Annotated in this window: 48 protein-coding genes (2 of these 48 running past the window's edge); all 48 read right to left on the bottom strand. The window is 45.1% G+C overall.

The genetic code is table 11. The features are described 5' to 3' along the window. Window positions 1-500 carry the 5' portion of an MATE family efflux transporter gene (locus ACIRUQ_RS14790; RefSeq protein WP_021738389.1) on the bottom strand. It extends 865 nt beyond the left edge of the window, so only the first 500 of its 1,365 coding nucleotides appear in the window; it begins with the start codon at window positions 498-500; the stop codon falls past the left edge of the window. Further along, complete coding sequence (locus ACIRUQ_RS14785) at window positions 497-1,351, bottom strand: glycerophosphodiester phosphodiesterase family protein (RefSeq protein ID WP_022035586.1); 855 nt, start codon at window positions 1,349-1,351, stop codon at window positions 497-499. The genes ACIRUQ_RS14790 and ACIRUQ_RS14785 overlap by 4 nt, the downstream gene beginning before the upstream one ends. A 151-nt stretch (window positions 1,352-1,502) precedes the next feature. Further along, window positions 1,503-1,979 (bottom strand): hypothetical protein, encoded by a 477-nt coding sequence (locus tag ACIRUQ_RS14780; RefSeq protein ID WP_021738387.1) that lies wholly within the window; start codon window positions 1,977-1,979, stop codon window positions 1,503-1,505. A 380-nt stretch (window positions 1,980-2,359) separates the two neighbouring features. Further along, window positions 2,360-3,052 carry an LrgB family protein gene (locus ACIRUQ_RS14775; RefSeq protein WP_021738386.1) on the bottom strand — a complete coding sequence of 231 codons (693 nt, stop codon included), beginning with the start codon at window positions 3,050-3,052 and terminating at the stop codon, window positions 2,360-2,362. Beyond that, window positions 3,033-3,407, bottom strand: a complete 375-nt coding sequence (locus ACIRUQ_RS14770; protein WP_021738385.1) for a CidA/LrgA family protein — start codon at window positions 3,405-3,407, stop codon at window positions 3,033-3,035. Before ACIRUQ_RS14770 ends, ACIRUQ_RS14775 begins: the two co-directional genes overlap by 20 nt. Before the next feature lie 144 nt (window positions 3,408-3,551). Next, complete coding sequence (locus tag ACIRUQ_RS14765) at window positions 3,552-6,233, bottom strand: YfhO family protein (RefSeq protein ID WP_055290374.1); 2,682 nt, start codon at window positions 6,231-6,233, stop codon at window positions 3,552-3,554. Window positions 6,234-6,433: 200 nt separating this feature from the next. Continuing rightward, a complete protein-coding gene (locus ACIRUQ_RS14760; protein WP_055290375.1) occupies window positions 6,434-8,245 on the bottom strand; it encodes a glycoside hydrolase family 20 zincin-like fold domain-containing protein in 1,812 nt (603 codons plus the stop codon). A 122-nt stretch (window positions 8,246-8,367) separates the two neighbouring features. Further along, on the bottom strand, window positions 8,368-9,453 hold the full coding sequence (locus ACIRUQ_RS14755; protein WP_055290736.1) for a transposase: 1,086 nt from the start codon (window positions 9,451-9,453) through the stop codon (window positions 8,368-8,370). Window positions 9,454-9,663: 210 nt separating this feature from the next. After that, window positions 9,664-10,386 (bottom strand): amino acid ABC transporter ATP-binding protein, encoded by a 723-nt coding sequence (locus tag ACIRUQ_RS14750; RefSeq protein ID WP_021738382.1) that lies wholly within the window; start codon window positions 10,384-10,386, stop codon window positions 9,664-9,666. Next, window positions 10,373-11,101 (bottom strand): amino acid ABC transporter permease, encoded by a 729-nt coding sequence (locus ACIRUQ_RS14745; RefSeq protein ID WP_044962903.1) that lies wholly within the window; start codon window positions 11,099-11,101, stop codon window positions 10,373-10,375. Before ACIRUQ_RS14745 ends, ACIRUQ_RS14750 begins: the two co-directional genes overlap by 14 nt. 92 nt (window positions 11,102-11,193) lie before the next feature. Continuing rightward, window positions 11,194-12,012 carry a basic amino acid ABC transporter substrate-binding protein gene (locus tag ACIRUQ_RS14740; RefSeq protein WP_021738380.1) on the bottom strand — a complete coding sequence of 273 codons (819 nt, stop codon included), beginning with the start codon at window positions 12,010-12,012 and terminating at the stop codon, window positions 11,194-11,196. A 165-nt stretch (window positions 12,013-12,177) separates the two neighbouring features. Next, window positions 12,178-13,479 carry a glutamate-5-semialdehyde dehydrogenase gene (locus ACIRUQ_RS14735; protein ID WP_055290676.1) on the bottom strand — a complete coding sequence of 434 codons (1,302 nt, stop codon included), beginning with the start codon at window positions 13,477-13,479 and terminating at the stop codon, window positions 12,178-12,180. Window positions 13,480-13,510: 31 nt separating this feature from the next. Further along, window positions 13,511-15,625, bottom strand: a complete 2,115-nt coding sequence (locus ACIRUQ_RS14730) for a peptidoglycan-binding protein (protein WP_055290678.1) — start codon at window positions 15,623-15,625, stop codon at window positions 13,511-13,513. Between the two features lie 120 nt (window positions 15,626-15,745). Beyond that, the gene (locus ACIRUQ_RS14725) at window positions 15,746-16,573 is read right to left on the bottom strand and encodes an RNA methyltransferase (RefSeq protein ID WP_055290680.1); all 828 of its coding nucleotides are present in this window, start codon (window positions 16,571-16,573) and stop codon (window positions 15,746-15,748) included. A 314-nt stretch (window positions 16,574-16,887) separates the two neighbouring features. Next, window positions 16,888-17,862 (bottom strand): choloylglycine hydrolase, encoded by a 975-nt coding sequence (bsh, locus tag ACIRUQ_RS14720; protein WP_055290683.1) that lies wholly within the window; start codon window positions 17,860-17,862, stop codon window positions 16,888-16,890. A 44-nt stretch (window positions 17,863-17,906) separates the two neighbouring features. Beyond that, window positions 17,907-18,839 (bottom strand): alpha/beta fold hydrolase, encoded by a 933-nt coding sequence (locus ACIRUQ_RS14715; RefSeq protein WP_055290685.1) that lies wholly within the window; start codon window positions 18,837-18,839, stop codon window positions 17,907-17,909. Window positions 18,840-19,015: 176 nt separating this feature from the next. Beyond that, the gene (gene hcp, locus ACIRUQ_RS14710; protein WP_021738373.1) at window positions 19,016-20,731 is read right to left on the bottom strand and encodes a hydroxylamine reductase; all 1,716 of its coding nucleotides are present in this window, start codon (window positions 20,729-20,731) and stop codon (window positions 19,016-19,018) included. Window positions 20,732-20,949: 218 nt separating this feature from the next. After that, window positions 20,950-21,540, bottom strand: coding sequence for a 50S ribosomal protein L25 (locus tag ACIRUQ_RS14705; RefSeq protein WP_021738372.1), 591 nt, complete (start codon window positions 21,538-21,540; stop codon window positions 20,950-20,952). A gap of 243 nt (window positions 21,541-21,783) precedes the next feature. Further along, window positions 21,784-25,596 (bottom strand): DNRLRE domain-containing protein, encoded by a 3,813-nt coding sequence (locus ACIRUQ_RS14700; RefSeq protein WP_404856505.1) that lies wholly within the window; start codon window positions 25,594-25,596, stop codon window positions 21,784-21,786. Between the two features lie 223 nt (window positions 25,597-25,819). Continuing rightward, on the bottom strand, window positions 25,820-27,589 hold the full coding sequence (locus tag ACIRUQ_RS14695; protein WP_055290689.1) for a sensor histidine kinase: 1,770 nt from the start codon (window positions 27,587-27,589) through the stop codon (window positions 25,820-25,822). Then, window positions 27,567-29,114, bottom strand: coding sequence for a helix-turn-helix domain-containing protein (locus ACIRUQ_RS14690; protein WP_055290691.1), 1,548 nt, complete (start codon window positions 29,112-29,114; stop codon window positions 27,567-27,569). The genes ACIRUQ_RS14695 and ACIRUQ_RS14690 overlap by 23 nt, the downstream gene beginning before the upstream one ends. Next, window positions 29,111-30,685, bottom strand: coding sequence for an extracellular solute-binding protein (locus tag ACIRUQ_RS14685; protein WP_055290693.1), 1,575 nt, complete (start codon window positions 30,683-30,685; stop codon window positions 29,111-29,113). Before ACIRUQ_RS14685 ends, ACIRUQ_RS14690 begins: the two co-directional genes overlap by 4 nt. A 138-nt stretch (window positions 30,686-30,823) precedes the next feature. Then, window positions 30,824-31,024 (bottom strand): hypothetical protein, encoded by a 201-nt coding sequence (locus ACIRUQ_RS14680; protein WP_021737983.1) that lies wholly within the window; start codon window positions 31,022-31,024, stop codon window positions 30,824-30,826. Continuing rightward, window positions 31,021-32,193 carry an LCP family protein gene (locus tag ACIRUQ_RS14675; protein WP_070103985.1) on the bottom strand — a complete coding sequence of 391 codons (1,173 nt, stop codon included), beginning with the start codon at window positions 32,191-32,193 and terminating at the stop codon, window positions 31,021-31,023. The genes ACIRUQ_RS14680 and ACIRUQ_RS14675 overlap by 4 nt, the downstream gene beginning before the upstream one ends. Before the next feature lie 149 nt (window positions 32,194-32,342). Then, window positions 32,343-33,104 (bottom strand): hypothetical protein, encoded by a 762-nt coding sequence (locus ACIRUQ_RS14670; RefSeq protein ID WP_055290695.1) that lies wholly within the window; start codon window positions 33,102-33,104, stop codon window positions 32,343-32,345. Between the two features lie 351 nt (window positions 33,105-33,455). Further along, entirely contained in the window at window positions 33,456-33,917 is a 462-nt protein-coding gene (locus tag ACIRUQ_RS14665; protein WP_055290697.1) for an Hsp20/alpha crystallin family protein, read from the bottom strand. 523 nt (window positions 33,918-34,440) lie between these two features. Next, window positions 34,441-35,211: an ATP-binding protein gene (locus tag ACIRUQ_RS14660; protein WP_341438260.1), complete on the bottom strand. Its 771-nt coding sequence runs from the start codon at window positions 35,209-35,211 to the stop codon at window positions 34,441-34,443. Window positions 35,212-35,412: 201 nt separating this feature from the next. Beyond that, window positions 35,413-35,658: a DUF3791 domain-containing protein gene (locus ACIRUQ_RS14655; RefSeq protein WP_055290699.1), complete on the bottom strand. Its 246-nt coding sequence runs from the start codon at window positions 35,656-35,658 to the stop codon at window positions 35,413-35,415. Continuing rightward, window positions 35,655-36,125: a DUF3990 domain-containing protein gene (locus ACIRUQ_RS14650; RefSeq protein ID WP_021737990.1), complete on the bottom strand. Its 471-nt coding sequence runs from the start codon at window positions 36,123-36,125 to the stop codon at window positions 35,655-35,657. The genes ACIRUQ_RS14655 and ACIRUQ_RS14650 overlap by 4 nt, the downstream gene beginning before the upstream one ends. After that, window positions 36,122-36,361, bottom strand: coding sequence for a DUF3791 domain-containing protein (locus ACIRUQ_RS14645; protein ID WP_055290701.1), 240 nt, complete (start codon window positions 36,359-36,361; stop codon window positions 36,122-36,124). Before ACIRUQ_RS14645 ends, ACIRUQ_RS14650 begins: the two co-directional genes overlap by 4 nt. A gap of 691 nt (window positions 36,362-37,052) precedes the next feature. After that, a complete protein-coding gene (locus ACIRUQ_RS14640) occupies window positions 37,053-38,444 on the bottom strand; it encodes a M56 family metallopeptidase (protein WP_055290703.1) in 1,392 nt (463 codons plus the stop codon). Beyond that, window positions 38,431-38,820, bottom strand: a complete 390-nt coding sequence (locus ACIRUQ_RS14635) for a BlaI/MecI/CopY family transcriptional regulator (RefSeq protein WP_055290705.1) — start codon at window positions 38,818-38,820, stop codon at window positions 38,431-38,433. The genes ACIRUQ_RS14640 and ACIRUQ_RS14635 overlap by 14 nt, the downstream gene beginning before the upstream one ends. Window positions 38,821-39,188: 368 nt before the next feature. After that, window positions 39,189-41,297 (bottom strand): glycoside hydrolase family 13 protein, encoded by a 2,109-nt coding sequence (locus tag ACIRUQ_RS14630; protein WP_022035927.1) that lies wholly within the window; start codon window positions 41,295-41,297, stop codon window positions 39,189-39,191. Window positions 41,298-41,907: 610 nt separating this feature from the next. Further along, window positions 41,908-43,740 (bottom strand): ATP-dependent zinc metalloprotease FtsH, encoded by a 1,833-nt coding sequence (gene ftsH / locus ACIRUQ_RS14625; protein WP_278286225.1) that lies wholly within the window; start codon window positions 43,738-43,740, stop codon window positions 41,908-41,910. A 19-nt stretch (window positions 43,741-43,759) separates the two neighbouring features. Continuing rightward, window positions 43,760-44,284 carry a hypoxanthine phosphoribosyltransferase gene (gene hpt, locus ACIRUQ_RS14620; protein WP_022035929.1) on the bottom strand — a complete coding sequence of 175 codons (525 nt, stop codon included), beginning with the start codon at window positions 44,282-44,284 and terminating at the stop codon, window positions 43,760-43,762. Further along, window positions 44,277-45,788 carry a tRNA lysidine(34) synthetase TilS gene (gene tilS, locus ACIRUQ_RS14615; RefSeq protein WP_207642789.1) on the bottom strand — a complete coding sequence of 504 codons (1,512 nt, stop codon included), beginning with the start codon at window positions 45,786-45,788 and terminating at the stop codon, window positions 44,277-44,279. The genes hpt and tilS overlap by 8 nt, the downstream gene beginning before the upstream one ends. A gap of 39 nt (window positions 45,789-45,827) precedes the next feature. Next, a complete protein-coding gene (locus ACIRUQ_RS14610; protein ID WP_021738002.1) occupies window positions 45,828-47,675 on the bottom strand; it encodes a SpoIIE family protein phosphatase in 1,848 nt (615 codons plus the stop codon). A gap of 329 nt (window positions 47,676-48,004) precedes the next feature. Then, window positions 48,005-48,295, bottom strand: coding sequence for a septum formation initiator family protein (locus ACIRUQ_RS14605; RefSeq protein ID WP_167618614.1), 291 nt, complete (start codon window positions 48,293-48,295; stop codon window positions 48,005-48,007). 95 nt (window positions 48,296-48,390) lie between these two features. After that, the gene (gene yabQ, locus ACIRUQ_RS14600) at window positions 48,391-48,882 is read right to left on the bottom strand and encodes a spore cortex biosynthesis protein YabQ (protein ID WP_055290711.1); all 492 of its coding nucleotides are present in this window, start codon (window positions 48,880-48,882) and stop codon (window positions 48,391-48,393) included. Then, window positions 48,882-49,169, bottom strand: a complete 288-nt coding sequence (gene yabP, locus ACIRUQ_RS14595; protein WP_021738006.1) for a sporulation protein YabP — start codon at window positions 49,167-49,169, stop codon at window positions 48,882-48,884. Before yabP ends, yabQ begins: the two co-directional genes overlap by 1 nt. A 67-nt stretch (window positions 49,170-49,236) precedes the next feature. Continuing rightward, window positions 49,237-49,476 (bottom strand): RNA-binding S4 domain-containing protein, encoded by a 240-nt coding sequence (locus ACIRUQ_RS14590; RefSeq protein ID WP_022035934.1) that lies wholly within the window; start codon window positions 49,474-49,476, stop codon window positions 49,237-49,239. An 87-nt stretch (window positions 49,477-49,563) separates the two neighbouring features. Further along, entirely contained in the window at window positions 49,564-49,839 is a 276-nt protein-coding gene (locus ACIRUQ_RS14585) for an HU family DNA-binding protein (RefSeq protein WP_021738008.1), read from the bottom strand. 132 nt (window positions 49,840-49,971) lie between these two features. Then, the gene (locus ACIRUQ_RS14580; protein ID WP_055290713.1) at window positions 49,972-51,708 is read right to left on the bottom strand and encodes a phospho-sugar mutase; all 1,737 of its coding nucleotides are present in this window, start codon (window positions 51,706-51,708) and stop codon (window positions 49,972-49,974) included. Window positions 51,709-51,925: 217 nt separating this feature from the next. Beyond that, window positions 51,926-52,915 (bottom strand): phosphotransferase, encoded by a 990-nt coding sequence (locus ACIRUQ_RS14575; protein ID WP_022035935.1) that lies wholly within the window; start codon window positions 52,913-52,915, stop codon window positions 51,926-51,928. Window positions 52,916-52,992: 77 nt separating this feature from the next. After that, window positions 52,993-54,318, bottom strand: a complete 1,326-nt coding sequence (locus ACIRUQ_RS14570; RefSeq protein WP_055290715.1) for a CCA tRNA nucleotidyltransferase — start codon at window positions 54,316-54,318, stop codon at window positions 52,993-52,995. A 41-nt stretch (window positions 54,319-54,359) separates the two neighbouring features. Next, the gene (gene proS, locus ACIRUQ_RS14565; protein ID WP_022035936.1) at window positions 54,360-55,799 is read right to left on the bottom strand and encodes a proline--tRNA ligase; all 1,440 of its coding nucleotides are present in this window, start codon (window positions 55,797-55,799) and stop codon (window positions 54,360-54,362) included. A gap of 353 nt (window positions 55,800-56,152) precedes the next feature. Beyond that, the gene (pflA, locus tag ACIRUQ_RS14560; protein WP_055290717.1) at window positions 56,153-56,887 is read right to left on the bottom strand and encodes a pyruvate formate-lyase-activating protein; all 735 of its coding nucleotides are present in this window, start codon (window positions 56,885-56,887) and stop codon (window positions 56,153-56,155) included. A gap of 10 nt (window positions 56,888-56,897) precedes the next feature. After that, a protein-coding gene (gene pflB, locus ACIRUQ_RS14555) for a formate C-acetyltransferase (protein ID WP_055290719.1) crosses the window boundary here: on the bottom strand, window positions 56,898-57,671 show its end. The gene runs 1,479 nt beyond the window's last position; 774 of the gene's 2,253 nt are visible here — the last part of the coding sequence; its start codon lies beyond the right edge, outside the window — the gene reads right to left on this strand; its stop codon occupies window positions 56,898-56,900.

Genomic DNA, 57,671 nt, shown 5'->3' with positions numbered 1-57,671 from the left:
TTTCCCTCAGCCCGGAAAAATGCCGCATTCGCATCAAACAGACCGATAAATGGGAACGACAGAGCTGTGATCAGAAAATAAATCTGGGAATTATCCATAACATCCTGTTCCACATTACCGAAAATCAGCCGCAGCAACGGATGACGAAAGGCTATACATACTGCCATTAATCCAATGGAAATGACCAACATTGACAGCAATACCTGACGGGCTGCCTTATTGCAGGCCTTCACATCTTTTCTGCCCAGATACTGTGAACAGATGATGGCACCTCCGGCGGTCAGTGCGGTGAACACCTGAATGACCAGCACATTAATGGAATCCACCAGAGAAACAGCAGAAATAGCTGCACTTCCAACATTGCTGACCATCATACTGTCCACAGTACCCATCAGAGAATTCAACAACTGTTCCACCATCAGAGGTATCAGCAATACCTTCAGATCGTGATTGGAAAAGAGCAGCTTACCCGCATCTATCTTCTGTTTTTTTGTTCTCAACTCAATCTCACCTTTTCTCCTTCCTCCGGCAGAAAACTGTCAAAAATAAACATATCAAATGTACCGCGGGCAGCTTCCAGCTCGGCCTGACTCTTTATCGTCCATGCCGCGGTTTTTACTTTAAATAATTTTCGGCACATCCGAAATCCCCGGATATGTCGGTCTTTGTGATTATACGATATAAAATCCGGTTTTGCACAGAAATTCAACAGCAGATTTGTCAGGAAAAAACGCACAATCTTCGGCATCTTATCCTCGCTGTGAAAGAAATCCATAGACAATTGTCCCCGCAGTACCTTTGGATTATGTCTGCGATACCAGACCAGTGCCAGCGGATTAAAGCATTCCATACAGTAAACACCGCTGTATTGAGATAACATCTCTGCGGCAGCTTCCGTAGTCGCCTTGTAATCATAACCAACTTTGATTTCAACCACAAGCGGTGTTCTGCCCGCAATCAGATCCAGCACAGCAGAAAAAAGCGGTATCTTTTCTGTACTGCCTTTCAAAGAATACTGCTCTAATTCTGCATATGTTAATTCTGTTAATTTCTTATGTATGCCGCACATACGCTTCAGGTCAAAATCGTGAAAAACCACAAGTTTTCCATCTTTGGTAAGCTGCACGTCCAGCTCAATGCCAAAACCTTGATCTACCGCTTTTCGAAATGCTGCCAGACTGTTTTCCGGTGCTTCTGAATGATTATCAAAAAGACCACGATGAGCGATCATTGTATGATCAAAAGCTGCAAAAGACCGTGTTTTTTCTGTTTCCGGTCGAAGCATATATAGACTTAAGCCCAGTAAGCCAAACAGGATTGCGGCAGCAACAAAAAGCCATACCAGTATCATTTCTGTATTTTCCTCCGCATCTGTACATTTCAAGAATGCCCAGGCATTTTTGCTGCGAGATGCACGTCATGCAATGCATGCAAAGCTGGCTATAACTCCAGCCAGCTTATGTTCTTTCACTTGCTCAGACAAATGGCATCTCTTATCTTTTCTATGCCTGCACCTTGTTTAAGAAATGCTCCCATTCCACGACAGCTTTTTCAAACTCTACTTCTATCCAGTAAGTATCTTCCTCTACATCCACAGCGATCTCACAGCAACATGCGCCACCGTTTTTTGCAGGTTTCGGTGTCACTACAAATACTTTTCCATCTTCCTGTATTTTCCGGAAAATCTCTTTAAACTGTTCTTCCGGAATATCCTGATCCGGCACTTCCCGCTGCAGCACATTGTTTGCGTCATAATACTTTGCGCCTTCCAATAAAAATCTTGTAATTACCGGAGATTTGAAACGAAGTTCTGTGTCATCCAGATATCGATCAGTCAGAGTATCATTCGACGGATTGTTATGCTTTGCTGCTACGCCCAGCAGAACCATCGTCATAAGCCCCGGATTTAACTCCATTTTCTTTACTTCCGCATCCTGGAACATAAATTTATCCAGTTCGTTTACACATTTAAACGCCATATCCTATTCTCACTTTCTACTAATTCAGAATCTTTTGCTAATTCAAGTCAAACACACGTGAAACTTGATGCGTGATTCTGGTCAGTGTAAGCTGACATAGACTAATTATAAGTATAATACACTGTTTTTGCAAGCCTGATTCCATTCGAGTCAAGAATGTCGTTACAGTTCACTCATCATATGTATTCAAATATTGATCATGCTTGCATGAGGAAATATTTGGATACATAATGATGAAGGGAGCGCCTTTTTATGAGCAAAAGTAGCAGCGTAAGCGTTTGCCTTCTTGAACCAAGTTCAAGAAGTATCGCTCGCAAGCGAGCTCTTTTGCGAATGGCGCGTGTGAACAGTAACAGAATGTCCTCTGCATTCCCTGTGCGCTAAAGGATATGTGAAAAAATAGGTGCTACAATAACCGTCAGAATACCTGCAACGGCGATGGATAAACCACCCATTGCCCCTTCGATCTCACCCATTTCCAGTGCTTTTGCAGTACCGATCGCATGTGCGGAAGTACCCAGTCCAACTCCTTTTGCCACCGGATGTGTAACATGGAATAACTTGTATACAAAATCCGCCAGCACATTTCCAACCACACCGGTGATAATAATAACCGCAACGGTAATCGTCACAATACCATTCAGTTCTTCTGACACACCCATACCGATTGCTGTTGTGATAGACTTCGGCAGCAATGTCACAAACATATCATGCTCCAGATGGAAGATCAGGCACAATACCAGAATACAGACAGCACTGGTCAGGACACCTGAGATAATACCACCCATAATGGCTTTCCAGTTCTTCTTCAGCAGTTCCATCTGCTCGTACAGCGGAATTGCCAGACATACGGTGGCCGGTGTCAGCAGATAACTTAAAAGCTGTGCACCATCATTATATGTATCATAATCAATATGGAACCCTACCAGGATCAAAATAATGATCACGATAGAAATCAGTAACGGATTTAACAATGCAAATTTAAATTTCTTTTTCAGCAATACTCCGACTTCATATGCAAGGATACTCACCAGTACGCCGAAAAACATAGAATTATTCAGAATGTCCTTCATTTTTCTTACGCTCCTCTGCTTCAATCATCGTCTGTGTTACTTTTCCGGAAACACCCATAACTACAATTGTGGATACAAACAAGATCACAATTATCGGAATCAGCACTGGTTTTAATGTATCCCATGCGTTCAGCAGACCGACACCTGCCGGAATAAACATCATCGGCATGATCTCGATCAGAAATTTTCCCGCATCCTGAACCGCTTCCACCTTCAGCACTTTCGTTTCCAGCAGGACAAACATCAGCACAAGTCCGTAAATACTTGCCGGAATCGGCAGCGGCAATACATATTTCAATGCCTCTCCTATAAAAGAAATAAAAAGAATAATGACAAATTGACGAATATACTTCATAATAACGCCTCTTTTCCCTGGTCAAAAAGTCTACATTTTACGATAACATTTTCCTAAAAATGCAATTCAGTTTCCCAATCATTATAGCAGAATTCAAATATTTTTCAATACATTGGTGCTACCAATTTCAAAAAATTCAAGCGTTCATTCGCGTGTACGATTCCGTAGGGCTGTTCCTGCTGCCCATATTCCAAACAATATTACAGACAGCAGACTTGCCATAATCCCATACCGTTGTCCCGGCGGTTCAAACTGCAGATCCACCGTGTGTGTACCGGCAGTTACTTTCGCACCGGCAAAAGCAGTATTCACTTTTTCCAGTTTTGTCACCTTTCCATCCACATACAGCTTCAGTCCGTTTTGCATTGGAATAGAAGTAATGAAATAACCATCTTCTCCTGCAGTAATTGCACAACTGAGTACACTGTTTTTGTTCCATTGTTCTTCCGGAAGCAGCGTCGCAGACTGCACCTGCTTTTTCTGAAACAATGTTGTCGGAAAACGATAGCACGCGATGTCAGTCAGGTCATAAGTTCCGGCAGACAGCTTCAAAGAAATATATTTATCCCTGCCTTTTTCCTTTAACATATAAGAAAAGACATTATTTTCATTTGGATACGGTGCATCCAGACCGGATAACTTATTTCGCCTTCCATTTGCTGAAATGACCACCGGATCCGCTGTATGATTTTCTACCTGAAATCGGAAATACAGTGTTCCGTTTTTCATATCCGGATCCAGCGGAATCCGGAGCACACCGCTCTCTGTAGCTGTGATCCGATAGCCGTTCTTCACCGGTGTGACCTGAATCTGCTTATCACGGCTGACTTCCTCTGCATCCAGCCCCGGCAGTGCAATTTCATCCATCTCAGATACTTTCACCGTTTTCTGTCTATCATTTTCCACCACGGTATATCGGCTCAATGCTGTCATTTTCTCCATATCATCCAAAGATGCAAACTGTTTATCCGAAATGCAGTCCGCTGTAGTATAGGCAATTGGCAGTACATCCGTATTTTCCGCAATGACATATCTGCCCTTCTGCTGCAAAATGGAATAGCCCGAAGGCATCTTATTCTCCGTAGTCAGGATATAGCGTTCTCCCATCAGCTGTGCAAACAGCGGGTTCCGCTCTTCCAATAATGCTGTCCGGTTATTAATCTGAATCGGCATTTTCACTACATTGTAGTAGAAATTCTGATACAGCGGATTTGTGACAGAAGAATACATATTCGCACTCTGCTGACCATAAAACAGCAACGCATTGCAGTCTTTTTTCGTATCCGTCAGCTTGTCGCAACGGTACAGCCGGTTTCCGCAAAAAGCCTGTACTTCTTCCTCTGTAAATTGCTCTGATTCCGTGTCAGTATCTGTATCCGAAACTGCACCGTTTTCCGTACCGGTATGCCAAACGACACCCGCGCCCAGACTTTGATCGGTATCCGTGCTCATTGTCTGCTCTGTATTTACACCGGATGTCTGACCGGATTCTGCATTTGGGATTCCCTGCCAGCCTTCCATAGCCGCCGCCCCCAGATAAATGAAAAAGGGCATGACAAACAGACCGATATAGCGAAACATTCCTGTCCCGTACAGACTCTGCCGCGCTTCTTCTTCCTCCGTCAGATGCGCATGTTTTCGCAAAATCAGATCAACCAGGACAATGGTCAGCAGAATCGCTCCATCCAGTGTTACCCAGGCAAACCATTCCTGGTTCCGCTGGGTCAGCATTATAACAGCAAAAATCAAAAGCGGCCACAGACGCCACTGCGTCTCACCCTTCCGGATTTTCTGAAACACCTGCATACAATAATAAATGACCACCGGTACAAAAGGCATCAAAATCTTTCCTCTTGCATACAAAGTTGCATTCAGCACATAAGACGCAACGCCAAAAAGGCTTCCCGCTAAAAGCAGAGCGCACTGCCAGCGCACTTCCCTCACCCGCAGTCCAAGCACCAACAGATACAGGCACAGCAGCGTCAGCCCAAGACCATAAGGATCATACAACAGGTTTTTAATATTCGGCATCACCAGATCCACCCATGTGGTAGCTTTTTCTCCACTGTGCTTATGCTCCAGAATCGTCATGAATGTCGGAAGAAGCAGCATCATTGCCATTCCAAGCGACAGGATAACGCTGGTAACACCCTGAAACAACAGGTGTCTGCGTCCCCTGACATCTTCCTTGCGGAGCATTCCCACTGCAAACCAGCCGATCACTGCCAGACAGGCTATAGCATAATAGAAGCTGTGCAGATAAATCAGCGTCAGGCTGATGCTCATCAGTGCAAATCTGCGTTTTTCCAGGAAAATCAATGCCAGCAATAAAAACGGCATATAATTTACAAACATGATCTGCCGGTGTGTCTGGAAAAAACAGCCGGCCAGCAAAAAAAGCATACTTCCAAAGAAGGCAGCATACGGTGTCATTCCCTTCATTCTGAGCCAGAGCTGCATCAGGAGTACCGCCGCCAGATAGCTGCTCAGTGCATAGACCGGGATCAATACTGTCATAGGAATCTGTGGAAACAGACAGCCTATGATAATATCCGGGCGGTAATAGCCATAATACGCAAACTGAAATCCATTGCTTCCGCCTCCGAGGGAAATCCAGGACGGCGCCAGTGTCCGCTCCTGCATGCACACGTTTCGAATTGTCTCTGCCAGCGTCACATGCTGATTGTACCAGTCCGTAGTAGAACCATAAAAGCACCCATCCGGCCAGACCAGACGAATCAGCAGTACAAAGACCGCCACCAGAATTCCGGTAAAGATCATTGTCTGCAATTTTTCTATTTTTTTATCTTCACTTTGTTTCATCATTCTCACATACCTCACCCGTCACACACATTTAAAACAAATCGCTTTCGCTTTTATTCCTTAATATTTCTCTTTCTTAACGTTTTCTCTTGTATGACTTGTCCAGTATAGCAGAGTTTTTTGAAAATCCCCCATGAAAATTCTGAATTTTTCTTAATATTTAAGATGATGCCAGGGGCAAAACACCCAAATCTATTTCACAATCAGCTGCGCAGCCAGTCTGCATAACAGCAGATTACATGCTGAATCCGGAACAGTTCCGATTCACGGCTCACACTGCGCCACAATGCTTTGTAATCATACAGCCAGTATTCGAGTTCTTCTGCCAGTGCACAACGCTGCCCGCTGCATGTTTCATCTGATGTCTGATCACCCGCCAATACCATGCCCAGTTTCTGTAACAAAATCATTCCCTGTAATGCAATCAGATATGCGTGGATCTGTTTTTTCTGTTCTACCGGAAGATGTGACACAAATGCATACAGTTCACCTTTTATCTCTTCCAGCTGTTCTGCCGCTTTCTGATAAACTTCCATCGAATATAACGGTACTTCCCGAAGTTGTTCCAGCCTGTCTACCGCATTGCGCCAGGTAAACTTCCAGCTGACAGAGATTTTTGCCAGCACAGACACAAGTGTTTCTGAGACATCTCCATAAGCAATCCGGGATATCTGTCGGTTGATTTCGTCAAAGGCCGGAATCTCCGGATTCCAGGAAAATGCTGCTCCATAGATCATTCCAACCAGACTGAAATCCGGGTGATTGATATGCCCACAATCCCCCCAGTCCGTATTCAGTACACCATCTGCATGATAATCAACGGCATAGTGACACATCCTGCTGATATTTTCATAGGAAACTCTGATCTGATTTACCAGCTGATCCCAGCCACTCACCCCCGGGCAGTTATAAAGTCTCGCTCCGGCCCCGGAAAGTTTTCGTGTGGAATCCTCCGGCCAGTCAGCGTCATATCCCCAGTTCAGACAGATGGTTTCCTTTGGCAGTTCCTGTACAGCCTCCGGAAACGCACAGATGATATCGCCCCAGAACATCGGGATTTTTCCTTTGCTCACCACATACCCGCACAGTTCTTTGACAAAATCCAGGTACATACGCTGTGTACCTTTTGTCTCTGCCAGCCCGGCACTTTTTCCTTTTCCAAGATCAAAGGTTTCATCCGCACAGATATTAAAATACTTTGATGTAAACAATGGCATAAATTCATCGATCAGCGATTTTGCCAGCTGCATACTCTCCGGGTTTGATACATCCAGTGTGTGGTGCTTCATGCGATCCACAAACCCAAATGGCTCCTGTTCCATATCCGGAAGTTCACACAAATGGCAGTACGTTCTGGTACGAAGCACTTTATACAAATGACCAAAGCATGCAATACTCGGAATCAGTTCAATGTGGCGCTTTCTGCAGTAAGCATCCAGTTCCAGAATATCCTCCGGTGTCAGCGGTGTATCATCCCGCCAGACTTCCGAAAATTTTGCAAATAAAAATGTATGTTCCATGTACAGCTGTAACTGATTCAGCTTATATGCAGCCATACGGTCCACCAGTTTTTTCAGATAATCCATGGTCGGAATCCGGCCTCTGGTCACATCATGATAAAATCCACGATGTTCAATCTGAGGTCTGTCCTGAATGCTCGTGTACGGAAGACAGCAGCCCTCCTGCTGCGTCATCTGACGCAATGTCTGCATACCATAAAAAAGTCCACAGGCACTACCGCCGGTTATGATGATTCCGTCTGCATTTATATGCAGCTCATACGCCTGTGCTTCCAGTGCTTCATCCAACCGCAGGCTAATATCCCCCGGACACGCACTGCCTCTTGTGATACGCAGTGTAAATCCCAATGATTCACAAAGAACCTGCTGAAACAGCTTTGCATCCTCATAGACCTCAGGTGGACAGCTGTTGTCCACTACAATGGCGCGGTTATAACAAATTGTAAAAATCCCCTCTGTCGTTTTCCACTTTCGTGGCTTTGGTAACAAATACATCGTTTTCTCCTCCATACTTCAACGAAAAGGGCAAACCCGGATTTTTCCTCCGGATTTACCCTTTACACTTAACATTTTATACCTAAAGCTATAAATGAGCAAATTTGAAAAATTGCACAAAACTACACTGCGAATTTCATAAATGAATCAAAATCATTGCTTTCCTTTGCGCATTGAAAAAGATAACGATACTTTTCCAGCTGAATGGTATCACAGATTTCGTGATATCCAGTTTCAAACGAACAGAACCTACCAGTACCCACTGCACACATGAAATGTGCCAGTGACATAAGTAGCCAGTACCTTTTGATTCCCTGTGCAGAGCGTATCTGATAGCTGTCCAGTGCCAGTTTATCCTTACACTGGCGGAAAAATACTTCAATCGGCCATCGACACACATACCAGGAAAGAATCTCCTGTGTAGACAGGGCTGCGTTTGTACTGATGAAAGCACGCAATGCTTTGGGATTACCAAATGCTTTTTCCGGATAACTCAAAAGAACTACCGCATTTTCTATGCCGTTGAGGTTTCCCTCGTACCGGTACACATAATAGTTTCGTTTTTTGACTGTCACAAGGTCAAATTCACGATGTGTAACAGACAATTCGGCGGCCAGTTCACGAAGTTTCTTTTTCATTCCCGATGGATACAGCAAACGGTTTGTTTTCAAAGCACCGATGGTATGGAACCCTCTCTGTGCAAAGGTATTGATTATCTTTTCAGAAACATACCAGCAGTCGCAAAGAAAATAGGACATTACCGGTGGAACAGGCAGCTCCTTTGCAATGCTTTGTACAATGTCAATCTTGGAAATTGACTTATTGTACATTACAAAAGCATAGTTCAGAACAATGCCATTGCAGGAAAGCATAACAGCAACTGCCTGATGCCCGTAATCCGGTTTTCCCTTTAAATGGGATTGGTGAAAATACGCATCTTCAATCGGATGTAAAGCCTGTGACGAAGGCTTTGTCTTTGAAGCAATCGTATCGTCCACAATACAGAGAACAGGTTTTCCGGTGCGTGCTGCTTCTGAATAAATAATCTCAATGACAGAGCATTTTAACGTATCTGAAAGTAAGGAATCATCCCATTTTCCGGAATTGAGGAAATGGGCAATCGTAGTTCTGTGGCAGGAACTGTTTTTAGCAAAGTCCGTGGTTTTTCCATGATATCCTGAAATGAAAATACTGATTAGGATACTCATAAGATGGTTTATTACTCGGTTCGAATAAAATTTGCATAAGTTTAATTTTTTAAACTGGTTGTATATGAATGAGGAATGATGTATAGTATTTGCGAGAGACACCTTCTTTCGTAAATGTTGCAAATGTTTGTTTTGGCACTTTCATTATACAACACATGGAATCGAGGTGTCTTTCTTTTATGCAAAATCACGAACTTGCTCATTTATAGCCTAAAGTACTTTCGATAAAAATTCCTGTAGTCTCGGATTTTTCGGATTCTCGAAGAAATCCTTCGGATTATTCTGTTCTGCGATATTTCCGCCATCCATGAACAGAACGCGGGTACCCACCTCACGGGCAAATCCCATCTCATGTGTTACGACTACCATGGTCATTCCGTCATCAGCAAGCTCTTTCATCAACTGAAGAACCTCGCCTACCATTTCCGGATCCAGGGCGGATGTCGGCTCATCAAAAAGCATGACTTCCGGGTTCATGGCCAGGGCGCGGGCAATTGCAATTCGCTGCTGCTGACCACCGGAAAGCTGTTTCGGATATGCCTCCGCTTTATCCGGCAGACCGACACGCTCCAGAAGTTCCATCGCTTTCTGCTCTGCTTCGCTGTCTGACATGAGCTTTAACGTCACTGGTGCAAGCTTGATGTTCTCCTTAATAGTCAGATGTGGGAACAGGTTAAACTGCTGGAACACCATTCCCATTTTCTGACGCACCTTATCGATGTCTGTCTTCGGATCTGTGATGTCCTCGCCATCAACGGTAATCGTTCCGGCTGTCGGCTCCTCCAACAGATTTAGACAGCGCAGAAACGTTGATTTTCCGGAACCGGACGGTCCGATGACAACGACCTTTTCTCCCGGATAAATATGTTCATTGATTCCGGCCAATACTTTATGATCGCCAAAAGTTTTTTCCAGATTTTTAACGTCTATCACTGTTTCTCATCCTCCTCTCAATCAGTGCAAGTAGCTTGGATAAAGCGATAACGCACACAAGGTAGATCACTGCGATGCTGATGTACGGCATGAATGCCTGGTAAGTAACAGCCTGTACGGTCTGAGCTGCTTTTGTCAGATCCTTTGCTCCGATAACAGTCATCAGAGATGTATCCTTCAGTAATGTGATCATCTCATTTCCCAGTGCCGGCAAAATATTTTTGATTGCCTGTGGGATAATGATGTGGCGCATGGTCTGTGTATAGTTCATACCCAGCGAGCGGCCGGCTTCCATCTGACCTGCGTCAACAGACATGATACCGCCTCGCACGATCTCCGCTACATAAGCACCGGAGTTGATACCGAACGCCAGTGTCGCTACTGCCACCTCATGTCGGCTGGATGAAAATACTACGAAATACATGATCATCAGCTGAACCATCATAGGGGTTCCCCGGATAATGGTCAGATAAACCTGACAAATTGCATTTAAAATGTTTAAGATCACATTGCCGAAGCCATGTGCATTTTTCTTTCTGGAATCATGTTTTGTGCGGACGATCGCCACCAGTACACCGATCGCAATACCCATCAGAAGGGCAAGTATTGCAACGCGGATGGTAACGGTAAATCCTTTTGCAAATAACTGCCAGCGATCTTTGGTAATAAAGGTCTGGGCAAAGTCATTTGCCAGTTTTGCAAACCATTCCTGCATGTTCATTTCTCCTCTTTTTATATACTTCCTGTAATCAGCAAAATGGGGGCAGCATAGCATGCTACCCCGTTTCATACGTTTCCTAACGTGGATTACTCAGCCTTGATATATTTATCAATAATGGACTGTAATGTTCCGTCTGCTTTTAATTTTGCCAGAGTCTCATTGATCTGATCTAATAACTCTGTATTTCCTTTTTTCACAGCGATTGCATAATCCTCTGTTACATACTCTGTATCAAGGATCTTTAATCCTGGATTCTCAGCTACGAAAGCTTTTGCCGGCTCGTTATCGATAACAACTGCATCTACTTTACCGGTCTGTAATGCCTGGATTGCACTTGCGCCGTTCGGATAAGCGGTTACATGATCCTCACCGAATCCACCGTTTTTCGGTGTATCGGAGCAGTAGATGTGACCTGTTGTTCCCTGCTGAACACCGATCATCTTGTCATTTGCCAGATCATCCGGACCTGTGATATCGGAATCTTCCGGAACGATGATTACCTGAACACCGGTTGCATAGCTATCAGAGAAATCTACATTCTCTTTACGCTCGTCAGTGACAGTCATGCCTGCCAGAGACATGTCAGCTTTTCCTGTTGTGATCGCCGGGATAATGGAATCAAAATCAATATCATCTACTTCCAGCTTTTTTCCCATTGCATCAGCAATTGCCTGTGCAATCTCGATATCGATACCTTTGTACTCCTCTCCATCTACATATTCATATGGCGGGAATGTTGCGTTGGTTGCCATAACCAATGTATCACTGTCAGATGTTTTTGTTGTCTCTGCTGCTGCGCTTCCGTCTTTTGCATCGGAACTGCTGTTATCTGTGCTGCCACATGCTGCCATGGAAAGCACCATTGCTGCAGCTGCCACCAGGGCTACGATTTTCTTTGCTTTCATATTTTTTCTCCTCTATACAATCCTATCTGAAATGTTTACTAGCGTTTATTATAGTTGCAATGAGAAGAGAATGCAATGGTTATTATGCATAAAAATAACTTATTTATGTATTTTTTTTCAGTCTTTCCTTATACTTTCTGTATTTTTGCGATTAAAAATATACGTTTATGCATTTTTTATGCATCTTTTATAAAGGTTTTTAAAATGAAACTGCTTTTCACCGGATGCATAATCTGCCACGATCTGTCCACTTCCATACAGTTTGTATTTGTAGCTGACCAGACCTTCCAGTCCCACCGGACCCCGGGCATGAAGTTTTCCTGTGCTGATCCCCACCTCTGCACCAAATCCATAACGATATCCGTCCGCAAAACGCGTGGAACAGTTCTGATATACCCCGGCGGAATCCACCAGATTCATAAAATGCTCTGCGGTCTGTGGATTTTCAGTGATGATACAGTCTGTATGATGAGAGCCGAAGCGATTGATATGCACAATGGCTTCCTCCACACTTTTCACTGTTTTTGCAGAAAGAATGTAGTCCAGATACTCGGTCCTGTCATCCATCTCCGTAGCCGGTACACAGTCTACCACAGCTGCAATCTCTTTTGTGCCGCGCAATTCCACCTGTTTTGCATCCAGCGCCGCCTTCAGCATTGGCAGCAACTGCTCCCGGACATCCTCGTGAATGAGAATTGTCTCCACGGTATTGCAGGCAGACACATACTGCGTCTTGGCATCCACAATGATCGGAACTGCTTTCGCCAGATCTGCCTCCTTATCCACATAAATATGACAAATGCCATCTGCATGTCCCATTACCGGAATCTTGGTATGGTTCATAATATACTGCACAAAGGCATTGGAGCCACGCGGAATCAGCAGATCCACTGAATCATGACATTCCAGGAGTTCGTTGATCTCAGAACGGGCCTCCAGCTGCATCATACAATCTGCCGGAAGTCCTGCGTTGATCACAGCACGGTGGATAATATCAAACAGCGTTCTATTCGTGCGCAGAGCTTCACTTCCCCCTTTTAAGATCGCACAGTTTCCGCTCTTGATACACAGTGCGGAGATCTGTACCAGCGCATCCGGACGCGCCTCAAAAATCACACCGATGACACCGATGGGACAGGTGACACGTTTCAGTACCAGACCATCATCCAGTTCACGGGCAAACTGTGTCTGAAACAGCGGATCTTCCATACCGGTCAGATCTGAAATACCTGCCATCACATCCCGCAGTTTTCCTTCATCAAATTTTAACCGTTTCCGGACCGGACCGGAGACACCATCTGCCTCCGCCTGCTCCATATCCTGCCGGTTTGCCTCAAAAATCTCTTCCTGATGCTGCTGCAGTGCTGTCCGCACCGCTGCCAGAGCTGCATTCCGCTGCTCATTTGTGGTGGCTGCCAGCTCCGGCGCCGCCTGTTTTACCGTTTTTATCTGTTCCTGAAATAACATCGCTTCACTTTTCCTTTTCTCTCTTTATCTGCTACTGCCGGTTGACATTTCCGTTGACTACCTGATAAGTTCTGTTACCGTCTGTTACCGTTCCGGTATAGCCAAAATCTACCTGACCGTTCCGGATGTACCACCAGCCAAAATCATTCTGGGCGATTCCGTTGTAGCCGAAGTTGACTTTTCCATTTTCGATCCGCCACCAGCCCATCTCATTATCCGCTACGGTACTCCGGAAGATGACCTGGCCGCCACGGACATTCCACCATGCAGTATCTCCGTTTATCGTTCCTTCCAGCACGCTGTTTTTATCAAAATCTACTGCGCCATTCCGGATATACCACCAGCCGCCAACATTTTGTGCCAGACCCGTATAACCAAAATCTACTTTTCCGTCTGTAATCTTCCACCAGCCATACACATTTGCACATACATCATTATCAAAAATAACCTGGCTGTTCACTACTTTCCACCAGCCATACGTACCGTTTACCGTTCCTTCGATCACATCGGTATCGTCAAAATGCACCTGACCGTCACGGCAGTACCACCAGCTGTTTCCATTCTGACCAAATCCGGTGTAGCCAAAATCTACCGCACCGTTGTGGATATACCACCAGCCACCTGCATTCTGTGCCAGGCCGGTATAATCGAAATCTACTTTTCCGTTTGTGATCTTCCACCAGCCACTGGCATTTGCACATACATCATTGTCAAAAATAACCTGGCTGTTTACCACTTTCCACCAGCCATACGTACCGTTTACCGTTCCTTCGATCACGCCATTGTCGTCGAACTGTACTTTACCTCCACGGCAGTACCACCAGCTGTCTCCATTCCGGCCAAAACCGTTATAGCTGAAGTCCAGCACACCGTTTAAAATGTACCACCAGCCATATTCATTTGAAGCCAGTCCGGTGTAAGTCGTATCAATTTTATCATTTACCTTATAAACCCATCTGCCATCTGTATCCTGGACCAGACCGGTAACGGTATTACCGATGATTTCAGAACGTCCGTAGATTGCCTTATTAAAATACAGTCTGCGGATCAGCTCACGGATTGTATCCACGCCTGCATCTCCATCCACAGATAATCCGGTATTCTGCTGAAATGCCCTGACCGCAGCCTTCGTCGCCGGTCCATAGCTTCCATCCAGAGAAAGGCCTGCGTTCTGATACTGATTCAGCGCATTCTGCAGCCACTGGATTCCAATCTTGTTGGCAGCCGGTGAAGCCGACGGCATCCGGTAATCCCCTGCGTTACAGTATGTCCAGCCGAGACCGGAAGCATCGGTATATGCATTGATCCTTCTCGTAATATAACTTTTCCGGTTGGAATCTGACTGACTGAGCCAGCTGTTTCGGTTCGTATATGCATAGCATACGGTAGTAATATGTATCTCATTCAGCGTCAGATCTCCGAGATTTCCAAAATTCTTTGCATAGGATAAAATCGTCTTCACACCACCGGAACCACTCTGATTTTCAACATCTGCCAGATAAACAACAGCTGCCGCATTACGGATACCGCGATTGTAAATGTCGTTGACATACCCTGTCACATCGGTATTTTCCTGCACATCCTGCGCCAACTGACTCTGCGTGGTGGCAAGCAGTGTCTGCATCTTTTTTGCCTCGTCAGTCGTCAGGATCCGTTTGCTCCAGCTTGCATCACTGAGAATCTCGTTGTACAGTGCATCGCCAAGGATCGCCTGTGCACTTGCAGCATCTCCGGAAATAATAATCCGCAGAAGGCTTTTCGCACGATCCGCATGCCACTGCATCTTTCCGATGGAAAGTGCCCCGTTGTCGTTCGCATTCACAGAGCTGTAACTACCCTCATATTTACGGATCATTACTTTGGCGGCATTTATAATATCGGTAGTAGCCACACCACCAATGGTGGACGGTGCTGCCGCTGTCAGTAAAATTCCATCATTGGAATAAGAAGCGATCTCCTGCTGCAACTCGACTGCCTCGCTGTCACTCAGAATATCGGTATCTGTCTCTTCCGCCTGATCCATCTGCTGTACAGCAGTAGTTTCCATATTGGAAGCCGCCGGGACAGCTGCTGCAAAAGCGGCGGAACTGCTGCTTGCTGTCAAAGCGATCACAAGCCCGAAAGCTGCTAATTTTTTACGTTTCATCTGTATGTACCCTCCTTACGGAACCACGAATTTTATGTATGTTATGTATGCTTTGCAGATCGTGATTCATTGTTATTGCTGTCTGCTTGTAGCTGTTTTTATCATCTTCATAACCCCAAATTATGTTCTGTTTCCCAGCTGCCAGAATGCCACTGCACTGGCTGCTGCTACATTCAGGGAATCCACCCCATGTGCCATGGGAATCTTTACGGTGTAATCACAGTCCGCAATGGTAGTTACACCCAGACCGTCCCCTTCCGTACCAAGCACGACTGCCAGTTTGTCCTCTGCCATCAGCCCGGCATCATCGATACTGACGGAATCATCCCGCAATGCCATGGCTGCAGTTTTAAATCCCAGCTTCTGCAGACATGCCATACCGTCCTCCGGCCACTTTTCTTTCTCCGGAAAGATCGTCCACGGCACCTGAAATACTGTTCCCATACTCACGCGCATCGCCCGGCGGTACAGGGGATTGCTGCATCCCGGAGTCAGCAGCACCGCATCCATATGAAGTGCCGCCGCAGAACGGAAAATTGCTCCCACATTGGTAGGGTTTACGACATTTTCCAGCACTGCGATGCGATGGGCTTTCTGACATACCTCTGCAACCGTCGGCAGCACACGTCGTTTCATAGCACAAAGCATTCCTCTGGTCAGTGCAAAGCCGGTCAGCTTCGTCAACACTTCATATTCTGCTGTATAAACCGGAATATCTCCGCATCGTGTAATCAGCCCTTTCGCCTGTGTCTCAATGTGTCTGTGCTCCACCAGCATGGAGATCGGCTCATAACCCGCATCCAGCGCCCGTTCGATCACCTTTGGACTTTCTGCGATAAAAATCCCCGGTTTCGGTTCATGGATCCGCAGTAACTGAACCTCCGAATAACGTGCATACACATCCAGTTCCGCTGATTCAAAATCTGTTATTTCTATTATATTTGCCATATTTTCATTTATACTCCTGTATCCTTCGTGCAAAATCTTTATTCCATTTCGAAGAATTACTTTGTAATCTTGTAAAGCGGACAAGTAAATTTATCTGATTTATTCTCCATTTTAGCATAATTTTCAAAAATATGGTAGGTAAAGCGGACATTCGCAATCCGCTTTCGCTACTTGCTCATGAACGCAGTCGCTTTGCGACCTGTCAGTGGGAGCTTTTAACTCCCACTGACATAAGCATCCCCCTTACCCACCGCTTAGTGCTCCACACACTTGAAGCGGGGGATTGCTTATTCTGCGTTCACACTCTTTGTTTTTTAATTTTGCCGGTAGATCTGTTCCCCTGTGACTGGTGTATAACGAATCAGTCCGGCAGCATCCAGATTTTCCTTATGCATGTCAACTGCGGAAATCCGGTGATTTTCATAGGTTGTATAATAATAAATCCCACGATTCAGATTACAGCAGGAAGTATACAGGGTAATCTCGTATTTTCCTTCCGACACTTCACAGCATCCACGCTGTTGATCCACGGAACCTAAAATGTGAAAAAACTGACTGACACTTCCGCTTTCCGAATCATCGGATATGGAATGCAGTCGTGTAAATGCCACCCGTGCAAAGCGAGAACTAGAAGACAGATCCCCGGGAAGTCCCAGTGCACCCATGCCACGGCTATATGCCTGCAGATCCAGCTTATCTGAAAAATGATTTTCCGGCTGGCTTGGAGACAAATGCATATATTGGTTCAGCAAAAACATCTGCTGTGGAAATGGCGGATTATTGGTCAGCACCTCTGCCGGATTGTCATACACATGCAAGCCATCTGCCATGCACTCCACCACGATACAATCTTTCGCATCTGCGATCATCCAGTGAAGCTGCGCCGTCGGAAGACTTTCATGAAACGGAGTCCCCACCAGCTGCATCTGCACCAGACAGTCTTTCGCTTCCTGCACCGTGGCACACTGACGCAAAATCCACAGAATAAATTCATACTGTGCCACATTTTTCTTTTCATTTGACAGTTCCTGATATACTGCATTTCCAACAAAATTCAGTCCTGCCATACCCAGCCCTTTTTCATTGATCGCATCATAATAAAGCGGATAATTTCCGACTACATGCGCCATTCCAAGGATTGCATAATTTTTCTCAATGGCTCCTATATGACGAAACTTCAACGGATAGTTCCTGGGAGTGATGGTCACTTCATCCCCATAGGAAAATTCGTAATCCAGTGTTCTGCCAAAATACGTATCTTTTGTTCGGTAAACTGCTGCTGTACACATGCTGCTTTTCCTCCATTTACTATATCAATTTATTCTTCTCAGAATCAATGCTCATCCTCAAACACCTCTGTAAGACATTTTGCAAAAGCTTCCGGTTCATCAGAAGCAAAATTATGGTATCCCGGAACTGTCAAATACTTCCAGCCTTTTTCTTCTGCCGCCTGATGCGCCGAACGATGAAACATTCCCATTCTGTCATCGGAACCACATGCCACCGTTACCGGAACGGATATATCAAAATCGTCCAATTTCAATCCAGAAAAGCTGTCCATTTCTTTTTCCAGAAACAGTTCCAGATTTTTCAGATTGCGGCTCTGCTGCTCCATGGACTGTCCTTCTTTCTCCCGGTTCATACCCCCCATGGCATTCACAAAATGCATCATGCAGGTGATGATCCGATGCTTCTCGGTGCCCTTTCGCAGCTTCTCCCAGAAAGCATCCTGTTCCGCTGCCAATTCTCCGCTTCCGCGCATCAGAGGTTCATGCAAAAATACCTGCCGCACCAGTTCGGGGTATTTCGTTGCCAGAGCTGCTGCCACCGCACCACCGGCACTGCAGCCAGCTACAAACACACCCGTGCTCTGGTCTGCTTTTCCATTGCTCTTACCTGTGCAACATTCATTAATCTGATTTTCTTCTCCCTTGCTCGGGGCTGCACTACATCCGTCACTTTGCAATCCTGCTTCTACCGGGCACTGCCCGTCTTCAGCCTTCCGTTTCTGCTCCAACCGAATGATCTCTGCCGCATCTTCCGCATGCGCCCAGACAGAAAAATCGTTCTCTCCCTTTGCCGCAATGCTCCGGCTGTATCCCCGCCGGTCATAACTGATCACGGTAAACGTTTCTGCCAGAAGTTTCGATGTCTCCCGGAAAAATTCACTGTCACAGGCTACTCCATGTATGAGCAGAAGGATAGGGCCACTGCCTTCCCTTCTGCAAAACAGCCTTCCATGCGCTGTCTCGATCTCATATTCCATTTTGCGCTTCCTCCATCATCTATAATTAATTCAAGAATGCACTCGAAACATTGGAATGCTTATTCTGTGTTCAAACACTGTTAGTTTAACATAGATTTGAAGTAATAGAAATGAAATCTTCTTTTGTCGGTTTTTACTTATGCACTCTCCGTATCCTACTTCATCATAGCCAGCTTTTATATTTCCTGCTTCAGACAGGTTTTGATATCGTCCTCCGCATTGCTGATCAGATGCAGCTGGAACGTATCCACCAGATACTGCACCACATTCGGGCTTAAAAACGCCGGAAGAATCGGTCCCAAATAAATATTTTTGATGCCGAGACTCAGCAGTGCAAGCAATACCGCCACAGCTTTCTGTTCATACCAGGACAGAATCATGGACAGCGGAAGGCTGTTGACATCCGTGTCAAAGGCATCTGCCAGTGCCGTCGCAATGCGCACTGCCGAATATGCATCGTTACACTGTCCCACATCCAGCAGACGCGGCAGCCCCGCTACGGTTCCGAAATCCAATTTGTTAAACCGGTATTTTCCACATGCCAGGGTCAAGATTACACAGTCCTCCGGCACCAGCTGTGCAAATTTGGTAAAATAGTTTCGTCCCGGCCGGGCACCGTCACAGCCGCCGATAAGAAAAAAGTGGCGGATCTGTCCGTCCTTCACGGCCTGCACGATTTCTCCCGCATGGCTCAGTGTAGCCTCATGGGCAAAACCAGTCAGAAGTTCGTCCACCTGCTGATACTCCGGACAGTCAGAAGGTTCTGTCGGACGTACATCCCGATCTGTATCATATCCGCCAAGCGCCAATGCCTGCTGAATGATCTCGCTGAAATTTTTTTCCCCGTTTTCCTTTCTGGGAATATATTTCACACCATCCCATCCAACCACGTTTGTGCTGTATATCCGGTCTTTATAACTGTCCCGCGGTTTCATCAGACAGTTTGTCGTCATTAGAATGCAGCCCGGAATATTGTCGAACTGCTTCTGCTGCTCCTGCCATGCACCACCGAAGTTTCCCACCAGATGCGGATATTTTTTCAACCCCTCGTAACCATGCCCCGGCAGCATTTCTCCGTGGGTATAAATATTGACACCGGTCCCCTGGCTCTGCGCAAGCAACATCTCCAGATCATGAAAATCATGTCCGGAAACAATGATAAACGGCCCTGCCTTCAACGTCATCGGTACGGCATGCGGCGATGGGTTACCGTAAACGGTTGTGTTTGCCTCGTCCAGTTTCTGCATGATCTCCAATGCCATAGTTCCTGTCTTCATCGCCAGCTGGATCAGTTCTTCCACCGTCAGCTGATCGTCGGTGACTGCCGCCAGTCCCTGAATATAAAAATCATCCACCGTATCACTGTAATATCCCAGTTCCCGTGCCTGGTGTCCATAGGCACTGATCCCTTTCAGACCATAGATCACCAGCTGACGAAGAGAACGGATATCTTCATCCAGATTCTGGTCATACATAATACCGGCAATCTGTGACGTGCGCAGCATCTCACTCTTTGTCTCCGGCAGCCGGTACGCCATATAAATATTTTCCGTTCCGGTGCCACCGGTCTGCTGCCGCAGTTCATCCTTAATCTTCTGTGCTTCCTGTAAAAGTTTCACATGCACTTCCGGGTCAAAATTTACATTGGTCAATGTCGTAAACAGGCAGTTCTCTACAAAGGACACCACACGTTTCTCCGGCCGCATCCCTTTTTTCAGAAGGATGTCACCATAACAGCTGATTCCCTTTAACTGAAAAATGAGCAGATCCTGCAAATTGGCTACTTCCGGGGTTTTTCCGCACACACCTTGTTTCGTACAGCCTTTCCCATTTGCTGTCTGCTCACACTGATAACAAAACATCTCGTATCCGAGTTCCATATTATTCTGCATCGCAATTCCTCCGGTTTCTCATAATCATATTTTTGACTTTATTTAAGATTCCTGTTCCACGAATTTTTATGCATACAAAATAATCTGAAAAACGGTCCGTCCTGCAATTCTAAATAAAGAACATTGTAAAATTGCAGACAAAAAAACGAAGCCACAGCGCATAACTCTGTGACTCCGCTTTTTTACATTTTTTGGTGAATTGAAAATTTATATGGTTTTTACTCTTCTGCTGCTTCTTCGTCAGCTTCCTCATCCTCCGGGATGCTGTTTCTGATTGCATCAACCATCACAACGATAGCTTCCGGATCGGTGTGGATATCGACATCCGGGTTCTTAGAGATCTCAAGATCTTTGACACGGATCACGTCGCCGACTTTCATGCCTGCTACATCAACGGTAACATGGTCAACCAGTGCTGCCGGTAATGCTTTGTATTCAATCTCCTCCAAGCACTCCTGCAGAGCACCCTCAAGAACTTTCTCACGGTTTTCAATCTGAACTGCTGCTGTTGAGTGAACTTTCTCAGTACTTACCAGTGCCTGGAAATCAATCTCATCAACACAGCGTTTCATTGCATTATAATCTACCTCTTTGATCAGAACATCGTAATCCTGACCTTCTACGTTCAGCATGATCTGGCTTCCTTTGTGATCTGTCTTTAACAGACGTTCCACTTCGAATCTGTCCATCTTCAATGGAATAGAGCCCTCGATCGCTTTACCGAACAGGTTACCTGTTACGAATCCCTCTCTTCTGAGTTTCTTTGCTTTGACATCCATGCTTCTTTTTTCAGCTTTTAAAGTATTCATTTATCTTTTCCTCCAAAAATCTGAATTGCTTAGCAGCCTTCTACAAAGAGGTTTTGTTAAGTAGTTCTTTATTTGTTACAGCGTCATTATAGCAGGTGTAGCAGAAACAGATTAACCAAAATTTTAGAAAATATGATGTTATTTTTGGTTATTTTTCAACTTTTCATCCGTCATTTTTGTTATACAAGCAAAAACGCTATGTTCATTCACCTTTTTCTCATACCGCTTACTTGTGTTTACATCTTACATATGATAAGAAAAATCTACTTTTCCGCCGCGTACATACCAGGTTCCATATTCATTGGTTGCAAATCCGTTGTAATTGAAATCTACTTTTCCGGCAGTTACTTTCCACCAGCCGTACTCATTCTGTACCAGTCCGTTGTAAGTGAAGTCAAGCGCTCCATTTACTACCATGAACCAGCCATATTCGTTTGCTGCAAGTCCGGTATAGCCAAAGTCTACTGCTCCGTTTACTACCATGAACCAGCCATATTTGTTTGCTGCAAGTCCGGTATAGCCAAAGTCTACCGCTCCGTTTACTACCATGAACCAGCCATATTCGTTTGCTGCAAGTCCAGTGTAGCCAAAGTCTACTGCTCCGTTTACTACCATGAACCAGCCATATTCATTTGCTGCAAGTCCGGTGTAACCAAAGTCTACTGCTCCGTTTACTACCATGAACCAGCCATATTCATTTGCTGCAAGTCCGGTATAACCATAATCCACCGCATTATCTCTGTATACATACCATTTTCCATCTTCTGCCATCTCATTTGCCAGTCCGTCTGCATGTGTCGGTTCCGGTTCCGGAATTATGATATTTCTGATTTCTACATCAAATGTAGCTGTCTTTCCTGCATATTTTACAGTAACTGTCTGCTTTTCTGTCACTTTACTGCTGTCAAAACCAGTTATGATTACTTTAGAAAGATCTACAACATCTTCGGTTCCATCTTCATAGGAAGCAGTAACTGTCATACCGGTTGTGTCAAATGACTCTCCCAGATCATATACCGTTTTTGTCGGTGCATTTACTTTAATTCCGGAGATTGCCACTGTCTTTGTACCTACCAATGCCGGTGCCATATTTTCTGCATTTTCAAAATTCTTTGCACCTTCTTTACTTACAAAGAAAATACGATTAGCTTTGTCAACCTGTTTGTCAACCACATTTACAGCCAGTGTAACACTGTCCTGTCCGGCTGATTTTGCCACTGCAACAAGTGATGTGACATCTGCGGTTGCTACAGTACCATTTGGTGTGCTGATCTGTCCAGGATCATTACTTACAATATCTCCAAGGTTAAATTCTTCTGAAATAATTACTCCATTTACATCTAAAATTGCCGGTTTATTTTTCCAGTTCAGAGTATTTTCTGTCCAGTCTGTATTTTCTGTCATGGCAATCTGAAGCTGTGCATCCAGGTTTGCAGCTTCATCATAACGTACACCCAGTAAAGTCATCTGCAATTTTACACGGTCAACCTGTGTAAGGTCAATCTGTGACACGTCAAATTTCAGATATGTGACTTTATTATCACTTCCGCCTGCTGTTCCCAATGTTCCTTTAGAGTCTGTTCCATAGGAAGTACGCAGGAAATTCTTTGCACCAAAGTCCGCTGTCTGATCTCCGCTCCAGCTGCCTGCAAATGTATCCTGTGACACAACGGTTCTGGATACTTCCACATCTTTTCCAGGAACCCTGTCAGATTCAATATTGATGGTAACCGTTTTCTGTGTGGAAGCACCATACTCATCCAATGCCTTAAACGTAATTTCTCTCTTTCCACTGTCACTGTCAGAGGTTTCCCATGTAAATGCGCCAGTTTCAGCATCAAATGATGCACCTTTCGGAAGTGCGCCGACAACCGATAAGGTCACGTTATTCTCTTCCGGATCAGTTGCATTTACCTGGAAAGAAACGGTTTCTCCTGCTTTCACATGAAATGGCTCGTTATCCGGATTTTCAAATACCGGTGCCGCATTTTTCTTAATATTTTCACCGTTTACAAGGAATGTAAAGTTTTTCACGCTGTCTGCAACGGTCAGATCAACCTGTGAATCATACTCTATCAGCTTTCCGCCCAGATACAGATTATCAATCGTTACATTATCAATGCTTTTGAATGAAAACGGTGTGTCCGCATCTTTAAACCAGCAATCCTTAAAGGTAACGTTCTTCGGATTAAACTGATTGAGGTCGTTTCCACTCGGAATATTTGCAACATTGTTTCCGTTATTTGCCGTAAAGGAACAATTATTAAATATCAGATTTTCATAATTTGGGGTACAGCCACTCGTACCGTTCTGAATACTCAGTGCACCGCCACCACCATTCGTTCCATAACCTGTAACATGCAATGTATTGACATTATTAAATGTGTAATCACGCATCTGATAGCTTCCGCCATCTGCTTTGAAGCGTGTATTGTGTCCCAGTCGGACTGCATTGGCAAAGGTGCTCCAACCCAATGTATTGCTGATATTTACATCTGTTGTATCGTCTGTATCCCACTGCAGTCTGTCTTTGTTGTAAATTGCCGCTGCTGCTGCAATGTTCTGATCTTCCGTAGACAGATTGTTTAAATCTTTCTTCTTCAGACGTCTCTGCGGGAATTCATTACTCGGATTATAGTGTCCGGATGCAAAGGTATCATCGTTGCCCATGGTAATTGCACCATTTAAATGAATTCCCTGTCCGCTTGTCAGATCCAGTCCATCCACCCAGGCATGCTGAAATGGGCTCAGACCTTTGATATTATTATAATTGATGTTTTTTACCGTGTGGCATTCCCAGTTCCACTGTTTTACATCTCTGACATAAGTATCATTAAACGTAATATTCTGAGAGCGAACTACCATACTTCCGCCCTGATGAGAGCTCAGTTCCGCATCCGCTTTGTCCCAGCTGTAGTTATAAGTTCCCTGACCATCAATAATGCCCCGTCCGGAAACAGTAATGTTGGAGGAATCCCAGATGCCGATCGCTGGTTCCATCGCCTGTGTGCACTCCTGCAGACGATTTACAAGCAATGCATCTTCATCCAGATAGATATTCAGCTTTCCGTCTTTTCCATTTCCATCCCAGTTCTTAATGGACAGACCGGACCAGAGATATGTACCTGCCGGAAAATAAATTGTATCCAGTGTATCACTGTTTTTCACTTCTGCCAGTGCTGCCTGAAATGCTTCTGATACATCATTTTTCTGACGGACACGCTTGTTCGGGAACATAACCTTTTTTGCATCATAAGCCACATATGTTCCTTCCCCGTAGGACCAGGTGTACTCTTTCCCATCATTCATAGATGTATCTGTAACCGTACCTGCCTCTGTGCAAACTTCGCCTACGGTATCCGTAATCGGATGCTCCTGCAGATATTTTTCTGCAAAATCTTTAAAGTTCAGTACATTTGCCGCTGTCACATCCGGTTTATCTGTTTCTGTCGCATCATTAATAATTGCAAGCTGCGGTTTGCCATTGGTATCATTGATGCTGCCATTGATATTTACAATACAGTAACGTAAGTCTGCTGACATTTTAAATTTTACAGTTTTCTTATCTGTACTGATTTCAAAGGAATCTTCCGGATAATATCTTTCCGGTGATACATAGATACTGTCAATGGTTGACCCGTCTTTCATGGTTATCTCAAAAACCGGCTCCGCATCATCGGAAGAAAATCTTGCAATATCCATATGATAATGGCTTCCCGGATCCGTCTGTTTCTGATATTTATAAACAGAAACCGGTGTTCCGTTTACTTTTAACTCATACTTTGTAGATTCCTGATACTGTGCGGATCTCAGTACATCAGAATTTGCAACAATTGCGGATTCATCCACATCCGGTGTTGCCGGATCATCTCCGGTTTTTCCATAATCATGAATGTTTCCCCCGGTTTTATCCAGCACCTGTACTTTTTGGGCCACATTCTGACCTTCCTCCGCAAAAGCAGGTACAGGATACACCGTAACCGCCATTGCCGCTGCCATGGATAGTGCCATTACTCTGGCTGATATTTTTTTCCTTCTGTGTGAGTGTCTGTTCATTGTTCTCCTCCTTCTCCTTTTTCCATCCGCTTTCAGATCAGCATATTTTTCCATTTTTCTGTTACTTTGCAGTTTTTTCTTTCTTTTACATTATATTTCAACCGGCAGTCTGATTTTAAGAGGACTTTTTTTGTATTTCCTTTCATTTTTCACACAAAAAAAGCACATGGAAGTTTGCGTTTTCTTCCATGTACTTCTAAAAACTACCCGTTTTTTTCTGTTTTTACTCGTCAGTATCTTCCACATCGGATTTTTTCGGAAATCGAAGGGTAATTTTTGTACCCAGACCCGGTGCGCTACTGCAGGACAGTTCTGCATTTTTTTCATAAAAGAGCCAAAGCCGTGTCCTCACATTGGACAGACCGTAATGTTTTCCACTGTGTTCGGACAGGTTTTCTTCTGATAAAAGCGCCGGATCCATACCGACACCATCATCCTGCACTTCCAGAATAATCTGATCCTCCTGGATCCGCCCGGACAGGCGGATGGTTCCGCGACCGCCCTCTTTTTCATCGATTCCGTGCAGCACGGCATTTTCCAGGATCGGCTGCAGCGTGATCTTTGGAATCAGATATGGATAGATCTCCTCATCCACATCCACTTCAAACTGCAGCTTGTTCTTTTTACGCAGCACCTGGATCTCCATATAGGCCTGACACATGCGGATCTCCTCGCCGATAGTGATGATGTAAGCACCCCGGCTCAGCACCATCCGATAAAACCGTGACATGGCGGACAGCACTGCCCTTATATTATCCGTCTCACCTTTTACCGCCATCCAGTTCATCATGTCCAACGTATTATACAGAAAATGCGGACTGATCTGTGCCTGCAATGCATGCAGCTGCGCTTCGGATTTTTCCTTACCAAGTATATACTGCTCTTCCATCAGACGCTGGATCTGTTCCACCATGCCGTTATAACGCAGGATCAGACGCCCCAGTTCATCCCGGCACTCCGGCACATCAATGGGCTCCAGGATTCCCTGATCCACAGCCTCCATGGTCGTATCCAGCCGGTGTACCCGGCCAAGAAACTGCCGGCTGCCCAGTTGAAGCAGTACAAAAGTAAGTGCACAGATGATTCCATAACAGATCAGCATTTCCCGGATGATTCTGCCTGACTCCTGCACCAGAACATCCCGCGGCACCAGCGAAACCAGTGTCATACCGCCCTCCTGCAGCAAACCGCTGCGTACCATCCAGGCTCCATTGGTTTCATGTGTCTCCGAGACCGTTCCCTGCAACTTCGGCATCTGCAGATTCTGTGCCTGCTCGTTTCCACCGGATACAAGCACCGTCCCCTGTTCATCCAGCAGATACATGCTCTGCATGTGCATCACATTATTCATACTCTCTTTTACCGTATTTACCGGAATCATCACCGCCACGATGCCAAGCCGCTGCGTATACTGTTCTGTATTCCAGATCACACGGAAGTTTGCCAGATAACTCTTCCGCTGTCCATAGCGGTTCTTCTCCTGTATCACTTTCCAGGAATCACCGGCGGTCTGCTCCATCGTCTCCGCATCCACGCTCCACTTTGTCAGTTCACTCTCCGGGCGATAGCAGGTATTTCCGCTACCTGAAATCAAAAACTGATCCGGGATATAATACAGGATTGAGATATCATCGGAACTCATCTCCAGCTGATAAGTATAATCCGACAGTCTGTCAAACCTCTGCAGTTCATCTACCAGACTGTCCTGCTTATTACTGCGCAGGGCATCTCCCACTTCGTCTGATACCATAATAAGTGATGCGATTCGTTCCATCCGCTCCTGAATATTTTCAAAATTCTGTACGACACGATCATAGTTCTGATCCATGGTATACAGCTGCATCTGAATGGAACTGCATACCATACGATACATTGTGATCCCCAGTATCACCGTGATCGGCAGCACACAGACCCCCAGAAACAGCAGCAGCAGTTTCCTGGACAGTTTCCAGTGATAAAAAAATGGCAGCTTACGTCCTTGGTTCTTTTTCATAACGCTTCTCCATCTGTTTGCGATAATCGGTCGGTGACATGTGCTGATTCTCACGGAACGCCTTAGCAAAATAATTGCCATTGGAATAACCGCACTTTGCCGCAATCTCATCCACCGTATCATAAGTCTGTGTCAACAGTTCTCTGGCCCGCTCCATCCGCATCTCGCTGATATACTGCTTGATGGTCACAGATAGTTCCTGCTTGAACAGCTGGTTTAAATAGGTCACAGACAGATGAAACCGATCTGAGATCATCTGCCCTCCCAGGGTATTGTCCGATAAATTCCGGATACAAAATGTCCGGATATCGCTCACTAGCCGGCTGTAACGGTTCTGCTCTACCAGGCAACGCTCCATGCCATTCAAAAGCAAGTCAAACTGCTGTTCCGTCTCCCGGATGTTACTGGTGCGCTCCAGCTGCCGCATATAGGTCTCCACATCGGACTCTCCGACTGCCGTCAGGCTCTCCGGATAGTCATTTAAAATCTGACTGGCAAAGGTCCTTGTCAGCGCAATGATCTGTGCCCCCTCTGTCATAGCCTGTTTTTTCGTTGCAAACTGCTGCAGCAGTGCCTGGTACCACTCCCGGATACGCCATGGATTTTCCTTATATACCTGTAAAAATACCTGATAAATTCCCGGATCAATGTATTTCCGTTGTACCAGACGATCCACCTCCAGATAATGCACTTCCGGTTCGAAATATCCACGCTCCATGGCTATCTGTGCCAGTCGGCTGCTGTTGTATACACCAGACAGGGAATCCACAAAATACTCCACCGCAACCGTGTACTCTGTGTATTTGGATACAAACATCCTCAATTTCCGTAGAATCTCGGACTGACGTTTCTCTTCACAGGCAAACACAGCCACACACTGTTCCGCATCCGGCAGCCGGGTACTCAGAACAAACTCCGTACCCTCCGCAAAATACTGCTGCAAATATAGATCACACTGTGCATCATCCATTGCGGAACCCTGCTCCCAGATCCGAATACATAGATACCGTTCCTGACGGGTGCAGAAAAATCCACAGTTTCTGCAAAGTTCTTCCAGCTGCTCCTCTGTAACTCCCTTTTGCAGCATTGCCTGCAAAAAACGATTCTTCTGATATGCTTCGTTTTCCTTTCTCAGCCGGGTGTGTTCCTGATGCTTCTGAATCTTTCCCACCGCTTTTTCCAGTGCTTCCATTACTGCTTCCGGCTGAATCGGTTTTTCAATAAATGCCACCGCAGACAAATCTATCGCATCTTTCAGATACTCCGTCTGCATGTAACCGGTAATAAAAATGATCTTGCAGTCCGGTACCAGACGAATCGCTTCCCTGCAGAAATCAATGCCGTTTTTCTGCGGCATCCGGATATCCGTAATGATCAGATCCGGCAGATACCAGGACACAGTATGCAATGCCTCTTTTCCATTCTCCGCCTGCATGACATCATCAATGCCATACAGGTTCCAGGGAATCGTCTCTGCCAGTCCCTCTCTGGTATAGATATCATCATCTACGATAAGCAATTTCATGACTTCTCCTCCCAATACGCATCTAATTGCTGTTGCAAAATGTCCAGATACTGCTGTAATCCTGCTTCATACAATTTCCGGATTGCTGTCTGATAATCTTCCTCAATGTTGTCAGAGACCCCGCAGCACAACGGCAGCAGATAATCCCGGCGCACTTCCTCCAACCGGCTTTCAATCTCTTTCAGTCCATTATCTTCCCATGAAAAATCCATCAGCAGGTCATCCGGTGCGGTCTCACACAACTCCTCTGTCCGTTCCTGTATCTTCTGATATTCCTGTTCCCACTGCCTATCTTCCATATACTCCGGCTGTTCCAGAGTAAAATCCACACACCCCGTCCAGTATGAAAATAAATTTTCCTCCGGAATATTTTCATGGGAAACCTCACCATCCTTCAGCTCATAATGAATTCCCGATACACCCTGCCGGATCAGTGTGTAAAACTTCTCATCCGTATGCAGTTTTTCCAACAGCTTCACCGCCATCTCCGGCTCTTTGCATTTGGAGGATATCGAAATGCAGGACACCTCTTTTCCCTGCTTTCTTTTTGTAATATTCCCATTGTTCATCTGATAAGAGAAAAATCCATACATCCACTCCGGATGTTTGCGATACAAAGCCGGAACATAACTACTATTCACGGTCCAGATCGGTGCATTCGTCTCACACGGCTTTTCATCTGCCAGCATCATCTCAAGAGCTGTCACCCCTTCATTATCCAGGGAAGCCAGTATTCCCGGATTCAAAATGCCATCTACATACCACTGATGCAGTACATCCAGCGTCTTCCGGAACTCCGGTGTCTCAAACCGGCTGATCACAGTCCGGCAACTCTCCCGGTCTGTCACTGCATAGGGAACTGTCTCCAATGTTCCGATCTCCTCATACTTTTCATTATTCAGATACCACAGCGCATTCCATGCACGGTTGTCCGTGATCAGCGCCGCATCCTGATATCTTCCGTCCGCTTTTGCCGCATACAGATACTGCTGCATGCTGTCAAAGTCTGTCACCTCCGGCAGATTCCATTCCTCCAGCAAATCTGTCCGGTAGAAAAATCCTCCACCGGTGTCGCTGATGGTATCTTTGTTAAACTGTGGAATGCCATACAGACCACCGTTCCACTCAAGATTCGTCAGATAATCCTCCCGATAGGACTCATAATGTGCAAACAGCTCCGGTACCACGTCCCGATAAGCATTCAGATTTAGAAATGCTCCCTTCGCCACCTGCTGATAATAATCTGAAAAATTTCCATTTGAGATAAAATCATATTTCCCGGATGCGATAGCCATGTTCAACTGGGAACGCTCATCCCCCCACGGGATATAATCAAACCGCAGATGACATCCCAGTTCCTCTGTCATGGCATCCAGCTCCTCATAAAATTCGTCCATTCCATTTTCCGGCAATTGTCCAAGAGTGATTGCCTTCAGTGTTACATAGTTGCCCGTCTGTGCGTCATTGCTGTCCGTCTGCTTTTTGCTGTTGTCCCCTGCCTGTCCACAGGCCGACAGACACATTAACACTGCCACAAGCAACACTGCGAGTATCTGCTTTGCTCTTCCCATTATTTCTTCTCCTGTTTTTCCACTTTTCCTCTATTGTAAAAAAACATAATTTATCTGTCAATTCAAGAAATATCATTCGTAAAGGAGCCTTAGCACAAAAAATCCCCACACAGATTTCTCTGCATGGGGATCTATTTTCTATTTGCTCTTTTTCCGATGGATATACATCCAACTGTCTGCATAATCCATTCGTTCCTGTTCCGACATCTTGACATACTGAGTATATTCCAATTTCACCGGCTGCATCATCACACCGTTGCATTTGAAACATTCCACAGAAGCCCGTCTCGAAACAGTACGCATCCACCCGCATTCCGGGCAAATGAACAAACGCATCATTCTGTTGTATCCTCCGTTGAACCGGATCCATCATCGGTTGTCTGTGTTCCGTTTCCAAAGAATTCATCCTGTCCGCTGAAACGGTTATCCGCCTTCCTTTCTGCCGTATATCCGCTCACATCCACAATGTGTTCGCTGTACTTTTTAACAGTCTCAGACGGTGTATAATTGTCTGTGCCATACAGTCTCTTGTGCAGCTCGATAACATTACTCTCCAGATCACATGGTGCTACCACGCTTCCGATGCTCTTGCTCGGAGTAAAGGTATCTTTGCTGTACGGGAATCCACCACTGTTTGCCATATCATATTTGATCATGACAGTTGCCATGCTGATAATGTCCTTCTTGTCCAGATCTGTAGAAATCTGTGGAAATACAGTATTGATCAGGCTGTTTAACTCTGGCAGACTTGCAGATTTTGCCTTCTTGATCATCTCTGTCAGAACACGGCGCTGACGCTCTGCCCGTTTGTAATCATCACCTGCTGTATAACGGATACGTGCATAAGATACTGCCTGTACACCGTTTAAGGTCTGCAATCCGGTATGTTCTACTTCTTCATCACTTCCACCTACATACTCGCTGGTGTAAGATACATAATCATTCAGATATTTACGTTCTTCCTCACTCTCAACATCAATATCTACACCACCGAGAATATCAATCGCCTGTGCAACCGCTTTGAAATCAAAGGCTACATAATTATCGATATCAATATCCAGGTTACGGTTCAGCATCGTCACTGCCTGCTCCGGTCCACCGTATGCGTAAGCCGCATTGGCTTTCTGGAACTTCTCCTCCTGTCCCTCACCGGCAACATTCAGATAGGTGTCACGATATACCGACATCAGATTTACTTCATGCGTATCATTGTTGATATTCATCAGCATGATCACATCACTGTTGCCGGACTCGTAAACACCCTGTTCACGGTTGTCCAGACCAAAACATGCAATGGTAGTATATCCTTCAAATGTTTTCTGAGTTTCTTCGGAAACCTCATTTTTTCCAACCTTTGTATTATCCAGTTTCTTTGATTTGATCAGATCCAGTTTACTGTACACAAACAGTGCACCTGCAACCAGGATCAAAATAATAATCTCAATAATAAATAGAATCAGTTTTCTTTTTCTTCTCTGTCTCTTGGAATTTTTTTTATTTCTTGCCATTTTTTATCTCCGTGTTTTCTTCGTCAACTCTTACCATTCAACGTTTGTAACTGCCCCGCCGGGACATGGCAGGACTATGCACGGTCAATTTTTTACATGCATGAAAATATCATACTCCAAGGACTATAAAAACTCAACTATTTATTTTCTTAAATTTTTTTAAACACTGCGGAACCGGTCGGCAATGATTTCTGCATCAGTTCATATACATCCTGACAGAATTTCTCTGTATGTTCAAACACAAGGATGTCAAAACGTGCATCCTTCTGCAGCTCATCTTTATCTCTCATGCGCATTGCAAAAATATACTCCCGGTTCCCGCCATCTACCAGACTTCCTGCCGGTGTCATGATATGATACTCCGGTGCATTTGCGTATGTACCGAAGAATCTTGCATCTTCCGCATTCGCCATATAGATCACACCATAATGCGGATCCGGCTCACCCTCGCCAAACGGACGCTCAATATCTGCTTCTGTCATGGGAAGCCATTCCAACTGTTCTTCATCCCACTTACAACAGGCATAAAACAATGCCAGATCAAAATTGCTGGTGAATTCCAGCCATTCCTCCGGACCGCCGGCACATTCTTTTCTGATCCCCGGAATATATTTGTCCGCAACATCGTACTTCTGCAGATTTTTTCCTGTCGGTGCATATGCATTTTCACCCCGGAAATAATTAGGCAGAGAAAACTGCTTGGTAAAGGTGCCATTCGGCAAAATGATACTCTGATTCATCTCATACCTGCGGCGGTCTTCCAGCGAAAGAATACCCTGCGTCGGTGTCCACGGAATCCCCTGACGTGCACAGGCATCGAGTTCCAGATTTAACAATAATGCTTTTTTTCGTTCCAACTGCTGTGACAAATGCATTTCTGCAATGTCCCTGATAGATACTCTCTTTTCCATCTCTTTTCTCCTAACATTGTAATATTCTTCTCAGAATCTCTGCAACATTCTGATTTGCAACTATTTTATCAATCTAGTCGTGTTTTTCAAGAGACTTTTACATAATTGTTTAACATCTGCTCACCTGTCGACAGCATTCGACACGATTTCGACAAAATCCGACACGGATTCGACAGCAACGCGCATAGAAAAACACAAAAAAACTCCGGTGAGAATTTTACTTCCCACCGGAGTTTTCGATACATATTTATCTTATTTTATGCTATGTCTGTCTGAATGTCCGATATCGGGCATTCCTTTTAAGGAACACACATCCGAGCATCCTGTCAACAAAAAATCCTGCTCCGGGCATTAGCCTTCGATAGAGATGAATTTATTTTTCTCCTCTACGGCCTTCTGTTCCTTCTTCGGAACGATGAAGCTCAGGATACCATTTTCATATTTCGGATGGATATCCTCTACATCAACGTGCTCGCCTACATAGAAGCTTCTGCTCATTCCGCCTGCATAACGCTCACGTCTTACATATTTTTTCTCTTTGTTCTCTTCATCTTTATCAAGACCTTTCGCTGCGCTCACGGTCAGTGTACCATTCTCCAGCTTCATGGTAATCTCGTCCTTCTTGAAGCCCGGAAGATCAATATCTACTTCATATCCGTTCTCGGTATCTTTGACATCAGTTTTCATCAGATTTTTTGCATGTTTACCATACAAAGCTTTCTCAATATTTGCATTGTCCGTAAAATCCGGAAATGCAAAGTCATTCATAAAATCATCAAATAAGTTTTCTCCAAAAATTCTAGGCATCATCATAGGTCATTACTCCTTTCAGTAACTATATTTTGTGCACATTCGGAGAATCCGAAGTGTTGATTACTTGAGCAACCAGATTTGAAATCTGCGGAACTTTTCTGTGTTCCTTTTATCTCTCTTCCTTTGTTCTAGTTGTAATATAGCACTTATTATTAGCCATGTCAAGCATCGAGTGCTAATTATTTTGTGAAAAATTTGTGAACGCTACGAGCCATGCACATTTACGTGAAAGAGCCATCTTTCAAGCTTGCTTGATAAAGATGGCTCTTTCATGGAAATGTATAGGGCGACAGCCCGACAGCGAGGGAAGTCTTTCCCGAGCTGTGCATGGCGGCTGCCACTACTTCACAGGGATTTTTCACTTACTCTCGCACTCAATTTTCTTGGTTTGACCACATTTTTACGACAAATTCTTGGAAAAATATATTCGTCTGATTTTCTTACCACGCCGGATTTGATATAAGTCCCATCTCATATTTGTAGCCAAATCATCTACTGAAAGTATTTTTTTACAGAAAACGCATTATCTCCCTTCCGTACTTTTTACATAAATAGTGCTTCGTGCCGCACCCTCTTTTCTTAAATAACCGTCCTTAACCATATTCAGCAAGATAGCTCTGGCTCTACGATGTTTTACATCTAAAATCTGTACTGTTTCAGCAGTAGTAATAGAGCCATTTTCCAATACATATTTATAGATTTGTTGTTCCTGTTCACTATCCGGCATTTTCTCAGTCGTATCTGGCACTTCATTGCCACTATTCGGCATTTTTTTCATATTATCTGGCACTATTTCTGTTTTATCCGGCACTTTATTGTCACTATCTGGCATTTTGTCAATAGTATCCGGCACTTTAATGGCATTATTGAGGTCATTGAGGTCAACAGTGCCGTCAACCTGTCTTCGATAAATATTGATACGCAAATCAACTTCGCCACCAATAAACTCCGGCTCCTGCAGTCCGGCAGCTTTTACTTTGTCTATAATTCTCGGAATACCGCTTCCCCAATGTTCAATCAGATTCATGTAAGCAAACGCATGAGCAAGAGCTTCATTTCTAATTTTAGAATAACCTTCTTTCATACGCTCCAGCGTTTGTCCCATTGGCAGCTTTCCTGGGGAAGTAATTTCTAATCGATTGTCATATACCGCCACCTGTATCGTACCATGATCCAGATAACTACGATGTACCATAGCATTAATAATCAACTCACGAATGGCATCCGGTGGAATCTCATAAACGTCCTGGCGATAAATTCCCACAATAGTAGCACCCAAATGAATATTTCTCAAAACAAACTGAAATGCTTCGTCTATCTGCTCCCAAAGCGGACCGGTATATTCTCTACGGTCAACAAATACTGCTTAAATCTTGAATATTATCTTCACTTATTTTCATGGAATCATACAATCCTGCCGTCTGTAAAAAATCAGCAAATACATTAGCTTTATCAGAAACTATATTGGATGGTATTGAATCAAAAATATTATGTCTCACTTTATTCTCACCTTTACTACCGCATTTTCAGGCACTTTCTCCTCATATTCCTGTTTCAATTCCTCTGCCAAATACGCATCACTCATGCAGTGCATATCGGAGACACCGTCACGAATCAGCTGATAAACCTGGGAATGATAAAAGAAATCCAATGCCGCATCCAGTGAAAGTCCCTGCTGTTTAGCAAAACATTCAATAATACGGCTATATTTTTTCTGAAGCAAAATTGGATTTGCTGTCATAGTGTTTCACTCCCTTCAAAATGCAACAGAGACAATGCTTTCTCTGTGCGGAAACATATTTGCAGGTTCGGCTTTTCATAACGCAGGCGATTGATAGCTTCCGCCTTATCAATCAGCCCATCAAAGAACAGCTCCACAGTATTGAACACCTTATCATTGGCAACACCACCCACAACAAGGTCATAATCTGTCGAATCTTTTCCACTGCGGCAGTTCAGAATGAAATCCAGCCATTCTTCAGAATAAGAATCGAATTTCAGCGTTTTCAGCTCGTTTTCTTGACTTTCATCGTATTCATACCGGGAGATAATGCCATCTTTCCCACGGCGTTTGAATTTACCGCACCACTTCGCAGCCTGTTCATACAGCGGCGTGACATAAAAGCCACGCCCAAAATCTACGTTAGGGCGGGAATGAGCCAAATCCGGCTTTACAATCTCTAAGAAAGAACCATGATAGAGAATCATACTTCCACACCCCTTTCTTTCATCAGATCAAGGAGGTCATCAACGATATATTCCCGGCTCTGGGTATGCAGCACTTCATATTCTGGGACAATATATCCGTTCAGAATGTCACTCTGTTCGGTAAATGCCTGATAAACACGTTCTGCATCCACCCCCAGCTTTGCCGCTACATTTTCAATGCAAAATACAGTAAACTCTAGCTCACTGGAATTTTTGATTTTTTCATCCGTCATCATACGCAAGTCCTCCTTACTTTATTTTAGTCAAAACATCCTTGGAAATTGCATAATTCTTCTTGCCATCCAGTACCAAATGTTTCTGTCTTGCTAAAAATGCAAAATCCGATCCCATTTCCAGAATAAATTTTTCCAATTCCCTTATATAACTTGAAATGCCAAATTGGCATTTCAAAACCACACTAACTGCTTACTGTTATATTACCCTATTTTTCTCATTATGCCTACTGCTATTTCATGTTCTCACATAATAATGAGGTTGCAATCCACGACCTCATCACTTTCATTTAAATATAAATCAATTCCTTGAGAATAATCTCTTCCGCAATCGCTCTGTGTTGATTATCAGCTCTTACCCATGCCATTTGATCTACAGGACAAAAATCGATTTCCATTATCAAGAGTTGAGTGCTAATTTTTTTTGAAATTTTTTGAGAGGAAATTACGATGAATTTCCTCTCAAAAAGAGCAAAGCGTCAGCAGGTGTACTCTGTCCAGAACAAAGCACTTCTGCTGACGCTTTCTTTTATCTCTTTTTCATCCATTTATTTTTTATACAGCGGACACCTTCCCGACGGAAATAATTTCAGATCAAATCTTCTGATATTCTCCTTATAACGACACGCATAGGGTACATCATTCAACTACTCCGCTATGTACAATGTGATACGTCGTGTATCTCAAAACCATACTATTTAATAAAATAGCCTGCTGCACGGATTTGTTTGGATCTCATATTCTCTACATACACATAATAAGTGCCTGTGGTCTCGCAGTTAAATGTCTTTGTAACCTGATGCATTCCGTTGACATAAAGCATCGAACCATCCGGTCTGCGGATACCGACATGATGATATCTGTCATCATATACATAGCAGGAAACAACAATAGTGGAACCAGCTTTTTTAATAAAGCCTACTGAACGAGCAAAATTATTTCCCGGTATTTTCCAGTCAAAATTTCTCTGTATGCTTAATGGTTCTAATAACGCATCGTCATAAACAATCGCATTGTCCCATTTTTCCTCATCCACCTGATCTGCCGGAATCACATACTCCTGTAAATCGTCGTTATCCACTACGTCCACTTCTTGCACTCTAGTCTTGCAATATAAATTATTCTGCTGACTTGCTACCTGTACGCTTGATGCAAATGCTGTCACCGAACTGCCAATCACCAAAGTCAGTGCCAATAATACACTTACTCCCGTTTTCTTTCCTGCTTTCTGCCATCTAATCATATACTCCACTCTCTTTCCCAGTGACTGTTCACTGTTTAGTTTCGAAACAAAAGCAGGTAAATTTTCAGAATACTGTTCTTCCATCTGGCTAAATCGCCATAAAAGATCAAAATATTTTCTGGCATGTCCACCTAAAAAGCGGCTGCACACATGAATATCACAGGAAATATCGCCCCATGCATCCAAGTCTTTCAGATAAAAGCGTAACACAGGATTAAACCAATTGATAAGAACTATGACCATTGCAATTTTCTTTCCCAAGTTATCTTTACGTACAATATGTGTACTTTCATGCATTAAAATTATCTCAATATCTTCTTTTGAATAATTCAATGTTTTGAATGCAATCGTATGGTGAAAAATCCCCATAACACAAGGCGAATCAACCGTAAAATTCGTACAAAATCTAATACGATTCCAATTTTTCTTAGGATAAAAACGCCTCAAAATTGCACGGTACTCATCTCCACGAAACGGAAGATTATTTCGATACATTATACGGTACTTTTTCCACTTTCCCGCATAATATACTACACAAATACCAATCATACCTATAATCCATGTCACTAGGCATAGCTGAATCAGTAAATGAATTTCGAGATTCCCAAAAAAGCCATCTCCGATAGTGGCTGATCCATAGAAAAATCCAACTTTGCACCTGATATAGATATATCCCAACGGCACAATATAAAACAGCAATACCAGCCGATACAGCGGATATATGATCCGTATTGCATTATATTTCTTTGCGACCAGTGCCAGAAGTTTACACAACAGATATGCAACCGTACCGGTCAGCGAATTCAAAACAATTACATAAAAGAAAAAATTAATCCAGTTCATCCATTAAGCTTCTTAAATCTTTCAGATTTTCTTCTGAATTTTTTTCTTTCTCACCCTTTACAAACAATGCTGAAAGAAACTCTGTCGGTGTTCCCGGTTCTCCCCAGTAATGAACTAACTCATCCATCTGAGATGAACGGTATTCTTCCTCTGTTACTTCCGGATGATAAAGAAAAACTTTTCCAGATCTGCGCATGGTAAGATAGTTCTTTCTCACCAGGTGTGCCAGATAGGTAGAAATTGTCTGCGGTCTCCAGTTTTTATCAAACCGCTCATTCACCATTGTTACCAACTGTGATAAGGCCAGTTCTTCCGGTGTATCCCAGATACATTTCATTATCAACATCTCAATATTTGTTAAATCATTCTCCAGCATAGCCATTCCTCCTGATAGATTCCTTATAAACCTATATCTTTTTCTTTTGTTTTTGCGAATCAGACACTGTGCTACAATATGATAGGTCTATCCCGATTTCTGGTATTACAAGTTACACAGCGTTTCATTCGCTGCGCTCATTGTACCATGTCACTATTTGTTTGACAACAAAAGAAAGTATGAATACTGCTATACTATGAATTCTTTTAAAAATAACACCTACGATATTAAAATGTTGAACATGAAGTTTGTTCTGAATCTTACAAACTTTTGTTTCATCACCTCTTGTTACGATTCAAGTATAGCATAGCCTACATGGCTTATTCAACTAATTCTGTCAGATTAAATTAGTGTTTATATGTGTTGTTTTAGTCCTCTTCTGACTGATGTCGCAACACAACAGCAGAATATTTTGGAAGCGTCAGTTTCAGATAGCTTCTTTCTACCTGATAGGTTACCGGTGCCATGGAATAATTGTCTTCCGAAGAATACATGATCTGCGTCATCTGACAGGAAGACGGTACCCCGGCTCCACACACGCCAATCTCCATACTTCTTGTATAACCATCATTATTTACTACAATGATAAACTGCTGTGCCCGGTTAAATCTCGCATAACAGAGGATATTTCGATCTCCGCGCAGAAACTTGACAGAACCGGTGCGAAGTGCAGGATTTTCCCGATGAATCCGAATCATATCCCGATGAAAACGGATCAGAACTTTATCCTCTTTTCCCCACGGATACGTTCTGCGGTTATCCGGATCCGTAAATCCGCACAGACCTGCTTCATCTCCATAATACAGTGTCGGAGCACCCGGCCAGGTCATCTGAATGACAACTGCCTCTTTCATGATCCCTTTATTGACACCTTCCGAAGCTGCCTGTGTTCCCAGATTTGCCGCCCGTCCCACCTTATGGTTTGTTCTGGTCAGGAAGCGGGAATGATCATGATTGGACAGCTGGTTCATTGCACACTGCAGAGAGGATGTTGCAAAACTTGCCATATAGTGTGTCATGGTATTCTCATAATTTTCTATATTGCCCAGCATATAGTCTTTATATTCATCACTGTGTTTTTCCATACCGGTCAGGAACCAGGTCATCGGCTCCATAAAAGCATCATAGTTCATGACGCTGTCCCACTGATCACCCTGTAACCAGTCTTTCGGATCGCCGTAATGTTCTGCCAGGATCAGTGCTTCCGGGTTTGCCTCTTTTACCACGTTACGGAACTTTTTCCAGAACAGGTGGTTATACTCCTGGCTGTGTCCCAAATCAGCTGCCACATCCAGACGCCAGCCGTCTGCATTGTATGGCGGAGATACCCATTTTTTCGCCACATTGAGAATATAGGCTTCCAGTTCCGGAGACTCCTCATAATTCAACTTTGGTAAAGTATCGTGTCCCCACCAGCCCTCGTATGTCAGATTATCCGGAAATGCGTTGTCATTCTGGAAATGGAAATAACTATGGTATGGGCTGTCCTTTGTTGCAAAAGCACCTGGCTCAAAGTCTTCTGCATCATCGTATATTTTTTCCCGATCCAGCCATTTGTTAAAGGATCCACAGTGATTGAACACGCCATCCAGAATGACACGCATGCCACGGCGGTGCGCCTCCTCGACCAGTTTGATAAATAACTGGTTGCTGGCCTCCAGATTTTTCTTATTTGTTACACGGGCCTTATACAGAGAAGCCTGGCGATTGTCGCAGCAGTCCTGCGGCATCGGTTCGCCGCCATCCTCTACGATCACACCAAAATGTGGATCGATATAGTCGTAATCCTGTGTATCATACTTGTGACTGGATGCGGACACAAACAACGGATTGAAGTAGAGCACTTCCACACCAAGTTCTTCCAGATAATCCATTTTGGACAGTACACCTGCCAGATCACCACCATAGAAGTTTGCCACGTCGAAATCTTCCGGACATTTATCCCAGTTTTCTACCTGCTTTGTCTGACGGTTGATGTAATAATATTCACCGGTTTTCACGTCATTGGAGGTATCTCCGTTACAGAAGCGATCGGTAAAAATCTGATACATAACCGCACCTTTTGCCCACTTCGGCGTAGAAAATCCCGGAATGATGCAAAACTCGTACTGTGGTCGGAAATCTCTGGATACACCTGCCCGGTCATAGGTACAGCGCAGCATACCGGATATGATTTCAAAATGATATTTGTACTGTTCCTCACCGACACGGATTTCCGCCTCATAATAGTCAAAATCACGATCACAATCTGTCAGATACATTTCAATGTGCTCATCTTCATGGCAGAGCACCACCAGGTCCACATTATCGGCAGCGGTCCGGAAACGAATTTTCACGGTGTCACCTGCCTTTGGTTCCGGCGGCATCCGGTAATCTGCTGTTCCATCAGAGAATAACGCCCGCTTTCTCAGAATCGGCCGCATCTGCAGAATATAATTTTCCACACTGTTAAATTTCTGTACTGAATCATATGTCATTTCTTTTCCCTCGGTAAATACTTATTTTTCTATCATACTATTAATGCAAACAGTAGCATCTTATATGTTTTTTAATATTATTTGTTACACATAGTGTGCTTTATCAGCCAACATTATAGAAACAGAACACACATTTTACATAACATAAGAAATCGGGAAATCTTTTCTCGGCAAGCGATTTAGCGAGTGACTGATTTTCACAAGGTTTTGCGCGAGTGGGAGGCGACCAGCTTCTATAGGAGCCGGGAACGAGCGCGATGAAACCGCAGTGAAATGAAGGTAACGAGTGACTAGCTGCTGAGAAAAGATTTCCCGATTTCGTATTATCTCAAAACGTTCCGTTTAACCACAAAAAATAAAAGAGACAGCCAATCGATCTGCTGTCTCTTTCAAAAGGAGAAGGTATTTTTTACTATGGGGGTAGCAAAAAACTATATAATGTATTGGGGGTATTTACAGTTAGTATAATAGCAAATCCCAGTAAATAAGTGTGCATAAAGTTCACAAATTTTGTTCATTGTTTTTATGCACTTTCGCCATTACCCGCAAGTAACCTTCTCCGCATTTTACGGAAATATCGCACAAACCATGGTACATTTCCAACAAATTCTTACTCAGCAGACGCTTCTACAGTTTTTTCCTCAAATAACGCCTCGAACTCATCACGGTTGATTTTTTCTTTTTCCAGAAGCAGTTCTGCACAACGATGCAGCACATCCTCATGCTCACGGATCATCTGACGTGCTTTTGCGTAACACTCATCCACGATCCGTTTGATCTCGCCATCAATTCTGGTAGCCACTGTCTCGCTGTATCCTCTGGTGTGTCCCAGATCTCTTCCGATAAAGACTTCCTCCTCATCGTCATAGCAGATCAGTCCCACATCTTCAGACATTCCGTACTTGGTAACCATAGACTTCGCCAGAGAAGTAGCCTGCTTGATATCCTGGGATGCGCCTGTAGTGACATCCTCAAAAATCAGTTCTTCCGCCACACGACCGCCAAGATCTACGATGATTTCCTGAAGCATCTGTCCCTTTGTATGGAACATTTCGTCTTTTTCCGGCAGCGGCATGGTATAACCTGCGGCTCCCACGCCTGTCGGGATAATGGAAACTGTATAAACCGGCCCCACATCCGGAAGCAGATGGAACAGGATCGCATGACCAGCCTCATGGAATGCTGTAATTCGTTTTTCCTTATCTGTAATAATGCGGCTCTTTTTCTCGGCACCGATGCCTACTTTGATAAATGCTTTCTTGATATCATTCTGGCAAATGTACATCCGCTGATCTTTTGCTGCAATAATGGCAGCTTCGTTCAGCAGGTTTTCCAGATCTGCACCGGTAAATCCTGCCGTAGTCTGGGCAATCTGTTTCAGATCCACATCATCTGCCAGCGGTTTGTTTTTCGCATGAACGGAAAGGATCTGTTCACGACCGCCCACATCCGGACGCCCCACATATACTTTACGGTCAAACCGGCCCGGACGCAGCAATGCCGGATCAAGAATGTCCACACGGTTCGTTGCTGCGATAACGATGATGCCCTCATTGATACCAAAACCGTCCATCTCTACCAGCAGCTGGTTCAATGTCTGCTCACGCTCATCATGTCCGCCGCCCATACCGGTTCCACGTCGGCGTCCGACTGCATCGATTTCGTCAATAAATACGATACACGGTGCATGTTTTTTGGCTTCTGCAAACATATCGCGGACACGGGAAGCACCGACACCGACAAACATTTCCACGAAGTCAGAACCGGAGATAGAGAAGAACGGTACTCCCGCCTCACCGGCTACTGCCTTTGCGATCAATGTTTTTCCGGTACCCGGAGGTCCCACTAACAGAACACCTTTCGGAATACGTGCCCCGAGTTTTGTATATTTGCCCGGATCCTTCAGGAAATCAACCATTCCTTCCAGTTCCTCTTTTTCTTCATTCAGACCTGCTACATCTTTGAAGCGGACTTTCACATTCTCGCCCATGGTCAGCGTCGCACGGTTTTTACCGAAATTCATCATCTTGGAATTACCGCCGCCTCCGGCCTGCGCATTCATACTCATGATAAAGAAAATGAGAATACCTGCCATCAGCAGGGTCGGTAAAATCTGTACTATCCAGTTTTCACCCGGTACATCTTTCAGTGTATAATTGTCAAAATCTGCCTCTTTCAGTGTTTCCTGAATAACCCCTACATCCGATACATTCATCAGTTCGCGGGTTCCATCCTTCAGCAGAATCGTCACCGTACCGGTAGGAACTTCCTCGTTCTGTTTGATCACGATGGAATTGATCTTGTCATCCTCCAGTGCCTGCTCAAATTCTGCCTGTGTGCAGGTATTTGTTCCGATTCCCCTGGAAGCGAAAGAATACCAGCCCAGAATGATGATCAGGAAAATCACCACATACAATCCAAGGCCTCTAAAATTACGTTTCAATTTCAAAGTTCCTCTCTTTCTATTCAAATTCCACAACACCGACATACGGAAGGTTGCGGTATCTCTGCGCATAATCCAGGCCGTATCCTACGACAAACTCATCCGGAATCTCATAGCCGATGTAATCTACCGGCACATCTACCACACGGCGGGATGGTTTGCTCATCAGTGTGCACAGACGCACGGTTTTGGCTCCACGGCTCTTTAAGTTCTCTACCAGATAGCTTAATGTACGACCGGAATCAATGATATCCTCCACGATCAGCACGTTCTCACCTATAATGGAATCATCCAGATCTTTGATGATACGCACAATACCGGATGACTCTGTACCGTCACCGTAACTGGACACGGACATAAAATCAATAAAAACCGGGACGGTGATACGTTTTGCCAGTTCACACGCAAAAAAGCTTGCGCCTTTTAAAATACAGATGATTTTCACCGGTTCACCCTTCATATCTGCACTGATCTGTGCTCCCAGTTCTTTAATCTTTTCGTTTACCTGTTCTTCTGAAAACATCACACGAATTTTTTCACTCATTTTTTTCTTCTCCTCCATTGACGCACATGGACAGAATGCGTTTTGTCTCCTGTGTTATTTTATATGCCTCACTGATCCGCATCCCGACAACCCAGATGATCTCTTTTCCGTCTGCCAGAAGCACCAGTGAATCCCGCTGATTCTGCGGGATTTTGCTGTCAATCAGATAATCTTTCAGTTTCTTATGACCGCCTCCGGATTGCACCTGGATCCGGTCTCCGGGACGGCGTGTTCTTATCTGAACAGTATTTTTAATTTTATCATAATCAAACCATTTCGTATATGTTTTTTCCGGAATTTGTTGAAAATTTCCATCAAAAGGAAGTAATTCAGCGGTTATTTCCAGTCCGTTAAACTGCTGTGTCATACCGGAGATATCCAGTGTCTGCACCGGAATCGCCCTGCCACTTTCTTTTCCGTCACCCTTCTGCTCTGTCTTTCGTATATTCCCGGATATCTTTTCTGTATAATCTGTATTTTCAGCATGATTGCTTGCCCTTTGTGGGTTACGCAGATTCTTTGTATTCTTTTTCTTCAGATAAATCTCATCATAACCGGCTTCTGCCCGCATCTGATAAGGAAGGTCACTTTGTTTTCCAACCTGTGCGGCAAACAGTGCCTGCACCTGTTCCACATGCAGCGCCGTGATATCCTTACGGCTGCCTGCCAGTTCCCCCAGCAGCCGCTGCAGGAGATTTCTCTGCAGCACACCGGGAAGATCTGCAAACCCACTGCGCCGGATCCGGATTTCCTGTGGATGCTCTGCCTCCGGCACATATTGGATCAGATGTGCCCCTGCTTCCCAGGCTGCCGCATCCAGATAAGCACATACTTCTTCCATATAACCTGCCGTCCGCACCATATGCGGAACTGCTGCAGAATTGATCTGACGAAGCTGCGGCAGCACCTGACTGCGAATCCGGTTTCTGCTCAGGTTTTCATCCAGATTTGTGCTGTCTGTCCGGTAATCCTGGTCAAAATCCTGCAACAATTTTTCAATTTCTTCTCTGGTCAGACATAATAATGGCCGGATCAGTGTGGCTTCCACCTGTTCCAGCTTACGCACCGGCACGATACCACACAGTCCCCGGATGCCGGTTCCCCTGCTCAGATGAAATAGCAGCGTCTCCGCACAATCATCTCCGTGATGGGCCACCGCCAAACGATTTGCCCCCAGCTGCCTGCATGCCGCATAAAAGCTTTCATACCGCAGATCCCGGGCTGCCTCCTCCAGAGACTGATGCCGTGCACCGGCCCGGCCCGGAGCATCCACAGAAAAGGACAGCAGCGGAACTTCCAATGCCGCACACAGTTCTCTGACGAATGCTGCATCTGACAGGCTCTCCGCGCCCCGTATGCCATGCTCTACATGCACAGCCGACAGGGAAAATCCCATGCACTCCCGCAACTCACACAACACCCGCAGAAGACAGACAGAATCCGCTCCGCCGGACACTCCGGCCACGACATGATCTCCATTTTCTATCATATGATATTGTTCCATAAATATTTGTATTTTCTTTTGCATTCTTCTCTCCGTTCGCTACCGGCTCCAGATTCCGGCAGTCAGCACCGTCATATCGTCCCGGACACGGCCACCGGTATAGAGCAGCACCTGTTCCAGTACCAGTCTGGAAAACTCTGCCGCATTGTTTGTATCAATTCCACGGATCACCTCGCAGATAGTTTCTCCCGCATCCCGGACGTGCAGATGCTCCAGCACGCCATCCGTTACCATAATGACAAAATCTCCGTCTGCCAGCTGTTCCGTCACCTTCGGTACCTGCTGTCCCACAAACACCCCTACCGGCATGCTCTTCTGTGTGACCATCCGCACCTCTTTTCCATGGCGGATAAACGTCGTGGCGGCACCAATTTTGTAAAACGCCGCCTCTCCACTGTCCAGATCCAGCCGCATAAGATCCACAGTAGAAAACAGATTATGTTCTCCATGGGTCACCATGGCGGAATTCATCATGCGCAGTGCCGTATCCGGCAAAAAACCGGCTTCCATGAATTTCTCTATTAAATCTATCACCATTTCACTCTCTTTACAAGCTGCATAACCACTTCCCATGCCATCGGATACAGCCATGACACAGCAGCCGTTATCCAACATCTGAAAAGAGAAATTATCTCCGGACACCTGCTCGTCCTCCCGCACGGCACGCGCCACACCGTATCCGGCCGTCAGGCGGCTGTTCTCACAAAATATCAGTGACTGTGATTCTGTCCCCAGCAATGCCTTACTGTCTTTCGCCGGTGCAAATCCCCGTCCGCTGACACCACTGATTAGTCTGGCCATTTCCCGGACAGATATACACTTGCTGCCCCTGGTTCTTCCCTGAAACAGCACCTGCCATTTTCCATGACTGTTCTCCAGGATCCTCAGCTGCTCCACCAGCACTCCCAACTCCTTCCAGGCATAACGCATGGATGCTGTAATTTTGCCTTCCTTCGCTGTCACATCCGTCTCTTCATTCGCGCAGTCCTCCATAATATATGCCATGGCATCGAGCTGCTGTGCGATCACATCCCGGTTTTCCTGCAGCCGGTTATACCAGGCCATATTCAAATGCGCTTTTTCAAATACCAGCTGTACCTGCTCAATCAGATCTTCCCGATACGGACAGTATTCCCCCAACTCGGTGGCACGCTCCTGCACATCTGTCTCCCTGCCCCGCTGCAGTGCCTGCAGAAACCGGTACAAGATCTGATACATCGGCATCGTATCCTCTTCCCAGCAAATCGCACACTGATTACAGGACGCACAGATCCGCCCCGTCACCTCCGTCTGCATCCGTCCCAGTTCCTCTGCGGAAAAATCCTCTTTGTATCGGTTCATTTTCCGAAACGTACGGGACAGTTTTTCAAAAGATTCCGCATACTCATTCAGACGCCGGCCACCCGGTGCATACATAACCACCGGCATCTCACTCCGGGGCTCCCAGTCCGGGATCATCATAACCAGCCGACTCACCACATAGATAAAGCCGGTCACCAGAATGCCTTCGCAAATGCGGATCACAAGCCCGGAGGTCCCCGGCAGATGCAGTCCGTTCCAACACAGTCCAACCACTACCGTAACACCGCCACACAATGCTCCCGCCACATGGGTACGGCAATGCCCTGTATACTGTTCCAGCCCCCACACCAGTGCCGCACTCAATAATATAACCAGTGCATATTTGACCATCACAGACACCGGTGCCAGGATCAGCAGACCACAGATACTGCACAGAAATAACAGGCTGCGGTTCACACCACATACAAATCCCGTCATAAAAAGTGCCGGAACCAGCGGATATACTCCCGCCAGCTGAAACTGTGGCGACAACAGCGCTGCCATACACACCAACATATGTTTCAGATTAAAATTGAATCGTCTCATTTTACATTCCTCCCTGATTTTGTTTCATTCAAAAATCTTCAGGAAGTAATTCTACGTCCGGCACCGTAAAATCTTTGTCAAATACCTGTTCGTTTTTCCGAAACATTTCGTCAAAATTCTTTCAAGGATGGAACATTTCATCGAATGGATGCACTTCATGTTTTTTAACCAAAGAGTGGATGTACTTCATGTTTTTTAACCAAAAGAATCCTCCTGCGTTCAATTCCAACGCTTCATTTCATTTATTCTTTTCAGCGTCACCCCACACAACAGCAAAAGCCACGGAACAATATTCCATGGCTTCTTAGTATTGATAAGTATTGAATAAATCATTTTTCTTTAAATACAATCTCGTCCGGATAGGTCATGCCAAGTTTTGATTTGGCTGTATCCACAATGTACTGGTCAGACCCAACATATGCTTCCTTTTCCTGAAGCTCCGCGGAACGCTCCTGCTCATCCTTCAGCTGCGCCTGTTTGGTCTTCTCATCCTGTTTGTAACCTTCATTAACCTGATATAAATGTCCGATCTGCACGGACATGATCAGTGTCAAAACAACTACCATGCAGGAAATACAAATTTTACCTGTTCTATTTTTACTTTTCTTTCTTTGTTTCATTTTACGCATCTGCAATCTGTCCTCTAACTAAATTCTGCTGCGGAGTAGATATTAACAGAATCATTACATTCCATATACAATCCAACTCTGTCCTTCTAAAGCTTATATAAACCCATTCTAACTGCTTTCCACAATTTTTTCAATCGTTTTTTTACATATCTGTTTCTTTTTTTACAAATTTGCCTCAAACACTGTGCACATTTACCAACGGGGCTCACCATAATTTTGACAGGTTTCATAATTCCCCGAAAAAAACTCCTTGCACCGCCACACAATCTCTGAAGCAGAAAGGTTCCACCCTTCACCACACCCCGGCTGAACAGCCTGCCATACAGCAGCATGCCGAGAAACATGGCCAGGATCACAAATCCCCGTACCTTGCCATCGTCCTCCTGATACAGAAATTGAAACAGCACAAAAGCACTGATCACCCAGAAAAACATATCTTCCACTGCGATCCAGACAACGCCATGTGCTGCCACTCTGCGGAAAATTCGGACCAGATCATACACCAGCAGCATACAACATCCAAAGAGCACCGCCTGTCCAAACAGCTGCACCTGATGTACGATCTGCACACTGCTCATTATTTAAACAGCCGCCCCAGCAGCGACTCCCCCTGGGATCCTTTTCCTTTGTTGACGTCAGAATACTGGATGGAATCAATTTTTCCAGACAGATCCACCTCGCCTTTTTCCAGAGTCAGCCGGTTCACATGCAGATCGATCCCCCGGATCATCAGCATCCCCATCTCTGTTTCCAGTAAAATCTCATTAACATCAAAGGACAAGATATCCGATATTCCATTTAACGCACAGGTGCCGCGATTTGTCAAAATGACCCTGTGCTGTCTTGATGCCTGTCTCTCTTCCATATAAAAAACCTCCCTTACTGTTTCCAGTATATGGGAGGTTCTATAAAAATATGACTCCTGTTCCGGCTTATAAATAGCGGAACATTTCCTTTGCTTCTTCCTTTCGGGAAGTATCTGTCACAACCAGAACTTCTGCTCTGACAGATTTGTTTCCAAATGCGATTTCAATGATATCACCGACTTTTACATCCTGGGATGCTTTCGCCACTCGGCTGTTGACCATAACTCTTCCTGCATCACAGGCTTCATTGGCAACAGTACGCCGCTTGATCAGACGGGATACCTTCAGATATTTATCTAATCTCATCTTGATTCTCCTAGTAGAAAGGGGCCTGTCCCGGTTCGGAACGGCCCCAATTATCATTTACATTACAGTAAGTGAAACAATCACTGATTATGCGTTTACGATATCTTTTAATGCTTTACCAGCTTTGAATTTCGGAGATTTGGAAGCCGGGATCACGATATCCTTTCCTGTCTGTGGATTTCTTCCTGTTCTCTCAGCACGCTCAGCTACTTCAAAAGTACCAAATCCTACTAACTGAATCTTGTCACCGTTTTTTAAAGTATCTGCCACAACATCTGTGAATGCTGCTAAAGCTTTCTCTGCATCTTTTTTGGATAATTCAGCTTTCTCTGCGATTGCTGCAACTAATTCTGTTTTGTTCATTATAAGTTCCTCCTGTAGAACGAAAAAATGTCCGTTTTTTATTTTATTATAGACTATTTATACTTGTTTTCCCTGTATTTGTCAAGGAAAACAGGTCACACAGCCGATATTCGTTAGTGCTCATATGCACCATCAGCCTAACATCGGCTCTACGATAGCCATAACTGCTGCGCCAAGCTCTGCTGCTTTTGCATCTGCTGCTTCCATGCTGTCTGCTTTGACACCATAGTAGAATTTCAGTTTTGGCTCTGTACCTGACGGGCGGAAACATACCCATGCCGCATCCGGAAGTTCATAATACAGTACGTTGGAATTCGGCAGACCCGTCGGTGTCACTGCACCTGTCTCCAGATCTGTGATCGTATCCTTCTTGTAGTCTCTTGCTTTCAGCACTTTGTGTTCACCGATCTGAGCCGGTGTATTATCGCGCAGAGTTGTCATGATCTCCTGGATTTTGGCAAGTCCTTCAATACCCTTTAAGGTAATGGCTTTTACATCATCTTTGTAATAGCCGTATTTCTCATAGAGATCCAGCATCGCATCCCACAGAGTCTTGCCCTGGGTCTTATAGTATGCTGCAGCCTCACATAATGCCATGGAAGCAACCACTGCATCTTTATCACGGCAATATGTACCAGGCAGACATCCGTAACTTTCTTCCATTCCGAAGAGATATGTGCCGTTTCCTTTTGTTTCAAACTCCAGCATTTTCTGACCGATAAACTTGAAGCCGGTCAGAACTTCATACAGTTTTACACCGTAGTCTGCCGCAATGGCATCTGCAAGATTGGTGGAAACGATGGATTTTACAAAAGCACCGTCTGCCGGAAGTCCCTGTTTTTCTTTTCTCTGGCTGATCTCATATGCACCGATCAGGCATCCGGACATATTTCCGGTCAGGGAATGATATTCGCCGGTTTTGCTGTCTTTTACATATACGCCGAGACGGTCAGCATCCGGATCTGTTGCCAGCACCAGATCAGCATCCAGTTCTTTTGCCATGCCAAGTCCCAGTGTGAAAGCTTCTGCCGCTTCCGGATTCGGATAACTTACGGTAGGGAAATTGCCATCCGGAAGTTCCTGCTCCGGAACCACATAGACGTGCTTGAAACCAAGCTCTTTTAATACACGGCGAACCGGGATATTTCCGGTACCGTGAAGTGGTGTATATACAATCTTCAGGTCATCTGCTACTGCATTGATGGCATCCTGATTCAATACCAGCTTCTTTAACTCAGCAATGTACGGATCATCAATGTTTGCACCGATCACTTCATACAGACCTGCTGCCACTGCGTCCTCTTTGGACATCGTCTTTGTCGTTGCATAATCTGTCACAGCTTTTACTTCTGCCATGATGCCGCCGTCGTGTGGCGGTGTGATCTGTGCACCGTCCTCCCAGTATACTTTGTAACCATTGTATTCCGGCGGATTATGGCTTGCAGTCACATTGATTCCGGCTGTACATCCCAGGTAACGGACTGCATAAGACAGCTCCGGAGTCGGACGAAGGCTCTCGAAAATGTATGCTTTGATACCGTTCGCTGCCAGACATAAAGCTGCTTCATTTGCAAATTCCGGGGACATTCTTCTGGAATCGTATGCAATGGCAACACCCTTTGCCTGTGCGCCTACTTTGATAATATAATTTGCCAGTCCCTGTGTCGCCTTACGAACTGTGTATACATTCATACGATTAGTTCCGGCACCGATGACACCTCTTAAACCGGCTGTACCAAATTCAAGATCCATATAAAAACGATCTTCAATCTCTTTCTCATCATTTGCAATGCTTCGCAATTCTTCTTTTGTATTCTCATCAAAATACGGATTGCTCAGCCAGGATTCATATGCTTCTCTGTAACTCATGATCGAACCTCCTGCGTTTCATTCATTGATATTTTGTAATATCAGCATTGATCATCCTATCATGAACAGCATCAGTTCATGATCAATACCCGTCAACCATTATATCACACTAATTGCCAAATGGAAACTGCTTTTCTCGGCGTTTTCCGCCACGTTTCGACCTGATTTATACACATTGAAGCAGTTACAGATGCACCTTATATTTCTCATTTTCCGATCAGCCACACCAGGCTCTGAGGGCATGGAGGAACTGGCTGCGCGCACGGTTCTGCCGGATCTCCCGGTACAGCTTTTCATAATTCTGCCCCGAATCCCATACCTTTCTGCTACAATAATAGCGATTCGCGATCTTCCAGAATTTTTCCGGATATGCGAGCCGGTAATACAGTCCCCGCAGATCCTGTTCGCTCAGCGGATGTATCCGGCAGTATTCCCGGATCAGCTCCATACCAAGCTGCCGGTTCCAGTCATTTTTCTCCAGAATCTTGCGCAAAAATTTACCCACGTCCGTAATCTGCGCTCCCACATGGGCATGTTCCATCTGGATCAGGGCCGGTCCGTCGGAAGTGAACAGGATATTGTGCTGATTCACATCTCCGTGGCAGACACCAGTGGTATAGCCGCCATCCTGTTCCGGATATCGCTGCAGAAATTCCACCACCTCCGCAGACTGCCGCGCAAATGCTTCATAGCATTCCAGATACAGACGCTCAAATTTACTCTTATTGTTCCGCTTCAGGATGTACTTGCGGATATGCTTCAATTCCCGGTTGTGCCGCACATATTCTTCCCCAAGCTTTGTCATTTCTTCCTCTGCGCTTTCCTCCTCCGTTTGTTCCACCCCACTTTCGGAACAGCACCGGTGAAAATCCGCCAGAAAGGAAACCGTTTCCAACAGTTCCGTCCGGTTTTTCACCTCACACTCCCGCCCCCGTACCCAACGATGAAACGTGTACGGAATCCGATCCGGTCCTTCCGTAATCAGGTTGCCATCCTTGTTTTTCAGCATAGAATCACACAGGATTCCCTGCTGCTCCAGACAGATTCCCAGCCAATATAAAAACTCCGCCTTCTGTGCGGAGCCAAAATATTCCTTTAATGCGAACAGACCCTGTTTCGCTTCGCAGATTAGAAGCCCACGCCCTTTGTAAAATTTTTCAATCTCCGGTTCCTGTTGTTCCAGTACCTGTTCCACCTGATAATACATAAAAACACCCCTTTATACGATAAATGTCTGCTAAACAACCGTTAGCCCTTGTTTATCATATGAAGAGGTGTTGTTATTTATGCTTTGAAGTACCAGGCAAGCAATACTTCCTTCTCATTCAGTTCTGGTTCTTCCAGAACTTTCTCCAGCATCTGATGCAGAATTTCTCCGATCTCTTTTCCGGGCTGAATACCTCGGGCAATCAGATCCGAGCCGTTCACTGCCAGTTCCTTTAAGGACAGACATTGCTCTTTTTCCATAATCTGCTGATACATATGCTCATACCGGTCGACATACAACAGTTTTTCCTGCTGCAGAAAACTGCTCTGTGCCAGAATATCCGCCCGTTTTACCTCAAACAATTCCGGATACTGTTCTGTGCCGTTCCGGTAGATTGCCCGGCGTACACTTCTGCCTTGCAGCGGTGGCCGGTCATCGTGTGCCCGCACCAGCGCCATTACCCGGTGGATCGTATCATTGTCGAACTTCAGTCTGCGAAGGATCTTGCGGCTCATCTCTGCTCCCACCTGTGGATGTCCGTGAAAATGATGGATCCCGTTCTCATCCTCGGTGCGGCAGACCGGTTTCGCCACATCGTGAAGCAGCATGGTCAGACGCAGCACTTTATCTGCCCGGATATACTGCATGGAACGGATCGTGTGCTCGCCCACAGTATAGATATGATGCGGGTTATGCTGTTCCGTCTCCATCATGGTGCAAAACTCCGGCAGAATCACTGCCGCGATTCCGGTGTCATAGACGTTCTGCATTTCCTCCGGATGATCCGATGTCACCAGTTTTACCAGTTCCACCTGGATCCGCTCCGCACTGATCTTTTCCAGATTTCCGCACATGTCACGGATGGCCTGTTCTGTCCGCTCCTCAATGGCAAAGCCAAGCTGTGCTGCAAAACGGACTGCGCGGAGCATACGCAGTGCATCCTCCGAAAAACGTTCTGTCGGTTCTCCCACGCATCGGATCCGCTTTGCGTTCAGATCTGCAATACCGTCAAAGGCATCCACCAGACCGGTCTCATCGTTGTATGCCATTGCATTGATGGTAAAATCCCGGCGTTTCAAATCTTCCAGCAGATTGGAAGTAAAAATCACGTCTTTCGGATGGCGTGCATCCTCATATTCGCCGTCAATACGGTAAGTAGTGACCTCAAATCCTTCCTTATCCATCAAAACTGTCACGGTACCATGCTGGATCCCGGTATCCACGGTTCGTGGAAAAATCGCCTTCACCTGATGCGGTTTGGCAGATGTCGTAATATCCCAGTCTCCGGGGGTACGTCCAAGGATACTGTCTCGGATACAGCCGCCCACAGCATAAGCATCATAACCATGTGCTTTCAGCTCAGCAATGACGGTCTTTACTTTTTCCGGTAACTCGATCTTCATAGGCACCCTCCTTTAAGCAGACATACTAAAAATGACTGTTTTTAATATGCTTTGCCCCAGTATACCAGTTTTTTCGCCGGTTTTCCACAACATACGCATACATCAGAAATATGTTCCTGATCATTGAACGGCATACATCTGGATGTAGCAGCGGTCTCTTCTTTGATCTTGTCCTCGCAGGCACGATCTCCGCACCACATACCACGGATGAATCCCGGTTTGTTCTCAACAGCATCACAGAATTCCTCATAATTGTGTGCATCTGTGATATGAGCATCACGATGTGCTTTTGCACGTTCAAACATATCTTTCTGAATCGTCTCTAATAATTCCGGAACTTTCGTTTCTACTTCATCCAGAGATACGACTACTTTTTCGCGAGTATCACGACGGACCAGTACACACTGATTGTTCTCGATATCTTTCGGTCCTAATTCCACACGAAGCGGGATACCACGCATCTCCTGCTCGGAGAATTTCCATCCCGGACTCTTATCGGAATCATCTAATTTCGCACGGCATACTTTTCCCAAACGTGCCTGTACTTCCTGTGCTGTATCCAGAACGCCTTCTTTTCTCTGCTGGATCGGAATAACCATTACCTGGGTCGGTGCAATGTGCGGCGGCAGAACCAGACCGGAATCATCACCGTGAACCATGATGATCGCACCGATCAGACGGGTCGTCATACCCCAGGATGTCTGATGTACATACTGTAACTTATTCTCTTTATCTGTATACTGGATACCAAATGCTCTTGCAAATCCATCACCAAAGTTGTGGCTGGTTCCTGACTGCAGTGCTTTTCCGTCATGCATCAATGCCTCGATGGTGTAAGTAGCCTCAGCACCTGCAAATTTTTCTTTCTCGGTCTTCTGTCCGCGGATTACCGGCATAGCCAGCACTTCTTCACAGAAGTCTGCATACAGGTTCAACATCTGTACGGTACGTGCCTCAGCTTCCTCGGCTGTTGCATGCGCTGTATGTCCTTCCTGCCATAAGAACTCTCTGGAACGAAGGAACGGACGGGTCTCTTTCTCCCATCTTACTACAGAACACCACTGGTTATATACCTTTGGCAGATCGCGGTAAGACTGGATATCATTTTTATAGAAATCACAGAATAATGTCTCAGATGTCGGACGCACACAAAGACGTTCCTGCAGTGGGTTTAATCCACCATGTGTTACCCATGCCACTTCCGGTGCAAATCCTTCTACATGATCTTTCTCTACGTTCAGAAGGCTCTCCGGAATAAACATCGGCATATATACATTCTCTACACCGGTCTCTTTGAAACGGCGGTCAAGCTCTTTCTGGATGTTCTCCCAGATCGCATATCCTGCCGGTTTGATGACCATACATCCTCTGACACTGGAATAATCGGTTAATCCAGCTTTTTTTACTACATCTGTGTACCACTGTGCAAAATCCACATCCATGGATGTAATGGCTTCTACTAATTTTTTGTCCTTTGCCATAACGATATCTCCTTTTCTCAAAATAATTATTTCCTGTAAGGTCAAAAAACGCCGGAATCCCAGTCCACATAGGGACCGGAACTCCGGCGGTACCACCCTGCTTATATACGTGACTTTCTCACACGCATATCCACTCAAAAACCGTTAACGCCGGTACTACGTCGTACTCCTCGCACGAAGCTCAGGGCCCGGTTCCAGATGTTCCAAACAAGGATGTCTCAGCTTTAGTGCCACTGCACTAACATCCTCTCTCTGTAGAATCTTCCACCTGTACTATCTCCCGTCTCAGCCAATATCTCTCAATAAATTATAGAACGGATCAGTCGTTATTTTAAGTGAATTCAGCGGGAATGTCAAGGGGCTTGAAGAATCCTCTCTGCATTTTCCACCCGTTCTTTTTCCGGTGGTCTGATGCCCTCCAGCGGATATGGAATTCCAAGTTTTTCCCATTTGAATACGCCTAACGTATGATACGGAAGAACTTCTACCCGCTCCACATTGTTCAGCGTATGGATAAAATCTGCCAGACGGTGCAGATACTCATCCTTATCGTTCCGCTCCGGTACAAGGACATGACGGATCCACACCGGTTTTCCCATATCCGACAATTCCCGCGCCATAGCAAGGATATTGTCGTTTGGCTGACCGGTCAGTTCCAGATGACCTTCCGGATCAATATGCTTGATATCCAGTAAAATCAAATCTGTATACTGCATCAGTTCTTTCCATTTGGAATAAAAAGGTTCTTTTGTAGTAAATGGATTTCCACTGGTATCCAGGGTGGTGTGAATTCCCCTTTCCTTCGCCTTGCGGAACAGTTCTGTCACAAAATCAATCTGAAGCAGCGGTTCTCCCCCACTTACAGTAATACCGCCCTTCTGTTTCCAGTAAGTGCGGTATCGACAGGCTTTTTCCAAAAGCTGATCTGCTGTGTATGGCTGCCCGCCCGCCATATCCCAGGTATCCGGGTTATGGCAGAACTGGCAGCGCATGGCACAACCGGAAAGGAAAATCACATAACGTACTCCCGGCCCGTCCACGGAACCGAAACTTTCCAGGGAATGCACGTAACCTGTGATGTTTTCCATATTTTCCTCCTTACAGCTGCGTATGGCAGGTACGTGAGATTACATCCATCTGCTGTTCTCTTGTCAGATCAATGAATTTTACTGCGTATCCTGATACACGGATGGTGAAGTTTGCGTACTCTTCTTTCTCCGGATGCTCCATAGCATCGATCAGCTTCTCTACGCCGAATACGTTTACGTTCAGGTGATGTGCACCCTGGTCAAAGTATCCGTCGAGAACATTTACCAGATTGTCTACACGTTCCGCTTCATCATGTCCCAGAGCACCCGGGTTGATGGTCTGTGTATTGGAGATACCATCCAGTGCTTCTTCATATGGAAGTTTTGCAACAGAGTTCAGGGATGCTAATAATCCGTTCTGCTCTGCGCCGTAGGATGGGTTTGCTCCCGGTGAAAGCGGAGCACCTGCTTTTCTTCCATCCGGAAGGGAACCGGTTGCTTTACCGTATACAACGTTGGATGTAATGGTCAGGATAGATGTCGTAGGCTCAGAATCACGGTATGTATGGCAATATTTCAGTTTGCTCATGAATGTGCGCAGCAGCCATACAGCGATCTCATCTGCTCTCTCATCGTCGTTTCCGTATTTCGGGAAATCGCCGGTTGTCTCAAAGTCAACGACAATTCCGCTCTCGTCACGGATTGTTTTTACTTTTGCATATTTAATCGCGCTCAAGGAATCTACTACATGTGAAAATCCTGCGATACCTGTTGCGAATGTACGACGTACATCGGTATCGATCAGCGCCATCTCAGCTGCTTCATAGTAATATTTATCATGCAT

The sequence above is a fragment of the Eubacterium ramulus genome (assembly GCF_045002895.1).
In the GTDB taxonomy this organism is placed as follows: Bacteria; Bacillota; Clostridia; order Lachnospirales; family Lachnospiraceae; genus Eubacterium_I; species Eubacterium_I ramulus.
The sequence above is the reverse complement of the archived record's forward strand: the minus strand, read 5'-3'. Positions and strand labels throughout refer to the sequence as shown.

Bases quoted from the DNA above. Each gene is read 5' to 3' on its own strand.
- ACIRUQ_RS14745 (WP_044962903.1), bottom strand. From the start codon at position 11,101: ATGCAGGAATGGTTTGCAAAACTGGCAAATGACTTTGCCCAGACCTTT.
- ACIRUQ_RS14690 (WP_055290691.1), bottom strand. From the start codon at position 29,114: ATGAAATTGCTTATCGTAGATGATGATATCTATACCAGAGAGGGACTG.
- ACIRUQ_RS14580 (WP_055290713.1), bottom strand. From the start codon at position 51,708: ATGAGTTACAGAGAAGCATATGAATCCTGGCTGAGCAATCCGTATTTT.
- ACIRUQ_RS14665 (WP_055290697.1), bottom strand. From the start codon at position 33,917: ATGATGATGCCTAGAATTTTTGGAGAAAACTTATTTGATGATTTTATG.
- ACIRUQ_RS14765 (WP_055290374.1), bottom strand. From the start codon at position 6,233: ATGATGAAACAAAGTGAAGATAAAAAAATAGAAAAATTGCAGACAATG.
- proS (WP_022035936.1), bottom strand. From the start codon at position 55,799: ATGGCAAAGGACAAAAAATTAGTAGAAGCCATTACATCCATGGATGTG.
- hcp (WP_021738373.1), bottom strand. From the start codon at position 20,731: ATGCAGAATAATATGGAACTCGGATACGAGATGTTTTGTTATCAGTGT.
- ACIRUQ_RS14785 (WP_022035586.1), bottom strand. From the start codon at position 1,351: ATGATACTGGTATGGCTTTTTGTTGCTGCCGCAATCCTGTTTGGCTTA.
- pflA (WP_055290717.1), bottom strand. From the start codon at position 56,887: ATGGAAAACATCACAGGTTACGTGCATTCCCTGGAAAGTTTCGGTTCC.
- ACIRUQ_RS14725 (WP_055290680.1), bottom strand. From the start codon at position 16,573: ATGGCAAATATAATAGAAATAACAGATTTTGAATCAGCGGAACTGGAT.
- ACIRUQ_RS14775 (WP_021738386.1), bottom strand. From the start codon at position 3,052: ATGAAGGACATTCTGAATAATTCTATGTTTTTCGGCGTACTGGTGAGT.
- ACIRUQ_RS14570 (WP_055290715.1), bottom strand. From the start codon at position 54,318: ATGAAGATCGAGTTACCGGAAAAAGTAAAGACCGTCATTGCTGAGCTG.
- ACIRUQ_RS14780 (WP_021738387.1), bottom strand. From the start codon at position 1,979: ATGGCGTTTAAATGTGTAAACGAACTGGATAAATTTATGTTCCAGGAT.
- hpt (WP_022035929.1), bottom strand. From the start codon at position 44,284: ATGAGTGAAAAAATTCGTGTGATGTTTTCAGAAGAACAGGTAAACGAA.
- ACIRUQ_RS14630 (WP_022035927.1), bottom strand. From the start codon at position 41,297: ATGACATATGATTCAGTACAGAAATTTAACAGTGTGGAAAATTATATT.
- ACIRUQ_RS14770 (WP_021738385.1), bottom strand. From the start codon at position 3,407: ATGAAGTATATTCGTCAATTTGTCATTATTCTTTTTATTTCTTTTATA.
- ACIRUQ_RS14740 (WP_021738380.1), bottom strand. From the start codon at position 12,012: ATGAAAGCAAAGAAAATCGTAGCCCTGGTGGCAGCTGCAGCAATGGTG.
- yabP (WP_021738006.1), bottom strand. From the start codon at position 49,169: ATGGAAGAGAGACAGGCATCAAGACAGCACAGGGTCATTTTGACAAAT.
- ACIRUQ_RS14645 (WP_055290701.1), bottom strand. From the start codon at position 36,361: ATGATGACGGATGAAAAAATCAAAAATTCCAGTGAGCTAGAGTTTACT.
- bsh (WP_055290683.1), bottom strand. From the start codon at position 17,862: ATGTGTACAGCAGCAGTTTACCGAACAAAAGATACGTATTTTGGCAGA.
- ACIRUQ_RS14635 (WP_055290705.1), bottom strand. From the start codon at position 38,820: ATGCTGGAGAATGATTTAACAAATATTGAGATGTTGATAATGAAATGT.
- ACIRUQ_RS14640 (WP_055290703.1), bottom strand. From the start codon at position 38,444: ATGAACTGGATTAATTTTTTCTTTTATGTAATTGTTTTGAATTCGCTG.
- ACIRUQ_RS14655 (WP_055290699.1), bottom strand. From the start codon at position 35,658: ATGACAGCAAATCCAATTTTGCTTCAGAAAAAATATAGCCGTATTATT.
- ACIRUQ_RS14685 (WP_055290693.1), bottom strand. From the start codon at position 30,685: ATGGGAAGAGCAAAGCAGATACTCGCAGTGTTGCTTGTGGCAGTGTTA.
- ACIRUQ_RS14585 (WP_021738008.1), bottom strand. From the start codon at position 49,839: ATGAACAAAACAGAATTAGTTGCAGCAATCGCAGAGAAAGCTGAATTA.
- yabQ (WP_055290711.1), bottom strand. From the start codon at position 48,882: ATGAGCAGTGTGCAGATCGTACATCAGGTGCAGCTGTTTGGACAGGCG.
- ACIRUQ_RS14575 (WP_022035935.1), bottom strand. From the start codon at position 52,915: ATGTATTATCAGGTGGAACAGGTACTGGAACAACAGGAACCGGAGATT.
- ACIRUQ_RS14715 (WP_055290685.1), bottom strand. From the start codon at position 18,839: ATGGAATATGAGATCGAGACAGCGCATGGAAGGCTGTTTTGCAGAAGG.
- ACIRUQ_RS14675 (WP_070103985.1), bottom strand. From the start codon at position 32,193: ATGGCAAGAAATAAAAAAAATTCCAAGAGACAGAGAAGAAAAAGAAAA.
- ACIRUQ_RS14590 (WP_022035934.1), bottom strand. From the start codon at position 49,476: ATGAGATTAGATAAATATCTGAAGGTATCCCGTCTGATCAAGCGGCGT.
- ACIRUQ_RS14670 (WP_055290695.1), bottom strand. From the start codon at position 33,104: ATGGAAAAGAGAGTATCTATCAGGGACATTGCAGAAATGCATTTGTCA.
- ACIRUQ_RS14650 (WP_021737990.1), bottom strand. From the start codon at position 36,125: ATGATTCTCTATCATGGTTCTTTCTTAGAGATTGTAAAGCCGGATTTG.
- ACIRUQ_RS14755 (WP_055290736.1), bottom strand. From the start codon at position 9,453: ATGAGTATCCTAATCAGTATTTTCATTTCAGGATATCATGGAAAAACC.
- ACIRUQ_RS14610 (WP_021738002.1), bottom strand. From the start codon at position 47,675: ATGAGACGATTCAATTTTAATCTGAAACATATGTTGGTGTGTATGGCA.
- ACIRUQ_RS14605 (WP_167618614.1), bottom strand. From the start codon at position 48,295: ATGAAACAAAGAAAGAAAAGTAAAAATAGAACAGGTAAAATTTGTATT.
- ACIRUQ_RS14695 (WP_055290689.1), bottom strand. From the start codon at position 27,589: ATGAAAAAGAACCAAGGACGTAAGCTGCCATTTTTTTATCACTGGAAA.
- ACIRUQ_RS14680 (WP_021737983.1), bottom strand. From the start codon at position 31,024: ATGATGCGTTTGTTCATTTGCCCGGAATGCGGGTGGATGCGTACTGTT.
- tilS (WP_207642789.1), bottom strand. From the start codon at position 45,788: ATGGAACAATATCATATGATAGAAAATGGAGATCATGTCGTGGCCGGA.
- ACIRUQ_RS14705 (WP_021738372.1), bottom strand. From the start codon at position 21,540: ATGAATACTTTAAAAGCTGAAAAAAGAAGCATGGATGTCAAAGCAAAG.
- ACIRUQ_RS14730 (WP_055290678.1), bottom strand. From the start codon at position 15,625: ATGAAACGTAAAAAATTAGCAGCTTTCGGGCTTGTGATCGCTTTGACA.
- ACIRUQ_RS14735 (WP_055290676.1), bottom strand. From the start codon at position 13,479: ATGTTATTTCAGGAACAGATAAAAACGGTAAAACAGGCGGCGCCGGAG.
- ACIRUQ_RS14760 (WP_055290375.1), bottom strand. From the start codon at position 8,245: ATGTATTTGTTACCAAAGCCACGAAAGTGGAAAACGACAGAGGGGATT.
- ACIRUQ_RS14700 (WP_404856505.1), bottom strand. From the start codon at position 25,596: ATGAACAGACACTCACACAGAAGGAAAAAAATATCAGCCAGAGTAATG.